Source organism: Micromonospora sp. USAFONa4 (genome assembly GCF_057197825.1).
The window spans coordinates 3,580,841-3,637,710 of sequence record NZ_CM170072.1 but is presented as its reverse complement, the minus strand read 5'-3'; the positions used below and the strand labels follow the sequence as shown (position 1 = coordinate 3,637,710).

General features: G+C 72.0%; 52 protein-coding genes (1 of these 52 cut by a window edge). 30 read left to right on the top strand and 22 right to left on the bottom strand.

The annotated features are described in order from the left end of the window. Window positions 1–722: 722 nt before the first annotated feature. Window positions 723–1,394 carry a hypothetical protein gene (locus AC0OO9_RS16015; RefSeq protein ID WP_484510955.1) on the top strand — a complete coding sequence of 224 codons (672 nt, stop codon included), beginning with the start codon at window positions 723–725 and terminating at the stop codon, window positions 1,392–1,394. Between the two features lie 451 nt (window positions 1,395–1,845). Here AC0OO9_RS16015 and AC0OO9_RS16010 read toward each other — a convergent pair whose 3' ends face one another. Further along, complete coding sequence (locus AC0OO9_RS16010; RefSeq protein ID WP_484510954.1) at window positions 1,846–2,133, bottom strand: STAS-like domain-containing protein; 288 nt, start codon at window positions 2,131–2,133, stop codon at window positions 1,846–1,848. Continuing rightward, window positions 2,130–3,092 (bottom strand): hypothetical protein, encoded by a 963-nt coding sequence (locus AC0OO9_RS16005; RefSeq protein WP_484510953.1) that lies wholly within the window; start codon window positions 3,090–3,092, stop codon window positions 2,130–2,132. Before AC0OO9_RS16005 ends, AC0OO9_RS16010 begins: the two co-directional genes overlap by 4 nt. A gap of 912 nt (window positions 3,093–4,004) precedes the next feature. On the opposite strand from AC0OO9_RS16005, the gene AC0OO9_RS16000 reads away from it, so the two are divergent. Next, on the top strand, window positions 4,005–4,646 hold the full coding sequence (locus AC0OO9_RS16000; RefSeq protein WP_484510952.1) for an abortive infection family protein: 642 nt from the start codon (window positions 4,005–4,007) through the stop codon (window positions 4,644–4,646). A gap of 481 nt (window positions 4,647–5,127) precedes the next feature. Here AC0OO9_RS16000 and AC0OO9_RS15995 read toward each other — a convergent pair whose 3' ends face one another. Further along, window positions 5,128–5,352: a winged helix-turn-helix domain-containing protein gene (locus tag AC0OO9_RS15995; protein WP_484510951.1), complete on the bottom strand. Its 225-nt coding sequence runs from the start codon at window positions 5,350–5,352 to the stop codon at window positions 5,128–5,130. A gap of 699 nt (window positions 5,353–6,051) precedes the next feature. Between AC0OO9_RS15995 and AC0OO9_RS15990 the strand changes: the two genes are divergently transcribed. Continuing rightward, entirely contained in the window at window positions 6,052–6,225 is a 174-nt protein-coding gene (locus AC0OO9_RS15990; RefSeq protein ID WP_165947716.1) for a hypothetical protein, read from the top strand. A 214-nt stretch (window positions 6,226–6,439) separates the two neighbouring features. On the opposite strand, the gene AC0OO9_RS15985 is transcribed toward AC0OO9_RS15990, so the two are convergent. Next, window positions 6,440–6,613: a hypothetical protein gene (locus tag AC0OO9_RS15985; RefSeq protein ID WP_484510950.1), complete on the bottom strand. Its 174-nt coding sequence runs from the start codon at window positions 6,611–6,613 to the stop codon at window positions 6,440–6,442. A 286-nt stretch (window positions 6,614–6,899) separates the two neighbouring features. Between AC0OO9_RS15985 and AC0OO9_RS15980 the strand changes: the two genes are divergently transcribed. The 3 genes from AC0OO9_RS15980 to argS all read left to right on the top strand — a co-directional run bounded on the left by AC0OO9_RS15980 (window position 6,900) and on the right by argS (window position 10,788). Next, a complete protein-coding gene (locus AC0OO9_RS15980; protein ID WP_484510949.1) occupies window positions 6,900–7,880 on the top strand; it encodes an AraC-like ligand-binding domain-containing protein in 981 nt (326 codons plus the stop codon). Between the two features lie 273 nt (window positions 7,881–8,153). Beyond that, a complete protein-coding gene (locus AC0OO9_RS15975; RefSeq protein ID WP_484510948.1) occupies window positions 8,154–8,480 on the top strand; it encodes a DUF6355 family natural product biosynthesis protein in 327 nt (108 codons plus the stop codon). Between the two features lie 589 nt (window positions 8,481–9,069). Further along, window positions 9,070–10,788, top strand: coding sequence for an arginine--tRNA ligase (gene argS, locus AC0OO9_RS15970; RefSeq protein WP_484510947.1), 1,719 nt, complete (start codon window positions 9,070–9,072; stop codon window positions 10,786–10,788). Window positions 10,789–10,852: 64 nt separating this feature from the next. On the opposite strand, the gene AC0OO9_RS15965 is transcribed toward argS, so the two are convergent. Then, window positions 10,853–11,836, bottom strand: coding sequence for an NAD(P)-dependent alcohol dehydrogenase (locus tag AC0OO9_RS15965; protein ID WP_484510946.1), 984 nt, complete (start codon window positions 11,834–11,836; stop codon window positions 10,853–10,855). 104 nt (window positions 11,837–11,940) lie between these two features. Between AC0OO9_RS15965 and AC0OO9_RS15960 the strand changes: the two genes are divergently transcribed. Then, the gene (locus tag AC0OO9_RS15960; RefSeq protein WP_484510945.1) at window positions 11,941–12,657 is read left to right on the top strand and encodes a TetR/AcrR family transcriptional regulator; all 717 of its coding nucleotides are present in this window, start codon (window positions 11,941–11,943) and stop codon (window positions 12,655–12,657) included. 56 nt (window positions 12,658–12,713) lie between these two features. Here the strand turns inward: AC0OO9_RS15960 and AC0OO9_RS15955 are convergent, their stop codons facing one another. From AC0OO9_RS15955 to AC0OO9_RS15940, 4 genes are all read right to left on the bottom strand, one after another. Further along, complete coding sequence (locus tag AC0OO9_RS15955; RefSeq protein ID WP_484510944.1) at window positions 12,714–13,391, bottom strand: hypothetical protein; 678 nt, start codon at window positions 13,389–13,391, stop codon at window positions 12,714–12,716. Window positions 13,392–13,568: 177 nt separating this feature from the next. Then, a complete protein-coding gene (locus tag AC0OO9_RS15950) occupies window positions 13,569–14,069 on the bottom strand; it encodes a MerR family transcriptional regulator (protein ID WP_484510943.1) in 501 nt (166 codons plus the stop codon). After that, window positions 14,069–15,568, bottom strand: a complete 1,500-nt coding sequence (locus AC0OO9_RS15945; RefSeq protein WP_484510942.1) for a SulP family inorganic anion transporter — start codon at window positions 15,566–15,568, stop codon at window positions 14,069–14,071. Before AC0OO9_RS15945 ends, AC0OO9_RS15950 begins: the two co-directional genes overlap by 1 nt. Before the next feature lie 143 nt (window positions 15,569–15,711). After that, a complete protein-coding gene (locus AC0OO9_RS15940) occupies window positions 15,712–16,578 on the bottom strand; it encodes an SDR family oxidoreductase (protein WP_484510941.1) in 867 nt (288 codons plus the stop codon). A 119-nt stretch (window positions 16,579–16,697) separates the two neighbouring features. Between AC0OO9_RS15940 and AC0OO9_RS15935 the strand changes: the two genes are divergently transcribed. Next, entirely contained in the window at window positions 16,698–17,315 is a 618-nt protein-coding gene (locus AC0OO9_RS15935) for a TetR/AcrR family transcriptional regulator (RefSeq protein ID WP_484510940.1), read from the top strand. 102 nt (window positions 17,316–17,417) lie between these two features. After that, window positions 17,418–17,924 carry a hypothetical protein gene (locus AC0OO9_RS15930; protein WP_132232336.1) on the top strand — a complete coding sequence of 169 codons (507 nt, stop codon included), beginning with the start codon at window positions 17,418–17,420 and terminating at the stop codon, window positions 17,922–17,924. Here AC0OO9_RS15930 and AC0OO9_RS15925 read toward each other — a convergent pair. Next, the gene (locus AC0OO9_RS15925) at window positions 17,868–18,359 is read right to left on the bottom strand and encodes a GNAT family N-acetyltransferase (RefSeq protein ID WP_484510939.1); all 492 of its coding nucleotides are present in this window, start codon (window positions 18,357–18,359) and stop codon (window positions 17,868–17,870) included. The genes AC0OO9_RS15930 and AC0OO9_RS15925 overlap by 57 nt on opposite strands. Window positions 18,360–18,404: 45 nt before the next feature. Continuing rightward, the gene (locus AC0OO9_RS15920; protein ID WP_484517964.1) at window positions 18,405–20,705 is read right to left on the bottom strand and encodes a glycoside hydrolase family 65 protein; all 2,301 of its coding nucleotides are present in this window, start codon (window positions 20,703–20,705) and stop codon (window positions 18,405–18,407) included. A 262-nt stretch (window positions 20,706–20,967) separates the two neighbouring features. On the opposite strand from AC0OO9_RS15920, the gene AC0OO9_RS15915 reads away from it, so the two are divergent. After that, entirely contained in the window at window positions 20,968–21,606 is a 639-nt protein-coding gene (locus tag AC0OO9_RS15915) for a phosphatase PAP2 family protein (protein ID WP_484510938.1), read from the top strand. Between the two features lie 97 nt (window positions 21,607–21,703). Here AC0OO9_RS15915 and AC0OO9_RS15910 read toward each other — a convergent pair whose 3' ends face one another. After that, the gene (locus AC0OO9_RS15910; RefSeq protein ID WP_484510937.1) at window positions 21,704–22,480 is read right to left on the bottom strand and encodes a prepilin peptidase; all 777 of its coding nucleotides are present in this window, start codon (window positions 22,478–22,480) and stop codon (window positions 21,704–21,706) included. A gap of 578 nt (window positions 22,481–23,058) precedes the next feature. Between AC0OO9_RS15910 and AC0OO9_RS15905 the strand changes: the two genes are divergently transcribed. The 12 genes from AC0OO9_RS15905 (at window position 23,059) to AC0OO9_RS15850 (ending at window position 32,485) form a co-directional block, all read left to right on the top strand. Continuing rightward, window positions 23,059–23,625, top strand: coding sequence for a hypothetical protein (locus AC0OO9_RS15905; RefSeq protein ID WP_484510936.1), 567 nt, complete (start codon window positions 23,059–23,061; stop codon window positions 23,623–23,625). Continuing rightward, entirely contained in the window at window positions 23,622–24,605 is a 984-nt protein-coding gene (locus AC0OO9_RS15900) for a hypothetical protein (protein WP_484517963.1), read from the top strand. The genes AC0OO9_RS15905 and AC0OO9_RS15900 overlap by 4 nt, the downstream gene beginning before the upstream one ends. 55 nt (window positions 24,606–24,660) lie before the next feature. Next, window positions 24,661–25,320: an SAF domain-containing protein gene (locus tag AC0OO9_RS15895; RefSeq protein WP_484510935.1), complete on the top strand. Its 660-nt coding sequence runs from the start codon at window positions 24,661–24,663 to the stop codon at window positions 25,318–25,320. Window positions 25,321–25,322: 2 nt separating this feature from the next. After that, entirely contained in the window at window positions 25,323–26,123 is an 801-nt protein-coding gene (locus AC0OO9_RS15890; RefSeq protein WP_484517831.1) for a CpaE/TadZ family protein, read from the top strand. Continuing rightward, on the top strand, window positions 26,113–27,645 hold the full coding sequence (locus AC0OO9_RS15885) for a TadA family conjugal transfer-associated ATPase (RefSeq protein WP_357576914.1): 1,533 nt from the start codon (window positions 26,113–26,115) through the stop codon (window positions 27,643–27,645). The genes AC0OO9_RS15890 and AC0OO9_RS15885 overlap by 11 nt, the downstream gene beginning before the upstream one ends. A 6-nt stretch (window positions 27,646–27,651) precedes the next feature. Beyond that, entirely contained in the window at window positions 27,652–28,551 is a 900-nt protein-coding gene (locus AC0OO9_RS15880; RefSeq protein ID WP_484517830.1) for a type II secretion system F family protein, read from the top strand. A gap of 166 nt (window positions 28,552–28,717) precedes the next feature. Beyond that, on the top strand, window positions 28,718–29,596 hold the full coding sequence (locus AC0OO9_RS15875) for a type II secretion system F family protein (protein ID WP_132232352.1): 879 nt from the start codon (window positions 28,718–28,720) through the stop codon (window positions 29,594–29,596). A 26-nt stretch (window positions 29,597–29,622) separates the two neighbouring features. After that, entirely contained in the window at window positions 29,623–29,832 is a 210-nt protein-coding gene (locus tag AC0OO9_RS15870; protein WP_132232354.1) for a hypothetical protein, read from the top strand. Between the two features lie 75 nt (window positions 29,833–29,907). Continuing rightward, complete coding sequence (locus AC0OO9_RS15865; protein ID WP_484517962.1) at window positions 29,908–30,330, top strand: TadE/TadG family type IV pilus assembly protein; 423 nt, start codon at window positions 29,908–29,910, stop codon at window positions 30,328–30,330. After that, entirely contained in the window at window positions 30,315–30,794 is a 480-nt protein-coding gene (locus AC0OO9_RS15860) for a TadE/TadG family type IV pilus assembly protein (RefSeq protein ID WP_484517829.1), read from the top strand. The genes AC0OO9_RS15865 and AC0OO9_RS15860 overlap by 16 nt, the downstream gene beginning before the upstream one ends. Continuing rightward, window positions 30,791–31,222: a pilus assembly protein TadG-related protein gene (locus AC0OO9_RS15855; RefSeq protein WP_484517828.1), complete on the top strand. Its 432-nt coding sequence runs from the start codon at window positions 30,791–30,793 to the stop codon at window positions 31,220–31,222. The genes AC0OO9_RS15860 and AC0OO9_RS15855 overlap by 4 nt, the downstream gene beginning before the upstream one ends. A 15-nt stretch (window positions 31,223–31,237) precedes the next feature. Continuing rightward, window positions 31,238–32,485, top strand: coding sequence for a LysM peptidoglycan-binding domain-containing protein (locus tag AC0OO9_RS15850; RefSeq protein WP_484517827.1), 1,248 nt, complete (start codon window positions 31,238–31,240; stop codon window positions 32,483–32,485). Between the two features lie 31 nt (window positions 32,486–32,516). On the opposite strand, the gene AC0OO9_RS15845 is transcribed toward AC0OO9_RS15850, so the two are convergent. Then, on the bottom strand, window positions 32,517–33,368 hold the full coding sequence (locus AC0OO9_RS15845; protein ID WP_484517826.1) for a Rieske (2Fe-2S) protein: 852 nt from the start codon (window positions 33,366–33,368) through the stop codon (window positions 32,517–32,519). 165 nt (window positions 33,369–33,533) lie between these two features. Here AC0OO9_RS15845 and AC0OO9_RS15840 point away from each other — a divergent pair, with 165 nt between their 5' ends. Together AC0OO9_RS15840 and AC0OO9_RS15835 are read left to right on the top strand one after the other, a co-directional pair. After that, a complete protein-coding gene (locus tag AC0OO9_RS15840; protein WP_484517825.1) occupies window positions 33,534–34,451 on the top strand; it encodes an EamA family transporter in 918 nt (305 codons plus the stop codon). 40 nt (window positions 34,452–34,491) lie between these two features. Beyond that, window positions 34,492–35,235 carry a crotonase/enoyl-CoA hydratase family protein gene (locus AC0OO9_RS15835; RefSeq protein ID WP_484517824.1) on the top strand — a complete coding sequence of 248 codons (744 nt, stop codon included), beginning with the start codon at window positions 34,492–34,494 and terminating at the stop codon, window positions 35,233–35,235. A 60-nt stretch (window positions 35,236–35,295) separates the two neighbouring features. On the opposite strand, the gene AC0OO9_RS15830 is transcribed toward AC0OO9_RS15835, so the two are convergent. The 8 genes from AC0OO9_RS15830 to AC0OO9_RS15795 all read right to left on the bottom strand — a co-directional run bounded on the left by AC0OO9_RS15830 (window position 35,296) and on the right by AC0OO9_RS15795 (window position 50,221). Next, a complete protein-coding gene (locus AC0OO9_RS15830) occupies window positions 35,296–38,988 on the bottom strand; it encodes a discoidin domain-containing protein (protein WP_484517823.1) in 3,693 nt (1,230 codons plus the stop codon). A gap of 176 nt (window positions 38,989–39,164) precedes the next feature. Beyond that, window positions 39,165–42,038, bottom strand: coding sequence for a galactose-binding domain-containing protein (locus tag AC0OO9_RS15825; RefSeq protein WP_484517821.1), 2,874 nt, complete (start codon window positions 42,036–42,038; stop codon window positions 39,165–39,167). Between the two features lie 212 nt (window positions 42,039–42,250). After that, window positions 42,251–43,834, bottom strand: a complete 1,584-nt coding sequence (locus AC0OO9_RS15820) for a glycoside hydrolase family 13 protein (protein ID WP_484517820.1) — start codon at window positions 43,832–43,834, stop codon at window positions 42,251–42,253. Between the two features lie 137 nt (window positions 43,835–43,971). Further along, window positions 43,972–44,859 carry a carbohydrate ABC transporter permease gene (locus AC0OO9_RS15815; RefSeq protein WP_484517818.1) on the bottom strand — a complete coding sequence of 296 codons (888 nt, stop codon included), beginning with the start codon at window positions 44,857–44,859 and terminating at the stop codon, window positions 43,972–43,974. 12 nt (window positions 44,860–44,871) lie between these two features. Next, complete coding sequence (locus tag AC0OO9_RS15810) at window positions 44,872–45,828, bottom strand: carbohydrate ABC transporter permease (protein ID WP_484517817.1); 957 nt, start codon at window positions 45,826–45,828, stop codon at window positions 44,872–44,874. A gap of 78 nt (window positions 45,829–45,906) precedes the next feature. Further along, on the bottom strand, window positions 45,907–47,286 hold the full coding sequence (locus AC0OO9_RS15805) for an ABC transporter substrate-binding protein (protein ID WP_484517816.1): 1,380 nt from the start codon (window positions 47,284–47,286) through the stop codon (window positions 45,907–45,909). A gap of 363 nt (window positions 47,287–47,649) precedes the next feature. Further along, entirely contained in the window at window positions 47,650–48,651 is a 1,002-nt protein-coding gene (locus tag AC0OO9_RS15800; protein ID WP_484517815.1) for a LacI family DNA-binding transcriptional regulator, read from the bottom strand. 112 nt (window positions 48,652–48,763) lie between these two features. After that, window positions 48,764–50,221 carry a dihydrolipoyl dehydrogenase family protein gene (locus AC0OO9_RS15795; RefSeq protein WP_484517814.1) on the bottom strand — a complete coding sequence of 486 codons (1,458 nt, stop codon included), beginning with the start codon at window positions 50,219–50,221 and terminating at the stop codon, window positions 48,764–48,766. 92 nt (window positions 50,222–50,313) lie between these two features. On the opposite strand from AC0OO9_RS15795, the gene AC0OO9_RS15790 reads away from it, so the two are divergent. After that, window positions 50,314–51,378, top strand: a complete 1,065-nt coding sequence (locus tag AC0OO9_RS15790; protein WP_484517813.1) for a serine hydrolase domain-containing protein — start codon at window positions 50,314–50,316, stop codon at window positions 51,376–51,378. 17 nt (window positions 51,379–51,395) lie between these two features. Here the strand turns inward: AC0OO9_RS15790 and AC0OO9_RS15785 are convergent, their stop codons facing one another. Then, window positions 51,396–52,334 (bottom strand): phytoene/squalene synthase family protein, encoded by a 939-nt coding sequence (locus AC0OO9_RS15785; protein ID WP_484517812.1) that lies wholly within the window; start codon window positions 52,332–52,334, stop codon window positions 51,396–51,398. 66 nt (window positions 52,335–52,400) lie between these two features. Between AC0OO9_RS15785 and AC0OO9_RS15780 the strand changes: the two genes are divergently transcribed. The 5 genes from AC0OO9_RS15780 to AC0OO9_RS15760 form a co-directional block, all read left to right on the top strand. Continuing rightward, the gene (locus AC0OO9_RS15780; protein WP_484517811.1) at window positions 52,401–53,555 is read left to right on the top strand and encodes a polyprenyl synthetase family protein; all 1,155 of its coding nucleotides are present in this window, start codon (window positions 52,401–52,403) and stop codon (window positions 53,553–53,555) included. Beyond that, entirely contained in the window at window positions 53,555–55,063 is a 1,509-nt protein-coding gene (gene crtI / locus AC0OO9_RS15775; protein WP_484517961.1) for a phytoene desaturase family protein, read from the top strand. The genes AC0OO9_RS15780 and crtI overlap by 1 nt, the downstream gene beginning before the upstream one ends. Window positions 55,064–55,097: 34 nt before the next feature. Further along, the gene (idi, locus tag AC0OO9_RS15770; RefSeq protein WP_484517810.1) at window positions 55,098–55,730 is read left to right on the top strand and encodes an isopentenyl-diphosphate Delta-isomerase; all 633 of its coding nucleotides are present in this window, start codon (window positions 55,098–55,100) and stop codon (window positions 55,728–55,730) included. Then, a complete protein-coding gene (locus AC0OO9_RS15765; RefSeq protein WP_484517809.1) occupies window positions 55,720–56,670 on the top strand; it encodes a MerR family transcriptional regulator in 951 nt (316 codons plus the stop codon). The genes idi and AC0OO9_RS15765 overlap by 11 nt, the downstream gene beginning before the upstream one ends. A 77-nt stretch (window positions 56,671–56,747) precedes the next feature. Then, a protein-coding gene (locus tag AC0OO9_RS15760; protein ID WP_484517808.1) for a polysaccharide deacetylase family protein crosses the window boundary here: on the top strand, window positions 56,748–56,870 show its 5' portion. Its footprint extends 672 nt past the window's final position; only the first 123 of its 795 coding nucleotides appear in the window; its start codon is at window positions 56,748–56,750; its stop codon lies beyond the right edge, outside the window.

Sequence of the window (56,870 nt, the reverse complement as noted above, 5' to 3'; positions counted from 1 at the left end):
AGTCCAGCAATCCGGCAGGTGGGCCGCGCTGGCGTGCTCGACGAGCGCCAGAGTAGCACCGGGTACCGGCACGTCAACCCGCCGTGACCCGGAGCCAGGGCGGACCGACCGGCTGCCGGCCGGTGTGGGAGGACTTTCTGTACGTCTATCAAGGCGGCCCTGAACGGGCCGCACGCGCCGCCGCCTGGGCGCGAGTCCGTCGCTCCGCTGGCGCTCCGACTCCGGCCACGCAACACGCCCGGCGGCTGACGCGGAGAGCGGAAAGCCCCGGGCCGCCGTAGACGGCAGCGCGGAAAGTGGTTGAGGTTCGCGAGCCGGCAGCCGGCAGCCGGCCGCGCCGCGAGCGACGCGGCGTAGGGAAGGGCACGCCGGGTCCGCATGGCGGGTCACGGCCGTCGGGGCCGGGGCTGGCGGCGCGAGTGTGCCGGGCCGCCCCTCCAAGCTCAAGGGCGCTACGCGTCGCAAGCGACGGCCCTGCGGGCCGCCCTTGACCTCGGAGCCCCTGCGACCCTCGGGCAGGAGTCGTGGGCAGGCCGATGGCCTGCCCTTACATGGAGCGCGCCGCCAACCCCGACCCCGACTCGTCGCGGGCCACCCCCGGGTCGTCAAGGTCCGCTTGACCTGGCGGGCGAAGTGGGTCCATTCCCTAGAGGACGGTCCGACGGCAAAGGAAAGGCTGCGGCAGCGAGCGGTGTTGCACATGTTCGATACCATCGCGATCCATGGCCGTCCGCGAACTTGAACCCCGCACCTTAGAGGTGCCGCTGCCACCTATGCGTCTTTGGCGTGACGATCTAGAGCAGATCGAGTCGGTTATACGGGAAGCGGCTGCGGAAGTGTCGATACTAACGGACAGGTATCAACTGGATCGCATCGCGGATCTCGCGCAGGTGAAAGAGTCGCGAATCAAGGGTTTGCATTTACTTGCCGCCGAAGGGCGCATCCAGCTAGTAATTAAAGACTCTGGCGGGCTCCTGCGAATCTTGGATCCAACCTTGCCAGAGCGCGGCATGGCAGCGGATATCGCCCAGATTTCGCGTCGCTGCCGGAAGTTCGGTGCCGGTGGATCTAGATTTCAGGGTGTGACCTTCATGGCGGTTGCGACAGTATCGCTTTTTGTGGCTGCCCTTGTGACAACCATTGCTATGGTTGCGTTCGGAATGGAGTGGGCAAAACGGGAAGCTTTACCTCCGCATCTGGCCTGGCTTGTAGTTCCTTCAGGTGCAGTCTGCGCAATTTTAGGTCACCGCTATGCGAGCAATGTCATATACACCAGGACGCGCGCGGAGAATCCGCCGTGGATGAAGCGCAACGCAGATGCATTAGCAACTAACGCTATCGTTAGTGCCGTATTCCTTTTTCTCGGCATTTGGATTGGAAAGCTAACAAGCTAACCCTCTCCGGGCGCCCCTTTGTGAACCGAACTGCTGATCTTGTCGGCTGGGACTCGGCTGCTACCGACGGCACTGCAGGAATGAGATCAAAACCGTTGGCGTGCCCGATCCAGCGCCCACCGGCACGAACGGCAACCTGCTGTTCCGCAGGCTGAACGGCCGGTCCTTGCTTATCAAGCAGCATTGCTACGCACGGTGCAGATCAACCCGATTCCCAAGCTGACCGCCACCAAGACCGGAGGATCAGCTTGGGTGACCAACCGGGTGACGGTCGGTGCAAACACCGACGGACAAAGCTGGACGATGGTGGATAGTTGCAGCAGGTCGACGGACGTGCGAACCCAGCTCCTTGCCCCGTGATCATTTCTTCGGGACGAAGGAGTCAGGCTCTATCGGCGAGACGGCGGCAGAAGGAGCTTGACATCCGCAGGAGCATCGGGATGGCGCGGACTCAGAGCTCTTCCTGCGAGTACTCAGCTACGATCTCAATAATCTCTTGGATGCTGGCATTGCAGTTTCGGAAGGAAATCCGTTCAAGGATGGTGGCGTCTGAGCGAATAACATTCGACAGCAAGGCATGAATAAATGACTGTGTTGCCAACTCAACGCCAGCAAAGTCGAGCGCAACGCTGCCGCCGTCTTCCAAGGCTCGCTTAAGAACCCTGTCCCGGATCCTCGCCGCCGCGTCCTTGTCCCCACCAAAGGATCCGGCGTACCTAGAGATTGTAATCTTCTTCACGAGAACCTCGGCTTGAATCGGGCCGCCTTTTGCTTCTTTACGTCGATATGGTAGACTTGGCCAATTCGTCGAAGCAATTCGACGAAGCCGACGGGGCTGTCTATTTGAAGGTCGATGCCGACGGCGGTGCCCCGGTAGCTCGCATTCGGGATGCCAAACCACGTAACCCGGTCGTTAGCAATGTTCGCGTTGATTTGTGGATTCCTCTGAGTTAGCAGCTTCATCATGCAATCGCCGGATACGACGACCATGTGGTGTCGGGACAGCGTAGCCATGGACTTCAGGAAGAATAGGCCGGCCCCTCCGTTCGTCTCATTGCCTCCGAAGCGCGGCGACGCGCCAGTTATGCCAGGCCGCAAGGCGAGTGATATGGCTTCCTTGTCCGAGTTGGCACGATGGCTTCGGCTGATGCTTCTGGTAATCCCGATTCCTGCGTCTGCTACGCCAAGGAGAAGTCTTCGATTCATCTGTGAAACCTGAGCCGCCACAAAAGCGCCCGTGCTGCTGCCCGAGTGTTCCAGAACATTGCGGATCAACTCGAAGAGAACGTACTTCACGGCATCCGCATCGCGTGGCTCCATATGGAGAAGCGGCACGAAATCCTTGATGAAGTCGTTTAACTCCTCGTTGGTTAAGATATTTCTCACCGGGATGAAGCGGCCTGCTGCCTCATGTTCTCTGACCGAGATGTCCACCTCGGCATTAATGTGGGAGAAAACGTTCATTCGACGGAGGTATCGTGTGCTGGAGTTGACGGTCAGATTTTTGACCTGAGTTGACTGGCCGGCAGAGTCGGCTGCCGCGCCAGTCGCCGCAATCATGGCCAATACCACCGGATGTAGCGAGAAGAGGCCCTCACGTAGGACAAGCGTGAACTCCTCTTTACCGTCATCTTCCAGAAGCCGAAGAAATCGCTCCAGGTCGGCTAGATAAGCTCGCCCTGGCAGGGAGATCCGCAAGTCAACTCCTCCTCGATCATGCCCGCCCTCGACCGCACGCCGTAGGTCAGCGTAGCGAAGTAGCTCCATAGCCGCCGCGCTGCAAGTCGTGTCGATGCCTTAGTACTGGACGATGCTGCTTATACACCGGCAGAGTGGCTGTCGACAGCACGCTGACAGCAACCGCCCCGGACGGCAGCACGCTGACGAGCACCGGCACGGACGAAGCTCCGAGCGCCCAGCTGTTGCCGCACGCGTGTGGACGCCATGCGCACAGAGCTTGTAAGCGAGGCGTCCGGGAGGACCAGGCGCTCGGGGCGCGGCCGGGCTGAGCGCTGGCGAGGCGGCAGGCAAGAGCACTCGTTTGAGAGCCCGTCCTAGTCGATTGCCGACAGTGATGGCAATCTTCTACGGTCGCTGGCGGAGGTCGTGACTATGACAAGCAACAACGATCGTGCCCATGGCAGCAACGCGAGAAACCAAGAGGAGACCACCGCCCGGTCTGCACGACAGCCGTTCCCGCCGGCCCTCCAGCGCACGTCCGTCCGCACGGCTACCGGGAACGAGACCATCGGCTCCGCCACCCGGCGAGCCTTCCGCGACTTAGCGGGGAAGCTGGGCCGGGAGGTAGTGCAGGACCTGTGGGCAGATGCCGGGTTTTCGCCTCCGCCCTTGCACCCCGCGCTTGGCGGTACAGCGCCTACAGGCAAGGTGGATGTGGCAACGGCGTTTCTGGCGTCCCTCACAGCCTGGGGCGAGGTCCAGTCCCTAGACCATGAGTTCGGTCCGTCCGGCGCGCTGTTTGAGCGTTATGCGAGAGCTGTTGACTGGGCAGACGTCAATATGGTGGCCCGAGTTCTTCGCGTTTTCGAGGGGGTGCTTCGAGAGTATCGACGTCGGCCTGGGTGGTCGAGCCGTCCATGGCCTGGATGGGTGAGCGCGCCGTTGCGTGATGACGGCTACTTCATCAATGATCAGGGCAGGATTCTCTCCACCGGGATCAGCCTGCCGCCGGGAGCGCTGGCGAATCTCCAAGACTCCTCCGCCATACAGCTGGGCCTGGAGAGGGTCAACCGCGCCCTTGGCGATCCACGCTACCCCGATCCAGCAGCTGCGATCGGTGCTGCGAAAGAGCTCGTGGAGTCAACTTGCAAGCTGGTGCTTCACGAGCGGGGCAGCACTATCAGCCCGAACATGGACCTGCCGGCTCTTGTGCATGCCGCAGCGGGCGTTCTCCGACTACATCCGGCACAGCACCGCCCCGCCCGAGACGTTGATCATGCTGGCGGACATCCTGATCAGGCTGCCGAATGGGTCAAACTACTCGGCCGGCTTCACGCCATCCCGCAGGATTTGGCCAACATCCGCAACCGCGGATGGGGAACGGGCCACGGCGGCGTGACCGCACCTGCCGGGCTCGCGCGGCGGCATGCTCGCCTCGCGGTGGCTGCCGCCACCGCTTGGATCAACTTCATGCTTGAAACCTTGGCCGATCCGGCAGCTGGATGGCGTGTTGGCGATAGCCATGCCGCCGCCACCGCCGAATCTCCGCTGGCTTCTAGGCGCGAGGGCTAGATCGAGTTGAAGTCGGATGCTGCTGAGCCGTGATGGGAGGAGATGGCAAAGCACGGCTGGGCCTGAGCTGACGACAGCAGCGGTGACAGCGGCCGGCGCGGACGAAGGGCCGGGCACAGATCCGGCACAAGGAAGCGCGAGTAACGACGGCAGACGCCGGAAGCCGACGGAAGGTGTTTCAGCAGGCCAGAAGCTGTTCCGAGGGCTATGTGGGAGTCGGAAGACCGGGGCTTTTACTTCGTCGAAGGTGTGGCGGTGCACCGCGACGTCCAGCGGAACTGCACGAACCGGCACCCCAACGGACTATCGACTGGAAAGACAGCTTGGGTCGGGAGGAGCTGTTGACAGCAACCGGCGCAGGGGCGCCCGTCGGCGGAGGCGTGCGGACAGCCGCCCGAGTTTCGCGAAGGCGGACAGACGACGTCGGATGATCCGCACAGAGCAGATAAGGGTGGTGTCGAGCCTCGGCGCGCGACCGCCCTTACCGGGGATGCGGATTGGCGACGTAGACGCCCTTGCCCTGCCGGCCGTCGATCAGGCCCTCGGCTTTGAGCACGAGCATGGCAGCGCGGATGACGGTGTTGCTTACCTTGTAGTGCTCGCAGAGGGCAGCGAACGAGGGTAACTTGTCGCCCGGCTTCAACTCGCCGGAGCTGACCTGCTCGCGGATATCCCGGGCGACCTGTAGGTAGGCAGCTTCAGACATAGGTGGTGCTCCCAGCTTGGCGGCTGGTGCAAGCAGACCACATCGCAGGCTCGACTTACAACGCTATGTGTCGCAGCTGTTGACCCTGCGCACATTGCGTCCTAAGTTGCTCGTGGGGCTACCCAGCTTGGCGGCCGGGTCGTCCTGCCGTGGGCGCCCTGTCTCCGGACACGGCTGACCGGGTGCCCACGGAACCCCAAGCGTCGGCGGGAGGCGTGATGACCAGACCGAACGATGCAACTGATCCGACCGCAGGTCCCGTGCGGGACACCAGCTACCACATAAGGCAGGGCAACAGCCGGCGACGCGTGTCCTACGACGAGTACGTCTTAGCGGCGGCGTTGACCCTCGCCCGCCGGCACCAGCCCGTCTGGTCCTGGCGGCACTGGCGGCGTACCTGCCGCTGCGGTGGCGAACTGCCGTGCCGAAGCCGTCATCCCATCCCGATCAACCGCGGCCACTGGCCCAGCCAGGACGGCCCGCGATGACGACACACCTTCCGGTGACACCGGGTTGGGCATGCAGCGGATGCGGTGCCGACTGGCCCTGCCAGCCCCGACGGCGCGAACTGCGAGCGGAGTACGACAGCGCCCCAGTGTCGCTGGCCCTCTACCTAGCCGCCCAGCTCGTCGACGCCGCCCAGGACCTGGCCCACGTCCCCGCCGGCCGCCTGCACCACCGATTCCTCGGCTGGACGCGATGAGCATCCTGCGACCCGGCGACGAGAAGTTCCACTACAGCGACGGCTCCCACAAGTGGATTCCACCCGACCCCGACTACGACCAAGAGGTCTGGAACGAGCAGGTCCGCCAGCACAAGGAAGGCCACCTCAGAAACGAGCAACCCAAGGTCCGCATCCAGCGCCTCATCTGATGCCAGCAGTACAGCAGCGAAGTACAGCAACCGTGCCAGCCGAACCGGACCGAGATGCGCGTCAACAGGCCGGACGACCTCGAACGACGCTCGATCCAACCGGCTCGCCGTCAATCCATAGGTTCAGGGTTCGAGTCCCTGGCGGCCCACTACAAACCGTCCCCGAGCTGCGAGAACGCCGGACAAAGATCATCGGGCACAACCAGGGCACAACTCAGCTCCGATCTTGGTCCGCGCGAGGTTCCCGCCGGGTGCTGTCTGCGTCCCGCAGGAGGCCGCCGACCAGGCCGCGCGGCCGGTCCTTCTTCGGCATCCAGTGAACGTAGGTCTCCAACGTGATCCGCAGGTTGGCGTGCCGCAGTGCCTTCTGCACCTCCTGAGGCTCCACGCCGTTGCTCATCAGCGTCGTGGCGTCTGCAGTCGTGACCGCGCCTTTCGTCAGGGAGTTGAGCGACGAGGCATGGTGCGACCGACTCGCGGCGACCATGGCAGCACACAACGGGAGCCTTCAAGTCGTCTGGGTCTACTGCGACGCCATCACCATGCAACCGTGCTAGGCGTTCATGGTCTCACCAGCCAGCAATGCCTGACCCGCACCATCACGCCGCAACGCCGCTATATCGACGCCAAGCTATCGTGGTCTGACCCCCGCAGCGACAGCGCGAAGGTGAGTCATGGACGTAGTCAGCACCACCGAGGTCCCGGTTGAAGACGGGTTCGCCTTCTGGCGCGAGGTGAACTCGAAGCTCTGGGTGCCCTACGATTTGCGCTGTGAACCGCAGTGGGAGCCCGGATTTCGGGCTCAGGTCGGAATCAGCGAGTTCGGTCCCGTGCAGGCGACATTCATGACCACGATGCCGCACTCGGTCCACCGCACTCCCAAGCTCATTCGGCAGGCCGATCCCGAGGTGTTCAAGCTGGGTTGCCTCGTGCGCGGTGGCGGCATGATCACGCAAGACGGCCAGCGTACAGATTTCGGCGTGGGGGACCTGATACTGTATGACACCTCCCGGCCCTACGTGGCCGAATTCACGCCGGATGTGCCAGTGAGTCAGCTGCTGCTCCTGCGCTTCCCGCGCTCGTTGCTGCCGTTGCCTCCTCGGGAGTTGCGGCGTCTGAGCGCAGTTCGCATCCCTGGCGCCCAAGGGATCGGCGCGTTATCTTCGCAATTCCTGCTGCAGCTTGCCCGGCACATGGACGAACTCAGTCCGTTCGACGCCGCCCGGCTGTCCACCCTCACCATTGACGTGTTGACCGCGGCACTGGCCAACGCGCTGGACGTTCAAAGCGCGGTGCCCCCCCACACCCGTCGGCGAGCGTTGATGGCTCAGATCCACGCCTTCGTCCGAGAGAATCTGGGCGATCCGCGCCTGACACCGGACGCGATCGCCGCAGCGCATCACATCTCGCTGCGGTACCTGCACAAGCTGTTCCACGGGGAAGGGCACACGGTCGCCGGCTGGGTCCGCGAGCGTCGCCTGGAGCAGTGCCGACGCGACCTCGCCAACCCCCAACTAGGCGCGCACCCGATCCACGCGATCGCCGCCCAGTGGGGGTTCACCAGCCCGGCGCACTTCAGTCAGGCGTTCCGCAACGCCTACGGCCTTTCGCCACGCCAGTTCCGCGAGCAGTGCGCGAGAGTGCGCGCAGACTAAAGATTTGTGCGCTTACCAGTAACGACAGGCCCGGCTGCGGCCTGCATCCTTATCACAGGAAATCCGCTCAGCCAGGGTTGAATCTGATTCCGGCTAACGGAAGAAGGTTCACTTGAGCGCGCCACATCGATCCGTGCCTTCGCTATGGAAGGAGCGCGAGGAAGTACATCGTCGATCACTTCATGGAGCCAGCAGCATCATCTAGGCCGCAGCGGCGGCTGACAGGAGACCATTGTGAAAATGTGGTACAGAACGGCGTTCCGGATCTCGGCGGTGACCGCGGTCCTCGGCGCACTCACCCTGTCCGGGACCGTGGCACAGGCAAGTCCGGGCGCCGGCTCGCGCCTACCTCAAAACGAAACCACCGCGGTTCCGGAGCAGGCCAAGCCCGGCAGCGAGGACGTCTCCGCGCAGGTTTGCGGTTACTACGAGGACGCGGTGACGGCCTGGTACAACCACTGCGGAACCACCCATGTGCTCATCTACGTCGACGCGACGTGGCCCCGCGACGACTGGACCTGGTGCATCGGCCCGGGAACGTGGGACATCGGCGGCGCCAACGCCGTATCCAACGCCTGGTACGCGGGTCAAACTTGTTGAACCGCCAGCCAATCGCTGCGCGATCCTCCACCTGAACCGCAAGGCGTTTGCGCCGCCACCGCTTGCCGGCGGTCGTGATGGGCCGCAAGGGGAGGCTGAAGGGGATTCATTGTTCGTGGCTCAGTCTCCGGACGGATCTGGAGACTGAGCCACTTGCTCGGCGAGGGGTCGGTCTGTGCGCGAAGCGCTGCGCCCGACGTTCAACTGACACAGTCGTGACCCACTCGTAGCCGAGTTACGCCCCAGCCTCACGCGCCGCCCGTGGACACCCGTGGCCCGATGCCCGGCTGTCCGCCACTACGGCCCTGACGATTCCGGGTGTGCCCGCTCGCTGCGGGAACGGCGTTGCGCAGCCCCCGGCCTGGACGGTTAGGCTGCTGCCATGACCAGCTCGCCCGCGTACCCGATGACGTCCCCCGACGTCCAGGTCGGCGCGCTGCGACGCCGGCGGTCCCGCGACCGCCTGCGCTGAGTCTTCTTCTCCTGCGACCGGCGGATCGAGCCGCCGGTCATCGTCGATCGTCCTCGGTCCGCCCGCATCCCCATCCGGTGATCCGCGCGGCGGATCCGAGCGAGATCGGCGTACCCCATGGACCTTGAGAAACTGCTGGCCGACCGGCTGGCGCCGGCGTTCGCGACGGTGGCCGGCGGGCCGGTGGATCCGGTCGTGCGGCGCTCCCAGCGTGCGGACTTCCAGTCCGACGCGGCGCTGGCGCTGGCCCGGCGGCTCGGCCGGCCGCCGCGCGCGATCGCCGCCGAGGTGCTGGACCTCGCGGAGCTGGCCGATCTGTGCAGCGCGGCGGAGGTCTCCGGGCCGGGTTTCCTGAACCTGACCGTCGCCGACGAAGCCCTGGGCGGGCTGGTCTCCGCGTTGGCCACCGACCCGCGGCTCGGGGTGCCGGTGGCCGTCGAGCCGGAGACGGTGGTGGTCGACTACTCGGCGCCGAACGTGGCGAAGGAGATGCACGTCGGGCACCTGCGGTCGACGGTGATCGGCGACGCGGCGGCCCGGCTGCTGGAGTGGCTGGGGCACCGGGTGCTGCGGGCCAACCACCTGGGTGACTGGGGCACGCCGTTCGGCATGCTGATCGAGCACCTGGTCGACCTGGGCGGGGCCGAGGCGGCGCGCGAGCTGTCCATGGGTGACCTGGACGCGTTCTACAAGGCGGCCCGGGTCAAGTTCGACGCGGGTGAGGCGTTCCGGGAGCGGTCCCGGCGGCGGGTGGTGGCCCTGCAGAGCGGCGATCCGGCGACGCTGCGGCTGTGGCGGCTGCTGGTGGAGCAGTCCGAGCGGTACTTCATGACCGTCTACCACCTGCTCGACGTGACCCTCACCGAGCGGGACTTCCACGGTGAGAGCAGCTACAACGACCTGCTCGAACCGGTGACCGAGGAGCTGGACCGCCTGGGGCTGCTGCGGGAGAGCGAGGGTGCGGCCTGCGTGTTTCCGCCCGGCTCGGTGGGCCGGGACGGCGAGCCGCTGCCGCTGATCGTCCGCAAGTCCGACGGCGGGTACGGCTATCCGGCAACCGACCTTGCGGCGATCCGGCACCGGACCGGCACGCTGGCCGCGACCCGGCTGCTCTACGTGGTCGGCCTGCCGCAGCGGCGGCACTTCGAGATGGTGTACGCCGCCGCCGCGCAGGCCGGCTGGCTGGCCCCGCCGGCCCGGGCCGAGCACGTCGGGTTCGGCTCGATCCTCGGGTCGGACGGTCGGATGCTGCGCAGCCGGGCCGGCGGCTCGGTGAAGCTGGTCGGGCTGCTGGAGGAGGCGATCGTCCGGGCTACGGCGCTGGCCCGGGAGCGGAACCCGGACCTGGGCGAGGCGGAGGCGGCCGAGGTGGGCCGGGCGGTCGGCATCGGCGCGATCAAGTACGCCGACCTGTCCAGCGACCGGCACAAGGACTACGTGCTCGACTGGGAGCGGATGCTGTCGCTGGATGGCAACACCGCGCCCTATCTCCAGTACGCGAACTCGCGGATCCGGTCGATTTTCCGGCGGGCCGGGGTGGCGGCCCGGCCGGAGGCGGCGATCTCGCTGGCCGATCCGGCCGAACGGGCGCTCGCCTTCGAACTGGTCGGCTTCGGGACGGTGGTCGGCGAGGTGGCGGACAGCCTGGAGTTCCACCACCTGACCGGCTACCTGCACCGGCTGGCCGTCGCGTTCAGCGCGTTCTACGAGCGCTGCCCGGTGCTGCGCGCCGACGGTCCGGTCCGGGAGAGCCGGCTGGCGCTCTGCGACGTGACCGCCCGGGTGCTCCGGCAGGGGTTGTACCTGCTCGGCATCAGCACTCCCGAACGCATGTGATCGGCGTGTCGACCTCGCGCACCTGCCGCGCCCGAAGTGTCGCTGCCCGCAGCGGCACCGCAGGTCACAGGGTGATGACCACCTTCGCCCGCGCGTGTTCGCCTTCGAGGTACCGGATGGCCTGGGGCACCTCGCGCAGCGGATAGGTCCGGTCGATGACCGGGGTGAGGCGGCCGGCCTCGGCGTGGGCGCGGAGCGTGTCGAGGTGTTGCCGGCTGGGCGCCGCGGTGAGGGTGACGATGCGCTGGCGGACGAGGGGTGCCAGCAGCCGTCCGCGTGCGAGGAGCCAGACCGGCCCGACGAGGCTGCCGCCGCCGTACACGCCGCCGCCGGAGAGCACCAGCGTCCCGCTGGTGGTCAGCGCCCGCCGGAGCGCGGTGAGTGAGCGGTTGCCGACCAGGTCGAACACGACGTCGTGGCGGCGGTCGCCGCGGGTGAAGTCGTCGCGGGTGTAGTCGACGACGCGGTCGGCGCCGAGGGAGCGGACCAGGTCGACGTTGCGGGTGCTGCACACTCCGGTCACGGTCGCGCCGAGCGCCTTGGCCAGCTGGACGGCCAGGGTGCCGACGCCGCCGGAGGCGCCGTTGACGAGCACGCGCTGGCCGGGCTCGACCCGCCCGACGTCGCGCAGCCCCATGAGCGCGGTGACACCGGCCAGCGGCAGCGCGGCGGCCTGCTGCGGGGTCAGGTTCGCCGGCTTCGGCGCGACCAGGGCCGCGGGCACGCACACGTACTCGGCGAACGCGCCGTTGGCGTCACCGAGGTCGCCGAAGACGGCGTCGCCCGGGCGCACCTGTCGGACGTGGCTGCCGACGGCCTCGACCCGGCCGGCGAAGTCGCGGCCACGGATGCGCGCGCGGGGCCGCGTCCGCCCCATCGCCAACCGCGCCATCCGCGGATCGCCACGCATGGCATGCCAGTCGTACGCGTTGAGCGCGGCGGCCTCGACCCGCACGAGCACCTCGTCGGGGGCGGGCACCGGCACGTCGACGTCCGCGAGCGTGAGTGTCTCCGGCGGGCCGTACCGGTCCTGGACTATCGCCTTCATCTCTGCCTCCCGCTAGGTGTACGCCGTACACCCAATGTAGGTGTACGGCGTACACCGGTCAAGGCGGTTATGGTTTCAACCGCCGCCAGAAGACGGGGACCGAGATGGCTGAGCAGGCTGAGACGCTGCGCCGGGCGCCGCTGAGCAGGGACCGGATCCTGCACGCCGCCGTCGCGCTCGCCGACGGGGCCGGGATCGAGTCCCTCAGCATGCGCAACCTCGCCCAGGACCTCGGCGTCGTGCCGATGGCCCTCTACAAGCACGTGGCCAACAAGGACGAACTGCTCGACGGCATGATCGACGTCGTCGTCGGCGAGATCGACCCGCCGGTGCCCGACGCCGACTGGAAGCACGCGGTCCGCAGCCGCATCCTCTCGGCGCGGCAGGTGCTGCGGCGCCACCCCTGGGCGCCGCTCGCGATCGAGTCGCGGAACATGGCGACGCCGGCCGTCCTCGCGTACCTCGACTCGGTGGTCGGGACCCTCCGGGCCGGCGGGTTCTCCGCCGACCTCGCCCATCACGTGATGCACGCGATGGGCAGCCGGATCCTGGGCTTCAGCCAGGAGCTGTTCGACGCCTCCCGGCGCGCCGGCCGCTCCGGCACGGCCAGCTCAGCACCACCGCAGGCCTTCCCGCCGGAGGTCGCGGCCCGGTTCCCGCACCTCGCGGAGATCTCCACGGCCGCGTCCCACGACGACGCGTCGGTCGTGGGACAGGGCTGCGACGACCAGTTCGAGTTCGAGTTCGCGCTGGACCTGCTGCTGGACGGCATCGAGCGGCTCCGACAGCAGAACTGGACGTCGCCGCGCCGGGCCCGGTAGTCGTCGACCGGTGGGCCGTTCCGCGCCGGAACGGCCCACCGCGCGCGGCCGACCGCTCAGGGGGTGTACGGCGCGTCCGTGTGGCTGACCTCGACGAGCCGGCTGCCGCTGAGTTCGTAGACGGCCGTACGTCGCACGGCGACCTCCGCCGAGGACGCGTCCTCGGGGCGGGTCAGGTAGACCACCGTCGCCTGGCGCGACTTGATCGAGACCGACTCCACGGGCGTACGGTCGCCGATGTCGACCATGCTGACGTAGACGGGCTTACCGTCGATGTTGCCGTACATCACGATCTGCCAGAACTTGCCGGTCCCGCCGCCGTCCATGAGCACGGGAACCACCGCGTCGGCCGCGTCGTCGCCGGTCAGGTCGCCGATGGCGCACGGCTGTTGCATGTGGACGACCGTGCCGTCCTCCCCGGACCACATGCCGTCGACAAGCGGGATCGGATCCGGGTAGCCGTTGTACCGCTCGGATCCGTTACCGAGCACGGCGGTCTTGAGCTGCGCGCAGGTGAGCGCCTTGAGCGTGGCGGGCGCTCCGGACGTGTCGGGTACGGCCGAGGGCGCCGGCTCGTCCGGGTCCGCTGTCTCGTCGTTCACGCTGACGGTGCTGCCTGTCGGCTGCGCCGAGGCGGCCGGGTCCGGGTCGTCCGCCGGCGTGTTGATCGTGACGCATCCGCTCAGCGCCGCCACCAGGGCGAGTGCCGCGACGGGCAGCAGGGTCCTACGCATTGATCTTCCCTCTCCTTGTGTGGCCCGGAGCGTAGTGCGCCTCCGCCACGGCCGGCCGCCAGCGGTCGGCGCACGGTCCACAGTGGAGCCAGGAGGGTCACCGGGATCGGGAAGCTCGGGAGCCGGACCGGAAACCGCCCGTCGTCGCCACTCCCGCCGCCAGGGCCGACAACCGGCTCAGGTGGACGGACCACCGTGCTGGTCGAGCCTGTCGCGGAGCGTGCCGGCGAATCCCTCGGCCGTGGCGAGCTGGTCGCGCAACGCGCTGACGCGTGCGGTGGCGGCGGTGTGGAACATACCGAGCCGGTCGAGCAGGGCGACCCGGTCGGCGCCCTCGGCCGGGCCGAGGGCGTCGAGGACGCCGAGCAGGTCGCGCATCTCGTCGAGGGTGAAGCCGAGCGGCTTCATCCGCTTGACCACGGCGAGCCGGTCGAGGTCGGGAGCGGTGTAGAGGCGGAAGCCCCCGTCGCTGCGGGCCGACGGGACGATCAGGCCGACGTCCTCGTAGTGCCGGATGGTGCGGATGCTCAGCCCGACCCGCTCGGCGACCTCGCCGATCTGCATCAGCCGCCCTCCGACCGGGCCGGCGGCGGGCGCCGAAGCCGGGCCGGGGGCGGACCCGGCAGCCGGGCCGGGGGCGGCGGGTGCCGGCCCGGCCGTACGGCGGTCGGGGGCCATCAGTGGCCGACGCCGAGCCGGCCGGCGAGGGTGCCGTGGATGTCCGCGCTGGGGCGGTTCAGCTCGACGATCTCCACGGTCTTGCCGCGGGCGGCGTACCTGGTGGTGACGGCGTCGAGGGCAGCCACGGAGGAGGCGTCCCAGACGTGGGCGTGCGTCATGTCGATGACCACACTGTCAGGGTCGTTGGCGTAGTCGAACTGCCCGACCAGGTCGTTGCTGGAGGCGAAGAACAGCTCGCCGTGCACCGAGTAGATCCGGGTCGTCCCCTCGGGGTCGAGAACGCTGGTCACCTCCACCAGGTGGGCGACCCGCCGGGCGAAGACGACCATCGCGGTGAGCACGCCGGCGACGACGCCGACGGCGAGGTTGTGGGTGGCCAGCGTGGTGACGACGGTGGTCACCATGACGATCGTCTCGCCGTACGGCATCCGTTTGAGCGTGGCCGGGGCGACCGAGTGCCAGTCGAACGTCGACACCGCGACGATGACCATCACGGCGACCAGGGCGGCCATCGGGATCACCGCGACCACGTCGCCGAGCGCGACGACCAGGATCAGCAGGAAGACGCCGGCCAGGAAGGTCGACAGCCGCGTACGGGCGCCGGACGCCTTCACGTTGATCATCGTCTGACCGATCATCGCGCAGCCGCCCATGCCGCCGAAGAACCCGGTGACGATGTTCGCCACGCCCTGCCCCCACGACTCCCGGGTCTTGCTGGAGGGGGTGTCGGTGATGTCGTCGACCAGCTTCGCGGTCATCAACGACTCCATCAGCCCGACCAGCGCGATGCCCAGGGCGTACGGGGCGATCAGGGTCAGGGTGTCCATGGTCCAGGGGACCTGCGGCAGGCCGAGCGTGGGCAGGCTGTCCGGCAACGCCCCCTCGTCGCCCACCGTCGGCACCGTCGCGTGGGTGGCCACCGTGACCACGGTCAGCACCACGATGGCGACCAGCGGCGCCGGGACGGCCCGGGTGAGGCGGGGCAGCCCCACCATGATCGCCAGCGCGACCGCCGCGAGCGGGTACACCAGCCACGGCACCCCGATCAGGTGCGGCACCTGGGCGACGAAGATCAGGATGGCCAGGGCGTTGACGAAGCCGACCATCACGCTGCGCGGGATGAACCGCATCAGCTTCGCCACCCCGAGCACCGCCAGCAGGATCTGGATCGCGCCGCCGAGGATCACCGCGGCGATCAGGTGGTCGAGGCCGTGCTCCTTGGCGAGGGGCGCCACGACCAGGGCGACCGCCCCGGTGGCGGCGGAGATCATCGCCGGCCGACCGCCGCAGATCGCGATGGTCACCGCCATAGTGAACGAGGCGAAGAGGCCCACCCGGGGATCGACCCCCGCCAGGATCGAGAAGGAGATCGCCTCCGGAATCAGCGCCAGGGCGACGACCAGGCCGGCGAGGACCTCGGTGCGGAACACCCTCGGCGACAGCCAGGACGGGCGGGGCAGGCGCGGGCGGGGAGCCAGGGACGGCACAGAGGACATGGGGCCATTTCCACTTGGGGGCGGCGCGACGACCCGACGGACCCTACTCTTCCGCGACGGGAGAGTTCCCTCCCGCGTGGCGACCGTCACGATCGGCCGTACGCGAGCCGCCGCGCGCCCCGCCCTCCCGCGCCCGGCGGCGGTCAGGCCGGCCCGACGCCCGGGGCCGGGACCGCCTTCTCGGCGGCGCGGCTCACCTCTTCCCAGCCGGCCCAGACGTCCATGCGTCGCCTGGAGATGTCGAAGGCGAGGTCGTAGACCATGCTGCCCAGCAGCAGCCGCAGCGGCGGGTCGTCGCTGGCCACGAGCTTCATCAGCGCCTCGGCGGCCAGCCGGGGCTCGCTGTCGATCGACCCTTCCGCCCACTGCCGCGCCAACTCCTCCCGCAGCGGGTCGTAGGCGGGGTTCGGGGTGGCCGCCGTGCTGCTGGTGTAGAGGTCGGTCCAGTAGCCGCCCGGCTGGACGATGGTGACCTTGACGCCGAACCCGGCGGCCTCGGCGGCCAGCGCCTCGCTCATGCCCTCCAGCGCGAACTTGCTCGCGCTGTAGAGCCCCGTGCTGGGGAAGCCGCCGAGGGCGCCGATGCTGGAGACCTGCACGACGTGCCCGCCGCGCTGGGCGCGCAGGTGCGGCAGGACGGCCTGGCTGACCCAGAGCGCGCCGAAGAAGTTGAGGTCCAGTTGGGCGCGGGCCTCGGCCTCGGTGAACTCCTCGACCATGCCCATGTAGAGCGCCCCGGCGTTGTTCACGACGACGTCGAGCCGGCCGAAGTGCCGTACCGCCTCCTCGACGACGGCGAGGACCGCCGCGCGGTCCGTGACGTCGAGGCGCAGCGCCAGCAGGCGGTCGGGGTGCCGGGCGGCGAGGTCGTCGAGCGGTGAGACGTCCCGGGCCGCGCCGACGACCCGGTCGCCGGCGGCGAGCGCGGCCTCGGTGAAGGCGCGGCCGAGGCCACGGCTGGCCCCGGTGACGAACCAGACCCGGGGTGCGGCGGTGGCTGAGGCTTCCATGGGGGCTCCCTCCCTGACGAGACGGACCGTCTCGTCTTGTTGACGGGAGTGACCCTACCCGATCGGGCTCCACTGTCAAGACGGACCGTCTCGTCTCATCCTCTTGCTAGATTGGGCCCGTGCCCACGCAGAAGGTCGCCCCCGACTCCAGCCGTCGCAGCGAGACCGCACGCCGCGCCATCCTCGCCGCCGCCTTCGACCTCGTCGGCGACGTCGGCTACGCGAAGCTCAGCATCGAGGGCATCGCCGCCGCCGCCGGCGTCGGCAAGCAGACGATCTACCGTTGGTGGCCCTCGAAGGGCGCCCTGCTGTTCGACGCCTTCCTCGCGCTCACGACCGACGGCGGGCAGGACGGACAGGGCGGCGCCCTGCCGGACACCGGCGACCTGGCCGCCGACCTGAAGCTGGTCCTGCGGGCCGTCGTCGACGAGCTGAACGACCCGCGCTACGACCTGCCCATGCGCGCCCTGCACACCGAGATCGTCCACGACCCCGCCCTCGCCGCCGACTACGCGGAGCGGCTGGACGGGCCCATGCGGGAGCTGAAGAAGGAACGCCTGCGCGCCGCCCGGCGTGCCGGCCAGCTCGCCGATGACGTCGACCTCGACGTGGCCGTCGACCTGATCTTCGGGCCGGTCCTCAACCGGTGGCTCCAGCGCACCGGCCCGCTGACGCACGGGTACGCCGACCAGGTGGTGGACACGGCGCTGCGCGGCCTGCGCCCCCGCGAGGCGTAGCCCTCGCGTCGCCGGGCGGACACAACACCGGGCCCCCGGTCGTCGTTGATCCGGTCGTACCCGCCCCACCTGGTGGGCACCGACCGTGGAGGAGGCACGCCGATGACCAGTCAGCGCGAGACCGTGGAGGTCGACCCGGTCCTGTTCCGTGCCGTCTACGACTCGCCCGCCTCGCTGCCCGGCAGGCACCGGTGGACGACCCCGGAGTCGGACGTACGCCGGATCGAGAAGCTGCTCGGCATGCCGCTGCGCAGCATCGGCGCCCCGCTCTGGGTCAGCGGCGACGAGCCGGACTGCCCGAAGTGCGGCCGCCGGGTGAACTGGTACGACATCGTCTCCTCCGCCCTCTCCGGCGTGCACGACCGGATGATGATCGCGACGGTCATCCTCGGCGACCGCAGGTACGTCAACACCGAGGTCCCGGACGCGATCGCCGGGGTGCGCTGCACCGACTGCCGCACCGCGATCGAGGGGCTGCGCAGCTTCAAGTGCCACAACTGGGCGTACGCCTTCGAGGCGCTGGAGACCGTCCGGCAGCGGATGTCGGGCGCGTCAGTCGTCGGCCGTCAGCCCGCGGGCGAACCGCAGCCCGGGGCGCCCGTCGAGTGACACCTCGCCCACCGGCGTGAACCCGGTACGCCGGAGCACCGCGAGCGAGCCCGCGTTGTCCAGCGTGGTCCCGGCGGTCAGCCGACGCAGCCCGTACGCCCGGCGGGCCAGTGCCACGACGCGGCGGACGCCGTCGGTCGCCACCCCACGCCCGGCGGCCCGCTCGGCCACCCGGTAGCCCAGCTCGGCCTCGCCGTCGGCGACATCGACCAGGTTGAACCGGCCCAGCACCGTCCCGTCCGGCTCCACGAGGACGTGGAAGTGGCAGGTGCCGCTCTCCTGCTCGGCGAGCAGCCCCGCGTGCCGCGCGGTGAAGTCGGCGAAGTACGCGTCGCCCCGGTCCGGCACCGAGCGCGCGAACCACTCCCGGTTCTCCCGCTCGAAGCGCAGCAGCGCGTCGGCGTGGTGGGCGGCGAGCCGCTCGAGTTCGGGCACCGCGCCACCCTACCCAGGTGTGAGGAAGGGGCCCTTCCTTACAGCTCAGCGGCGGGTGGGGCGGCGGCCGGGCGGGGAGGGCGGCTCCGGCCCCGGGTCGGGCACCTCGGGCATCGGGCGGGTGACCGGCCCGGCTCCGGTGACCCGGAGGGGCTCGCCGTGGTGCCACACCTCGATGCCGGTCTCCGGGTCGGCGTCCGGCAGCTCGTAGCGGGCCTCGTCGGCGGTGAGGGTGACCCGCAGCCGGTGGCCGTGCCAGCGCAGGTGGAACGCGAGCCGGTCGATCGCCGCCGGCAGCCGGGGGTCGAAGGAGAGCACCCCCCGGTCGTCGCGCAGCCCGCCGAAGCCCTGCACCAGGGCCAGCCACGCCCCACCCAGCGACGCCAGGTGCAGCCCGTCGCCGGTCTTGTCGCCGAGGTCCGCCAGGTCCTGGAGCACCGACTCGGCGAACAGGTCGTACGCCAGGTCGAGGTGCCCGACCTCGGCGGCGAGCACGGCCTGCGGGGAGGCCGACAGCGACGAGTCCCGGACGGTCCGCGCCTCGTAGTAGGCGAAGTTGCGGGCCTTCTCGTCGGCCGTGAACTCCCCCGGGCAGCGCTGCATGGCGAGCACCAGGTCGGCCTGCTTGACCACCTGCTTGCGGTACAGCTCCAGGTAGGGGAAGTGCAGCAGCAGCGGGTAGTCGTCCTCGGAGGTGTCCGCGAAGTTCCACTCCGGCTGTTCGGTGAAGCCGGCCGACTGCTGGTGCACCCCCCGCTTGCGGTCGTACGGGACGAAGACCGCGTCGGCCGCCGCGCGCCAGGCCGACACCTCGGCCGCCTCGACGCCGAGCCGGGCCGCCGCCCCGGGGTGCCGCTCGGCGGCGTCGGCGGCCCCGCGCAGGTTGCGCCGTGCCATCAGGTTGGTGAAGACGTTGTCGTCGACCAGGGCGCTGTACTCGTCGGGGCCGGTCACGCCGTGCAGGTGGAAGGTGCCGGTGTCGGACCAGTGGCCGAAGCCGTGCCAGAGCCGGGCCGTCTCGACCAGCAGCTCCAGCCCGGGCCCAACGAGGAACTCCTCGTCGCCCGTGGCGGCGGCGTAGCGCAGCACCGCGTCGGCGATGTCGGCGTTGAGGTGCAGCCCGGCCGTGCCGGCCGGCCAGTAGCCGGAGCACTCCCGCCCGCCGAGGGTCCGCCACGGGAATGTCGCTCCGGGCAGCCGCAGCTCCGCCGCGCGCTCGCGGGCCTCCGGCAGGTGGGCGTGCCGCCAGCGCAGCGCCGAGCGGGCCAGCGGCGGGTCGAGGTAGGTCAGCACGGGCAGGACGTAGCCCTCCGTGTCCCAGAGCACGTGCCCGTCGTAGCCGTTGCCGGTCAGCCCCTTGGCGGGGATCGTCCGGTCGCCGTCCGCCCGGCCTGCCTGGAGCAGGTGGAACACCGAGAACCGGATGGCCTGCTGGAGCTCGTCGTCGCCGTCGAGCTGCACGTCGGCGGTCCGCCAGGCGGCGTCCAGCACCGCGCGCTGGCCGGTCAGCAGGGCCTCGAAGCCCTCCGCGCGGGCCGCGTCGGCCTCCGCGACGACCAGGCGGGCCAGCTCCTCCGGGGGCAGGCCGTCCACCGGGGTGCACTCGTACGCGGCGAACTTGGTCAGTCGCAGCCGCTCGCCGGCGCGCAGCGTCCCGGTCAGCGTGAGGCGCAGCCGGTCGGGGGTGCAGTCGACGCCGGGGGCGAAGCCGTCCGGGGCGTGCACGTCGTGCGCGACGGCGACGGCGACCCGCTGGCCGCTGTGTTCGGTGCGGTGGACGAGGACGCCGTCGTGCCCGTCGGAGTGCCGGTACTCGGCGGTCAGCGGGTCGGTGATCACGGAGGCGGCGCGGGGGTCGTCGGCGCGCTCCGGCACCCGCTCGTTGGCGAGCAGGTCGGCGCAGACCCGCACCTCGACAGTGCCGTCCAACGGCTCGACGGACCACCGGACGGCGGCCACCGGACGGCGGGGCAGGGAGACCAGCCGGACGCTGCGGACGCGTACGCCGTGCCCGGCCGGCGAGATCCACTCGGTGTGCCGCTCGACCACCCCGGCGCGCAGGTCGAGCACCCGCTCGTGGGTGCGCAGGGTGCCGGTGCGCACGTCCAGCGGTTCGCCGTCGACCCAGAGGCGGATCAGGGCCGCGTTCGGCGCGCTGATCACCGTGTCGCTGAACTGCGGGAAGGCGTACCCGTCCTCGGGGTAGTCGAGCTCGCGCCGCTCGTGGAAGCCGTTGAGGTAGGTGCCGGGCATGCCGTAGGGCGCGCCCTCGTCCAGGGTGCCGCGCCAGCCGACCCAGCCGTTGCCCAACGCGAAGATCGACTCGGTCTCGGCGAGGCGGTCCATGTCCGCCTGCGTACGCCGGATCCGCCAGGCCTCGTCGCCCCCTGTGACCTGCCCGGTCGGCGGCCGATCGGTGATGGGGGTTTCGTGCACAGCGCCTCCAGGGAAGTCCGACGTACCGGGCCAATCGAAGCAGATGGGGCTGAGAGGTCGCTGAGACGAAAGTCGGGGCCACCACCCGACCAATGCACACTGCGCCCGACTTCCAGGTATTCCAGGGTTGTCTGGGAGCTGAACGAGGTATGAACGATCCGTGAGGTGAATCATGATTGATGCGGACACGTCGGACGTTCCGAAGATCAGTGTCGAGTTGTACCAGGACATCGTCGACTTCGCCGCCGACACCCCGCAACCGGTGCAGTGGTTCGCCGAGCACTTCACCGAGGGCGCGATCCTGCTGCTCGGCGCGCTGTGGCTGATCGCGGCCGTGTCCCGGCTCGGGGGCGGGCCGCGCGACCGCGCGTACGCCCTGGTGTCGCCGGCGCCGGTGGTGCTCGCGTACGGGTGCAGCGAGCTGTTGAAGACGGTGGTGGACCAGGAACGCCCCTGCCGGGCGATCGCCACCGAACTCGCAATCATCGCCAGCGAGTGCCCGCCGACGGGCGACTGGTCGTTCCCCAGCAACCACTCCACGATCGCGGGTGGCCTGGCGGTGGCGACGCTGCTGCTGTCCCGCCGGGTCGGCCTGGTGGCGCTGCCGCTGGCGGCGCTGGCCGCCTTCTCCCGCACCTTCGTCGGCGTGCACTACCCGCACGACGTGGTGGCCGGTGTCCTGCTCGGCGCCCTGTTCGCCGCGCTGCTCACCCCGCTGTTCGCCCGCCCCGCCGCCGGGCTGCTGCACCGCCGCGCCCGCCAGGCCGAGCGCCCCGTCCGCGATCCGGCCACCCCGACGTCCCGCCGCTGACCGCTCGCGGGACGCGGATCCTGCCCGGACGGAGGGCCGGCGCGGACGGGAGGCCGCCCGGCCAGGAGGGGAGCGCGGGCGGCCGGCGCCCGCAGGATCAGACCAGAAGGAGGGCGGCGAGGGCGCCGAGGACCAGGAACGGGCCGAACGGGAGGTGGCTGCGCCAGCCGACACGGCGGGCGGCCAGCAGCGCGACGCCGACCACCCCGGAGAGCAGTAGGGCGAGCACCAGCCCGGCCACCGGGACCGCCCAGCCGTACCAGCCCAGCAGCGCGCCGACGCCGAGCGCCAGCTTGGCGTCGCCGAGGCCGAAGCCGCGCCGGCCGAGCAGCAGCGTGGTGGTGGCGAAGAAGAGCGCCAGCGCGACGCCGGCCACGGTGGCGCGCAGCCACGGGGCCGGGCCGGCCCCGGCGAGGGCGGCAAGCCCCAGCAGCAGCCAGGTCCCGGCGGCGGCGGGCCAGGTGAGCCGGTCCGGCAGCCGGCACACGGCCGCGTCGACGAGGACCAGCGGGATCGCCCAGCCCAGCCACCAGGCCGTGGCGACCAGCACGGCGGCGGGCGGCCCGAGCAGCACCAGCGCCCCGACGGCCGCCGCGAGGGCGAGTTCCACCGTGCCGGGCGGCGGACCGACGCGCGCCCCGCACCGCCCGCACCGCGCCGTCGGGCCCAGCGCCGGCCAGGGCCGGGCCAGCCCGACCGGGGCGCCGCACGCGTCGCACCCGGTCCGGGTCGCCACCCCCGGCGGTACGGCGTGCCGGATCACGGCGAGCCGGAGCGCCGGGGCGAGCGCGAGTACGGCCAACAGCCGCGCCCCGCGCGCGGCGACCCTCGGTGCGGTCGGCTCCGCCACCGCCGGCGGCCCGGTCAGCGCCACGATCGCCCCCGGAGGCAGGCACCGGCGACGACCACGCAGGGTAACGCCATGAATGCCTGCCGGTAACGGGCGGAACGGCCCGCACCCCTCCCCCGCAATGCGCGGCGTCGGGCGCGGAAATGGCGCGTCCATATAGACGGGAATCCCACCCTGACGGAATAGCGACGCGTCGGCGCGGGGGACGGATCGGACCAGACGCCACGTCCGGGACACGCACCGGCCGTCTCGGCGACGCCTCGCCCATCTCGTGCGCTTCCCACGCCGGCGCCCCACCGATTCCCGCCACCCGACCCGCCCGCACCGGCCCCGATCACCCGCCGCCACCACCTGTCATCACGCAGAGTGTTCGAATGAATTGCCCCTGTTGCATCGGCGAGCGTCAGCCTATGCTCGCCCCTTGGGTGTGGTGCAACCCACAGCCAAAAGACAGGACGACGCGGGACAACGCTTTTGTAGAGATCCGTAACGGCAAATGCGTCGGCGATTTCCGACAGGTCCGGACGACCCCGTCCGACCACGCCGCCGCATGCCCGGAGGCCACCGAGACCGGCCCCGGGTCGCCACCGAGGAGGCACGACGTGCGCGGACGGCGGTTCAGCCGATGGGCAACCTGCCTGCTCGCCATCGCGGCGCTCGGCGCGGCCCCCGCCTGCGGTGCCGAGCCCGGAGCGACCCCCCGGGCGGCGACCGCCGGGGACGCCCCCGCCCCCACCCACCGGGCCGCCGACGAGCAGGCGGCGAGGAAGGCGGCGCTGGCCGCGTACGCCGGATATCTCGCCGCCTCCCGCAAGGCGAGCGGGCGCGGCGACCCCCACCATCCGGAGCTGTCCCGGTTCCTCGCCGACCCGCTGCTGACCCGGGTCCGGCTGACCATCCGCAAGGCGAAGGAGCACGGCGCGATGCGTACCGGCACGTTGGTCTCCGACCCGACCGTGACCTCGGTGAGCCTGGATTCGAGCCCGCCCACGGTGGAGATCCAGGACTGCCTGGACGCCACCGGCTACCGGCTGGTCTACGCCAGGGACAAGCGGGTCGTGCCCGGCACCGGCGGGACGCGGCACCTGGCCACCGCCACCGCCACCCGCTACCCGGACGGCCGCTGGCTGATCAGCGCCGGTGCCGCCCACGAGGACCAGCCGTGCTGACGCGGGCGGGATCCGACGCCGGGGCGGCCCACGCCCGTACCGCCGACGGTGACGGCCGGGGTGGGACGGCCCGCCGGTCGCTCGCGGGCGCCGCCCTGGCCCTGCTGCTGGCGCTCGGGGCGGCCGTGCCCGCGATCGCCGCAGGACGCGCGGACCCCGGCGCGGAGTGCCCGCCGGGGCAGAGCGACTGCAGCGTCTGGGACGACGATCCCGGCACCCCGGGCGACCCCGGCGGCGGCGGGGACGACGGCGGGGGCGGCGACTCGGGCGGCGGGGGCGGCGGCGCCAAGTGCCAGTGGAACGGCCGCACCGTCAAGTGCTACGACAGCGTGCTCGGCTGGTTCAACAACGGCGACGGTTGCTACTACAAGCTCGCCGAACCGCAGCCCGAGGCCCCCGAGGGCCAGCAGTGGTACGTGCGCACCTGCAACGGCGGCAGCCTCGGCTCCCAGACCACGGTCCTGCGCGACGCCCCGCCGCCCGGCTTCGGCGCGCCGCCCGACCCGGAGGAACTCGCCCGGCGGGCGCTGGCCAAGATCACCATCGCGGCGCCCCGGATCGCGGTCGCCCCCCGACGCAGCAACGGCCCCGGCCTGGTCGGGCTGCCGGTCTGGATGTGGGGCCGCAACGACGACCGGAAGTACTTCGGACCGACCCAGCGGGCGTCGGAGAGCGAGCGGGGCCTGACCGTACGGATCACGGCGACGTTCGACCGGATCGTCTGGAACATGGGCAACGGCCGCAAGGTCACCTGCTCCGGCGCCGGTACGCCGTACCGGGCCGACGGCCCGCTCGCCGGCCACCCCTCCCCCGACTGCGGCTACCGGGGCTACCCGAAGGCCGGCGACTACCGGGTGCGGGCCACGACCTACTGGACGGTGACCTGGCAGGGCGGCGGCCAGAGCGGCGTCATCCCGGTCAACCGGACCACGGGAACGGTCCCGGTCCGAATCAACGAACTTCAGGTAGTGGCCCAGTGAGCGCGAGGAGTGAGCCGGTCTTGCGAACCCCGCAGTCGCGAACGGAGATGGTCCGGTGAGTGTGGCGACCCGGAACGGAACCGGGCCGGTGGACGCGCCGGTCGCCCCGCCCCGGGTGGTGCGGCAGCGCCGGATGCGGCCCGGGCTGCTCGGCCTGGCCGTCCTGCTGATCGCCCTCGGCGGCCTGGGGGCGGCGTTCGCGGTCACCTCCGTACGCGCCACCGGCAGCTACCTGGCCGTGGCCCGGGCGGTCGAGGTCGGCCGGCAGGTCAGCGCCGACGACCTGGTCCCGGTGCAGGTGGCCGGCGGCCAGGGGCTGTTGCCGGTGCCCGCCGGCCGGCTCGACGAGGTGGTCGGCAAGCGGGCCGCCGTGGCGCTGACCCCCGGCACGCTGCTGACCATGGCGCAGCTCACCGACGACCCGCTGCTCGGCCCAGGCCAGCAGCAGCTCGCGCTGGGCCTGAGCCCCGCCGAGGTGCCCGCCCGCAGGCTCCACCCCGGCGACAAGATCCTGCTGGTGAGCACGCCGGACGGGAACGACGACCGCCCCGCGGGCGCCGCCACCCGGTTCGAGGCGACGGTCATCGACGCCGTCACCTCGGACGACGACGACGAGGTGGTGGTCTACCTGGCGCTCGCCGTCCGGGACGTGCCGGCCGTCGTCGCGCTGTCCAGCCAGGAGCGGATCGCCCTCGTACTGACCGAGGCGGCCTGACCATGGCGATCATCGCGCTGGTGTCGGCGAAGGGCTCCCCGGGCGTCACCACCGCCGCCCTCGCGTGCGCCCTGACCTGGCACCGGCGGCTGGTGCTCGCCGAGTGCGACCCGGCCGGCGGGTCGATCCTCGCCGGCTACCTGGGCGGCGCGCTCGACGGCCCCCGGGGCATCGGGGAGCTGGCGGTCGGCGAGTTGCGCGACGGCAACCTGGAGTCGGCGTTCTGGTCGCAACTGGTCGACCTGGACGCGCCGAAGCGGGAGCGGCTGCTGCTGCCCGGCGTCGTCGACCCCGCCCAGGCCGGCAGCGTCATCCCGCTCTGGCAGCGCTTCGCCGACTTCTTCGGCAGCCTGGAGTCGGGCGACCCGCCGTACGACGTGGTGGTGGACTGCGGGCGGCTGCACGTCGTCGGTCCACCGTGGCCGGTCCTGCGCGCCGCCTCGGTGGTGCTGCTGGTCAGCGGCGCCCGGCTCCCCGACCTCTCCGGCACCCGGGCCATGGCCAGGACGATCGAGCGGGACTTCGCCGAGCACCGGGTGCCGCCGGGCACCCTGCGGCTGCTGCTGGTCGGCGACGGCCACGGCAGCGGCGAGGTCAGCAAGGCGCTGCGGCTGCCGGTGATCGCCCGGATGCCGCACGATCCGCGTACGGCCGAGGTGCTCGGCCTGGGCGGCACCGTGCGGGCCGGACGGCCCCTGATGCGCGCGGCCGGGGCCCTGGAGGTGCCGGTCGGTGCGCTGCTGGAACGCCGGCGCGCCCGGCTGACCTGGCCCGTGCCGCAGGGGGTGCCGGATGCGGTTTGAACCGGTCTCCGGCGACCCGCGCCGGCAGCCGCCCGGCGCCACCTCGACCGCCCCGCCGCTGGCCCCGCCCAACGGGCGCCACCATCCCCTCCCGCTGCCGGTGCCGGTCACCGCGCCGCGGCCCGAGCCGCCGCCCCGGCCCCGGGTCGACTTCCAGGTGGTACGCGAGCTGCGCCGGGAACTCAGCGAGCGGCTGGCCCTGTGGCAGCGCGGCCGGGAGTTCACCGTCGACGAGGAGGACACCGAGCGCGCCCGGCTCGCCGTGACGGTGGTCGCCGAGTACGCGGACGCGGTGCGCCGGGCCGGTACCCCGATGGCGGCCGGCGAGGAGCGGCTCCTGCTCGACCAGGTGACCGCCGAACTGGCCGGGCTCGGCCGCCTCCAGACGCTGCTGGTCGACGACACCATCGAGGAGGTGCACATCCTCGGCTGCGACCAGGTGCGCGTCACCCGCCATGGCGGCGGGGTCGACTGGGTGGAGCCGATCGCCGACAGCGACGACGAGCTGGTGGAGATCCTCCAGGCGGCGGCCCGCCGGGCCGGGGCCACCGAACGCTCGCTGTCGACGTCCAAGCCCACCCTCGACCTGCAACTGCCCGACGGCAGCCGGCTCGCCGCGGTGTTCCTGGTCAGCCACCGCCCGTACGCGGTGATCCGCAAGCACAACACGCTGGACGTGAGCCTCGACGACCTCGCCGGGGGCCGGGGCGACCTGGACGAGATGATCGACCCGCTGGTGCGCGACTTCCTCCGCGCGTCCATGCGGGCCGGGCTGAACATCATGGTGGCCGGCCTCGCGGGCGCCGGGAAGACGACAGTCATCCGGGCGCTGATGGACGAGATCCCGGCCGACGAGCCGTACGTGCTGCTGGAGGAGAGCCGCGAGCTGCTGCCGGCCCGCCGCCGGCTCAAGCACCGGGCGGTGATGAGCTTCGAGGCCCGGGAGGGGCACGGCGAACGCGGGGCGGACGGCCGCCCGGCCGGCGAGGTGAGCATCGCCGACCTGATCCCGGTCTCCCTGCGGATGGGCGTGCTGCGGATCATCGTCGGCGAGGTCCGGTCCCGGGAGATCGTCCCGATGCTCCAGGCCATGACGACCAGCCGCGGCTCGATGTGCACCATCCACGCCCGTACGCCCGCCGGGGTCAGCGAGCGGATCATCGAGCTGGCGCTCGCGCACGGCCGGGAGATGACCGTCGACCAGGCCCGCCGGATGGCCGGCAACGCGCTCGACCTGATCGTCTACGTCACCGTCGAGGACGAGACCGCGATCGGCGGGCGCAAGCACCGCTTCGTCTCGCACGTCGAGGAGGTCATCGGCGTCGGCGACGGCAACCGGATCACCACCACCCAGGTGTTCGGGCCCGGGCCGGACGGGCGGGCCGTGCCCCGGCACCTGCCCGAGCGGGTACGCGCCCAGCTCCTCCGGGTCGGCTACGACGCCCGGCTGCTCAGCCGCTGGATCGAGGCCGGCACGGGCGCGTGGCGGCGGCCCCGGCAGACCCGGCTCGGGCGGCGGTGACCGGAGGTGCTGGACAACGTCGAACTCGTCGCGGTGGCCTCCGGTGCCGCCTGCGTGGCCGGGCTGCTGCTGGCGGTCGTCGCGCTGGTCGGCACCCGCCGGCCGCCCGGTGGCCCGGGCGCGGGCCGTGGGCTCGACCGGCTCTGGAAGGGCCCGGGCGCCACCCCGCGCGAGCAGCGGGCCCACCAGGCGCTGCTGGTCGCCGCCCTGGTCGCGGGTGCGCTGGCCTTCCTGGTCACCGGCCTGCCGGTCGTCGGTCTGCTGGTCGCGGTGGCCGTCCCGGGCACGCCGTGGCTGTTCTCCGTCGGCAGGGCCGAGCAGCGGGCCATCGCCCGCATCGAGGCGGTCGGCGAGTGGACCCGCCGGCTCAAGGACGTCTCCGCCACCGGCCAGGGACTCCAGCAGACGATCATCGGCACCGTCGGCACCGCACCCGACGAGATCCAGGAGGAGGTACGGCTGCTCGCCGCCCGCCTCCAGGCCGGTTGGCTGGCCCGCTCCGCGCTGCTCGCCTTCGCCGACGAGATCGGCGATCCGGTCTGCGACCAGGTGGTGGCGGCGCTGATCCTGCACGTGACCGACCGGGGCGAACGCCTCGGCGACGTGCTCGGCTCGATCGCCGGGGCGGCGGCGGCCGAGGTGGCCACCCGCCGGGAGATCGAGGCGAAGCGCACCCAGCCCCGGTTCGCGGTCCGCTTCCTCACCGGGATGACCCTGGCCACCGTCGCGTACGGGCTGCTCAACACCGAGTACGTCAGCCCGTACGGCACGCCCTTCGGGCAGCTCGTGATGGCGACGCTCGGCGCGGCCTTCGTCGGCCTGCTGGCCTGGGTGCGGTCGATGAGCCAGCCCCGCCGGCCGGCCCGCTTCCTGCCGGCCCCGGACCCGGAGGAGGTGCTCCCGTGAGCGCGAGGAGTGAGCTTGCGAGCCCCGCAGTCGCGAACGAAAGGCAAGCACCCGTGAGCGCGAGGAGTGAGCTTGCGAGCCCCGCAGTCGCGAACGAAAGGCAAGCACCCGTGAGCGCGAGGAGTGAGCTTGCGAGCCCCGCAGTCGCGAACGAAAGGCAAGCCCAGTGAGCGTCGTCCTCAACTGGCAGCTCGCCGTCGCCGTGTGCGGCGGGGCGGCGGTCGGGCTGGGCGCCTTCCTGGTGGTCCGCGAGCTGGTGCCGGCGACCCCCGCGCTCGGGCCCGCGCTGCGCCGGCTGCACCAACCGGTCGGCGCCGGGCAGCTCGCCACGCCCGCCGACCGGCGGCTGGAGTGGCTCACCGGGCTGTCCCGCTGGCTGCGGCCACCGCACCGGCAGCTCGCCCTGATCGACCGGACGCCCGAGCAGTACGCCCTGTCGATGCTGCTCTCCGCGCTGATCGGGCTCGCCGCGCCGACGCTGCTCGGCGGCACCCTGTTCGCCGTCGGCATCCGGCTACCGGTGGTCGTACCCGTGCTCGGCAGCCTCGGGCTGGCGCTGCTCTGCGCCCTGATCGCGCACCGGTCGGTGCTGGACCGGGCGGACAAGGCGCGCGACGAGTTCCGCCAGGCCGTCTGCACCTACCTCGACCTGGTCGCCCTCCAGCTCTCCGCCGCGCACGGGCCGGTGCAGTCGCTGGAGCGGGCGGCGGCGGTCTGCGACGGCTGGGTCTTCGACCGCATCTCCGAGTCCCTGCGGATCGCGCAGATGCAGATGCACTCGCCGTGGGACGAGCTTCGCGACCTCGCCGAGCGCATCGGCATCCCGGAACTGGGCGACGTCGGGGCGATCATGCGCTCCTCCGGCAGCGAGGGCGCGCAGGTGCACGAGACCCTGCGCAGCCGCGCCGACTCGCTACGCGACCAGATCCGCACCGACAACCTGGCCCGGGCCGAGGGGGTGACCAGCCGGCTCGACATCCCCGGGGCGCTGCTCGTCTTCGTCCTGCTCGGCTTCGCCGTCTATCCGTTCATCGCCCGCCTGTGATCCGCCCCCGAGAGAAGGAGCACGTCATGTCCGTCATCACCCGCCTGCACGTCGTCGTGTCGACACGCCTGGCCGAGCTGCGCGAGGACGGCGAGCGGGGCGACAGCCCCGTACCGACCGCAGTGATCATCTTCGGTCTGGTCGCCGTCGCGATGGCGGTCACCGCCACCGCCCTCGGTGCCGCCAACGACTGGATGGACAACATCCCGACCCACCAGGCTCCGGACCCGAAGTAACGCCGGGCCGTGCGCCGGACAGACTCCGTCCCGGGACGCCGGGCGGCCACCGCCGCCCGGCGCCCCGCCCTGGCCATCCCTCGGGGAGTCGGGGCGGCTGCCGCCCGGCGGCTCGTGGCCGGCGGGGTCGACCGGGGGGCCAACCCGGTCGAGTTGGCGGTGGTGATGCCGGTGATCCTGCTGCTGCTCTTCGCCTCGATCCAGGCCGCGGCCTGGTTCGTCGCCCGCTCCACCGCGCTCAACGCCGCGCAGAGCGCGGTCAACGCGCAGCGGCTGCACCAGGCGCCGCCCGGGGCCGGTGAGGCGCGGGCCGTCCGGTTCCTGAAGGCCTCGGGCGGCTGGCTGGTCGGCTGGAAGAATCCCGCACCGAGCTGCGAGACCACCGCGACCGAGGTGACCTGCACGGTGCGCGGGCGGTCCCTGTCGGTCGTACCCGGGGTCACCTTCCCGGTGCACCAGACCGCGCACGGGACCGTGGAACGGTGGACCGTGCCGTGAGCCGTACCGCCGAGCGGGGCTCGGTCTCGATCGAGGTGGCGGTGCTCGCCCCGGCGTTCATCGCGCTGATCGTGCTGGCCGGCGTCGCCGGGCGTACCGCCGTGGCGGCCGAGGCGATCGACGCCGCCGCCCACGACGCCGCCCGCGCCGCCTCGATCTCCCGGGACGCCCGCACCGCCCGCGCCGAGGCCCGGGACGCGGCCCGCCGGCAGCTCGACTGGCGCGGCCTGAACTGCGTCGGCGCTCCCGAGGTGACGTTCAGCGGCGCGGTACGCGGCGCCCCCACCAGCTTCGACGCGGCGTTCCGCAGCCCGGCCGGGCAGGACGCCTCGGTCACTGTCCGGATCGCCTGCACGGTCTCCTACGGGGACCTGCACCTCTCCGTCCTGCCGGGGATGCCCGCCGGCAAGCGCGTGTCGGCGAACTTCACGTCACCGCTGGACCGCTACCGGAGCCGGGGATGACCGCCGTGGCCGGCCGGCACGACGAGGGCCGGGTCAGCATCTTCCTCGCGGTGGCGATGGTCGGCGTCCTCTCCGTCATCGGCCTGGCCTTCGACGGCGCGGGTCAGCTGCGCACGTTGCAGCGGGCCGACAACCTCGCGGCCGAGGCCGCCCGCGCCGGCGGCCAGGCCATCGACCGGGCCAGCGCCATCGAGGGCGGGCCGACCCGGATCGACCGCCCCCAGGCCCGCCGGGCCGTCGCCGGTTACCTCGCCGCCGCCGGCGCCGCCGGCCACACCGTCAGCTTCCCGGTCGTCGACGGGGAGACCCGGGTCCGGGTACGCGTCACCGTCACGCACCAGCGATCCATGCTCGGCCTGCTCGGCTTCGACGAGACCGTCACCGTCTCCGGTGAGGCGACCGCGCGGCCGCTCACCGGGGCACCGTAGGAAGGGAAGGCAGCCATGGCCGCATCGGGGCGTTCCGTCGTACGACGGACCGGACGCATCCTGACCGGGTTCGGCGCGCTCGTCGTGCTCTGCGCGGTGCTGGTCGGCGCGCCGGTGGCGCTGCTCGCCCTCGCCGGCAACCCGCTGCCCGACCACCTGCCCAGCGTCACGGAGATCGGTTCGACGCTGACCAGCCGGGACGACGGGCGGCTCTTCCTGCGGGCCCTGGCGCTGGCCGGCTGGTTCGGCTGGGCCACGTTCGCCTTCTCCGTCCTGGTCGAGCTCTGCGCGCAGGCGCTACGCCGGCCGGCGCCCCGGCTGCCGGGGATGAGTCGCCAGCAACGGGCCGCCGCCGCGCTTGTCGGTTCCGTCGCGCTGATCCTCGCGGCCAGCCCGGCGGCGAGCGCGGCGACGGCGGTCGCCGGCCCGTACGTCCTGCCGGCGGCACCGCCCGCGGTCGCGCGGGCGGTGGTTGCGGAGGCCACCTGGCCGGGTCCGGCCGCGCACACCTGGTCCACCCCGGTCGCCTCGTCCGCTCCGGTGACCTCGTCCGCCTCGGACGACGGTGCGGCGGTCTACCGGGTGGCCCGGGGCGACCACCTGGGCGCGGTCGCCCAGCGCTACCTGGACGAGTTCGCCGACTACCGGGAGTTGGCCGAGCTGAACCGGCTCGGCGACCCCGACGAGATCCACCCGGGCCAGCTGTTGAGGCTGCCCGGGGACGCCGAGGACCGGGGGGCCCGCCGGCACGCCAACGGCCGCCTCGTCGCCCGCCCGACCCCGCCCGCGCCCGCCCGGCCGGCCCCGCAGCCGGCACCCGGGAAGGTCGCTCCCGAGCGGGCCACACCGCCCCCGGCGGAGAGGGACGCCGGTCAGGCCCCGACGGTGACGGTGGGAGCCGCCCGGGCCGGCGAGCCCGATCGGGTGAACCGGCCCCTCGCGGTCTCCGCCGTCCTGGCGGTGGCGAGCATCGTCGGCGCGCAGATCGGCGCGGTCCTGGGCCTGCGCCGCCGCCCGGCCCACGTACCGGCAGGTGCGGCCCGGAGCACGGCCGCCGCCCGCCGGGGCAGCACCGCACGCGGCACCACCACGGCCAGGCGCGGCACGGGTCACCGGGACGCCCGCACCACCCCACGCGGCGGCGCGACCGGTGTCGACCGGGGCACGGAGACCGGTACCCACGACAGCGTGCCGACCGGCCACGGCCGGACCCGTGCGGGTTCGTCCCACGACACGGCGACCGGCCGCCACCGCCGCCCCTGACTCCCGGGGCCGGGAGGCCGCCGGGCGCCGGTCAGGGCAGGCGGGTCTCCAGGACGCCGTCGACGACGCGCGTCGGCAGGATCTGCTGGTCGTTGCCGGAGGGTCCGTGCACGACCTCGCCGCCGTTGAGGCGGAAGGCGCTGCCGTGCCACGGGCAGACCACGCAGTCGTGCCCGTCGATCTCGCGCACCTCGCCCTCGCCCAGCGGGCCGCTCTGGTGCGGGCAGCGCTCCAGCATCACGGTGACCTCGTCGCCGTGCCGGTAGAGGATCACCGAGACGTCGTCGACCTCCCGGGTGATCAGCCTGCGCTCCGGCAGGGCAGCCATGTCCGCGATCGAGTGCCAGCCGTCGCTCATCCGGTGCAGCTCGGAGATGCTCTGGTTGACCTGCGCGCCCTGCTTGTACGCCAGGTGCCCGCCCAGGTACGCCCCCATGCTGGCGGCACCGAGCCCGAGGAAGCCGAGCGTACGGCCGAGGTTGTGCCGGCCGGTCATCCGGGCGGCCACCGAGCCGGCGTAGAACGCCAGGCCGACGCTGTTGGACGCGGCGTGCACCAGGCCGATCCGGCGCTGGTCGCGAGCCAGGGCCGCCCAGTCGTTGAGGCCGGCGACCGCGGCCGGGAGGGCGCTGACGGTGCCCACCGCGCACAGCGTGGCGGCGGCCCGGCGCTGCCCCGGCATCAGGTCCAGCACCGCCGTGCTGAGCCACGCGCCCACCGGCACCTGCACCATCGCCGGGTGCAGCGGATGGCCCAGCCAGACGCCGTGCAGCAGGTCGCGGACCCGCTGCGGTCGGAGGGTGGCCTGGACGGCACGCTGCAACCGGTCGCCGACCCGGTCCAGCCCGGATGCCTGCTCGATCTTCGTCAAGAGTGCTCGCACCCGTACCGACTTCCCGGCAGGAGCCCCCGCAAACCGGTCGGCGGTGACGGATCCGCAGCGGTACGTGGTCGCGCCCCCACCGACCCGTAACGGGACGCCCCACCGAGGTCGGCGGGCGTGGAAATCGGGTCGCGGGCCGCACCGTCCACGGCCACTGTGGTCCGGGTGTACGCACTCTCCTCCCGCCCGCTGCCGGCCGGTCGACCGGCGACCCGACTGAGCGTCGCGCTGGGGCAGCCCCGGGCCGTGCCGCCCCCGCTGCTGATGCTGCTGGGCATGCTCTCCACCCAGGTCGGGGCGGCCGTCGCCAAGCAGCTATTCGGCAGCACCAGCGCCGGCGGCACCACCACGCTGCGGCTCGGCTTCGCCGCGCTCATCCTGCTGGTCCTGGTCCGGCCGGGGCTGCGCCTGGGCTGGCGTACCGCCGGTCTGGTCGGGGCGTTCGGGCTGGCCCTGGCGGTCATGAACCTCGCCTTCTACGCGGCCCTGCACCGGGTGCCGCTGGGCGTCGCGGTCACCATCGGCTTCGCCGGGCCGCTGCTGGTGTCGCTCGCCGGCAGCCGCCGCCTCGCCGACGTGGCGTGGGCGGCGCTGGCCGGCGGCGGCGTGCTGCTGATCAGCGGGCTCGGCGGGACGGGGGTGGACCGGCTGGGCCTGCTGTGCTGCGTGGCCGTCGCGGTCGGCTGGGCCGCCTACGTGCTGCTCGGCAAGGCGGTCAGCGCCCGGGTGCCGGGCAGCCGCGGCCTCGCGCTGGGGATGGCCGTCGCCGCGCTGGCCGTGCTGCCGTTCGGGGTCGCCGGCAGCGGTACGGCGCTGCTCGACCCGTGGACCCTCGCGCTGGGCGCGGCGGTGGCGCTGCTGTCGTCGGTGCTGCCGTACTCGGCGGAGATGGCGGCGCTGCGCCGGATGCCGGCCCGGGTCTTCGCGGTCCTGCTCAGCCTGGAGCCGGCGATCGGGGCGCTGGTCGGGCTGGTCCTGCTCGGCGAGCTGCTGGCCTGGCCGCAGGCGGCGGGGGTGGCCTGCGTGGTCGGCGCCGCGCTGGGCGCCACCCTGGTCCGCCCGGGCCGGTCCGCCGCACCCTGACGCCTGGCGCCGCCGGCACCGTCGGGGGCATGCTGTCGGCATGGGCGTACGCGTCGAACGCGCCGCGGCGGTGACCACGGTGATCCTGGACCGCCCGGCGGCCCGCAACGCGGTCGACGGGCCGATGGCACGGGCGCTGGCCGACGCGTTCCGCGCCTTCGAGGCCGACCCCGACGCGGCGGTGGCCGTGCTCTGGGGTGCCGGCGGCTCGTTCTGTGCCGGGGCCGACCTGAAGGCCATCGGCACACCGAGCGGCAACCGGGTGGAGGCGCAGGGGGACGGCCCGATGGGTCCGACCCGGATGACGCTCAGCAAGCCGGTGATCGCCGCGATCTCCGGTCACGCGGTGGCCGGCGGGCTGGAGCTGGCGCTCTGGTGCGACCTGCGGGTCGCCGAGTCCGACGCGGTGCTCGGGGTGTTCTGCCGCCGCTGGGGGGTGCCGCTGATCGACGGGGGCACGGTCCGGCTGCCCCGGCTGATCGGCGAGAGCCGGGCGATGGACCTGATCCTCACCGGCCGGCCGGTGCCGGCCGAGGAGGCGTACACCATGGGGCTGGTCAACCGGCTGGTCGCGCCGGGTGAGTCCCGGGCGGCGGCCGAGCGGCTGGCGGCCGAGATCGCCCGGCACCCGCAGACCTGCCTGCGCAACGACCGGGCGGCGATGCTCGCCGGCGCCGGCCTGCCGGAAGCGGCGGCGCTGGAGGTGGAGCTGGCGTACGGGATGGAGTCGCTGGCCGCCGACGCGGCGGCCGGTGCGGCCCGCTTCGCCGCCGGCGAGAGGTGAGGAAGGGCCCCTTACTAACGCTATGCGTCAGGAAGGGGCCCTTTTTCACACCCGGGTGGGTCAGTTGCGGTTGATGGTGAACGTCGAGGTGGTGTTCTGGATGTCCACCGCGTTGTTGCTCAGGCGAAGGTTGTTGAAGGTGACGGACCCGACGGCCGGCCCCTGCCCCGCCTCCGGCATCGGGTTGGCCCAGATGCCGAAGCCGGACTTCGCGTCGTACGCGTCACTGCTCTTGCGGGCGCCGCTGATGGAGACGTTGGTGAAGACCGTGTCGGTGATCGGGAACTGCGGCTGACCGCCGACGTAGTTGGTCTGGAACATGATGCCGCTGTAGGTCGGGTCGACGATGTCGACGTCGCTGACCCGGATGCCCTGGAACACCTTCGAGGCGGAGAAGATCCAGATCGCCGGGAAGGTCTGCGCGCCCCAGAAGTGCCCGCCGGCCCGGACGATCGAGATGTTCTCGAACCGGGTGGGCGGGCTCGCGCCGAAGCCGTTCATCGGGTAGCCGAAGTCGAGCGAGCTGATGGTGATGCCGGAGTAGACAAGCGTGTCCGCGATGTAGATGTTGCGGAACGTGTTGCCGTAGCCGCCGTAGACGGCGACACCGGCGGCCCGCCAGGTCAGGGTCGAGGTCAGGTTCTCGTAGATGTTGTCCTTCATGTCGGCGCCGCCCGCGTCGATCGCCGAGAACAGCGCGAAGCTGTCGTCGCCGGTGGCCCGGGCGTCGTTGTTGCTGACCAGGTTGTTGGTGCTCCCGTTTGTCATGTTGATGCCGTCGGCGAACATGTTCCGGATCCGGGAGTTCTTGATCGTCATGTAGTCGGTGTTCGCGCCCCAGTAGAGGCACACCATGTGCTCGTTCCAGATGTTGTCGATCACGATGTTCGACACGTTGGAGAAGTCGAACACCTTGCCCGGCCCGTCGATGCGCGAGGTGTAGTTGCCGAAGTAGGCGAAGTTCGCGAAGGACGATCCGGCCGCCGAGTTCTCGGCCCGGAAGCCGATGTCGGTGTTGTCCTGGCCGGACGGGGCGTTGAACCGGGTGTACCAGGGGCCGGCGCCGGTCACCTTGACCGCCTTGCCGTACACCTGGAACTTCGACGCCGTGGAATAGTTGCCCGCCGGCAGGTACACCCCGACGAGGTTGCCGGTGGTGTCCATCCGCACCCGGTCCAGGGCGTTCTGCACATCGGAGTGCGTGAAGCCGGTCGGCGTGGCGTAGCGCGCCGGGTCCGGGTTGGCGATCGGCGCCACCTGCTCGGTGTTGATGAAGTCGATCGCGTACGTGGTGGTGTTGGCCGGGTCCTTCTGGAGGCGGATCCTGCTGCCCGCCGGCACGGTCGAGTTGAGCATGACGTTGGCCTCGTCGTAGATGTGCCGCGGTCCGCCCGCGCTCGGCGAGTTGCCCGGGCTGGCCTCGTTGCCGTAGAGCCAGGCGTACCGGGACGTCAGGTCGATGGCCTTGTGGAACGTGCCGTTGACGTAGACGTTCAGCGTCGAGTTGATCCCGCCGCCGCCCGGCGCGTCCGGGATGGAGAAGCGGGTGACCAGGGTGTTGGTGCTGGCCCGGGTGGTCCACTCGACGTAGCTGCCGGTCGAGTTGAGGGTCACCGCCCGCCGGCCGGACGCCTCACCGGCCAGGTCGCCGACGGTACGGTTCGGCCCGACGACGCTGGCGCCGCCACCGACCACGCCGTCCTCGGCCTCGTACATGTCGTACGGCATGTTGGCGCCGCGCCCCACGAAGAGCGCCCGGTCGCTGGTGTTGTTGCCCTGCTTGACCGGCAGCTCGTTGCCGTCGGCCGCGAGCACCACCCGGACGGTGTACTTGCCGTTCGCGGCGGTCCAGGTGCCCAGGTTGACCGGGCCGACGGTCGCCCCGGCGTTGATCACCCCGGAGTACGAGCCGGTCAGGGTACGCACGACCGTGCCCGCCTCGTTGAGCACGGTGAGCGTGATGCCGTGCGCGCCCGACGCGGAGGCCACGCTGCCGGCGTTGCGGATCGACACGGAGAAGGTGACCGTGTTGCCGGCCGCCGGGGTGCCCGGCGACCAGGCGACCGCGGCGGCGACCAGGTCGGAGCTGGCGACCGGGCTGACCACCAGCGGGCTCGGGTTGGTGTAGCTGTTGTTGGTGTCGTCCTGCTCGACGACGGTGTTCGACTCGTCGACCTTCGCGCTCAGCGGGTAGCTGCCCGCGTCCCGGTTGCCGATGTTGGCGGTGACCGTGGCCGAGGCGCCGGCCGCCAGGCCGCCGACCGGCGCGGTGCCCACCCGGTTGGTGCCGAGGTAGAAGTTGACGTTGGTGGCGCCGGAGGCCGCCGAGCCGGCGTTGCGGACGGTGGCCGAGAGCGTGACGGCGCTCGTCTCCACGGGCGCGGACGGGCTGAACGACATGCCGGTGACGGTCAGGTCCGGGTTCGGCGCCGGGGTGCCGATGACCTGGAACTCGGCGACCTGCCCGGCCGGGGCGCCGGTGTTCGAGGCGATCGAGAGCCGCACGTCGGCCGCCGCGCCGGAGACCGGGATGGTCACCGTGTTGCCGCTGGCCGGGCTGAAGGCGTAGTTCGCCGCGCCGACCAGGGTGGTGAAGGTCGAGGAGCCCTGGTCCCGCCCGAGGACTGTGATGTTCTGGGTACGCGCCCCCCACGCGGAGTCGGGGTTCAGCTTCAGCACGATCCGGCTGAGGTTGGCGTTGGCGCCGAGCTGCACGGTCAGCGTGCTCGGGTTGCCGTTGCCCTCCCAGTAGGTGGCCACGTTGTTGTCGTTGGCGTTGGTCGCCACGAACGTGTGCACGTGCCCGGAGGCGGTGATCGGCTTGCCGACCGCCAGGTTGTTGCCGACGGGCGGGTTGCCGGTGCCGGTCCGGGTCACGGTGTTGCTGTTCGCCGACTGGTTGCCGGCCGCGTCCCTGGCCCGGACCTGGTACGAGACCGTGGCGCTGTCCGGCTGGCTGTCGGTGTACGTCAGCGTGGAGCCGTTGACGCTGCCGCGCAGCGCGCCGTTGGCGTACACGTCGTAGCCGGTGACCCCGACGTTGTCCGTGGACGCGGACCAGGTGAGCCGGATCTGCCCGCTGGCGGGCTGGGTGTACGCGAGGTTGCCCGGGACGCTGGGCGCCTGGGTGTCGGGGTTCCCGGCGGCGCCGTAGACCTCGACCTCGGAGAACTGGGCGGCCGGCCAGCCGGTGTTGCCGGTGACCTGCACCCGCACGTACCGGGTGCTGGTCGCGGTGAAGCTGACGGTGACGGTGTTGCCGGTGGCCGGGTTGAAGGTGTGGCCGCCGGACGCCTTCAGGGTGGTGAACGACGAGCCGTTGGTGGAGCCGAGCACCGACAGCGTCTGGGTGCGGGTCTGCCAGTCCGACGAGGGCGGCAGCTTGAGCACCACCCGGTCGACGCTGACGGTGGCGCCGAGGTCCGCCTGGATCCACTGCGGGAAGGCGTTGTTGGCGCTCTCCCAGTAGGTGGCCGCGTTGCCGTCGTTCGCGTTGCCCGCCACGTAGTTCTGGTTGTGGCTGCTGGCGGTCATGGTGGCGGAGAGCCCGGCGAGCAGGGCCGCGCGGGCGGCAGTCGCGGTCGGGTCCGCCGGTGGCGCGGCGGCCGCCGGGGTGACGGCCGGGACGGCGGTGAGGAGCAGCCCGGCGAGCACGCCGGCGAGCAGCCGCCGGTTGGCCGGGCGGGTCGACCGGGGGACGGGGCGGGGCGCGCCGGCCGGCGCGGTCCCGGGTCTGGTGCCGAGTCTGGACATGGGTCGCTACACCTCTTTCGGGGGTGGGGTGCGGGTGCGTTGCCCGGTGACGGGCGCAGGGGTACGCCCGTCGTGCCGCGACAGGTGGGGGACGGTGCGGGGTGATGTCAGGGCGGCGCTGCGCCGGGCCGCCCGGACTCCGATGGCCCCCGCCGGGACGGGCGGGGGCCATCGGGCTAGCTGGAGTGGACCTCGAACTCGCTGAGCTGGCCGGCGGGCCAGCTGCTGTTGCCGGTGAACGTCAGCCGCAGGTACCGCTGGCTGGTCGCCGCGAAGGTCACGGTGACCGTGTTGCCGGTGGCCGGGTCGAAGGTGTGGCCGCCGGACGCCTTCAGGGTGGTGAACGACGAGCCGTTGGTGGAGCCGAGCACCGACAGCGTCTGGGTACGGGTCTGCCACGCCGAGGACGGCGGGAGCTTGAGCACGACCCGGGACACCGTCCGGTTTGCGCCCAGGTCCACCGTCAGCGACTGCGGGAAGGCGTTGTTGGCGCTCTCCCAGTAGGTGTTCGGGTTGCCGTCGACCGCGTTGGCCGCCACGTACACGTCGGCGTGGCTGGTCGCCGCGGCCGGTCGACCGAGCGCCAGGTTCCCGGCCGGGGGTGGGGTGGTCGGCGGCGGGGTCGTCGGGGGCGGGGTGGTGGGGCCGCCGCCGTACACCTCGAACTCGGAGAGCTGCGCCGCCGGCCAGCCCGTGTTGCCGGTGACGGTCAGCCGGACGAACCGGCGCTCGCCGGCCGGCACGCTGATCGACACCGTGTTGCCGCCGGCCGGGTCGAACGTGCGCCCGGCCGACCCGGCGAGGGTGGCCCACGAGGAGCCGTCGGTCGAGCCGAGCACCGACAGCGTCTGGGTCCGGCGCTCCCAGCCGGCGGGCAGCTTCAGCACCACCCGGTCGACGGTGCGCGCCGCGCCCAGGTCGACGGTCAGCGACTGCGGGAACGCGTTGTTGGCGCTCTCCCAGTAGCTGGCCGCGTTGCCGTCCACCGTGTTCGTCGCGACGTAGTTCTGGTTGGTGCTCGTCGCGGTCACCGGCCGCCCCTGCGCGAGGTTGCCGCCGGTCGGGGGCGGGGTGGTCGGCGGGGGCGTGGTGGGCGGCGGGGTGGTCGGGGGCGGGGTGGTCGGCGTCGTCGGGGGCGGGCTGGTGGGGCCGCCGCCCCACTGCGGCTCAGGCCACGGCCCGCAGTACGGCGTCGACGTGTACCAGCCGGAGTTGCCGGTGCCCTGGGTGATCTGGAAGCCGCTGCCGACGCAGTTGTGCATCGGGTTGGCCTGGGCGATCCCGGTGGCCCGCACGTTGGTGAAGGACACCTGGCTGGGCGCCTGCACCTGGAGGGCGTACGTGCCCGCGCCGTCGATCCGTACGTTGTTGAAGCTGATCCCGCTGGTCTGTCCCTCGATCCAGTGCAGCGCCGCGTACGAACTGTCCAGGATGTCGGTGTCGGTGACGTTCACCGCCGCGCCCTGGATGGGCTCGTTGAGCGCGGAGAACCAGATGGCGCCGACGCCGAAGCGCCAGTTGTAGTCCGAGTTGCCGTTGCGGATCAGCGTGTTCCGGGCGACGGTGATCGTCCCGGAGACGGCGGTCGGGCCGGTCACGCCCGGGTAGCGGTTGGCGACGTGGATGCCGCCGCCGTTGGTCACCGAGTCGGCGGTGACGTTGTCGGTGATCTTGATGTCCCGCCCGCCGTAGGTCACCAGGTGGTTGGCGAGGATCGTCACGCCGATCGTGTTGCGGGTGAAGGAGTTGTTCACGTTCGGCACGCTCTGCGCCCACATGGCGAGGGCGTCGTCACCGGTGTTGCGTACGAACGTGTTGGTCACCGTGGAGTTGGTGACGCCCCAGTGGAAGTTCACCCCGTCGGCGGTCTGGTCGAGGATCCGGCTGTTGCGGATGGTGAAGTTGTCCATCGGGCCGTCCATCCAGGCCCCGACCTTGGTGTGCTGCATCCAGACGTTGTCGACCACCGAGTTCGACATCGCCCCGCCGATGGCGTTGACCTGGTCCTCGTCCACGCGTTCCCGGATGTCGCCGATGATGGCGAAGTCGCGCAGCGTGACGTTGCGGCTGGGTCCGCCGGCCTCGTGCGGCCGGATCTCGCCGCTGTAGCCGCCGCCGGGGACGTACTTGCCGTAGATGCCGGCGGCCCGCTTGCGGTCGGTCGGGTGCCGCCCGCCGAGCACCGAGTACCACGGGCCCGCCCCGCGCAGCGTCACCCCGTCCACGACGACGTGGTCCCAGAGGGTGAACGTTCCGGCCGGGATCCAGACGGCCCGACCCTGGGCCTTGCCGGCGTCCACCGCCGCCTGGAACTTGGCGGTGGAGTCGGTCGCCCCGGTCGGGTCGGCGCCGAAGTCGGTGACCACGTCGAGCACGCCTGTCGGCTTCGCGATCGGGGCGCCCACCAGCTCGAAGTCGGCCAGGTCGATGGTGAAGGTCGGCGACTGGGCGGTCGAGGAGACCTGGAGGCGGATCTTCGTGCCGGCCGGGTACGTGGTCCCGAACATGGCCCGGGTCTCGTCGTAGAAGTGGTGCGGGTTGGTGTCGCCCGGGTTGTTGTTGAACGGGTATCCGCCGTAGTACCAGCCGTACCGTGAGGTGACCGGCACCGCCTTGACCAGCGCGCCGTTGGCCCGCAGGTCGATGCTGGCGTCCCGGCCGGTGCCGGCGGCGTTGTCCGGCAGGCTGTAGCGGAAGGTCACCGCGTTGGCGGGCGCGGTCAGGGTGAACTCGACGTACTCGCCGACGGCGTCGAGGGTGACCGCCTCCCGGCCGGACGCCTCGGACGGCAGCGTGCCGTAGCGGCGGTCCGGGCCGATCCTCGTGCCGGTGTGCGCGACCTCCTCCGCCTCCTGCTCGACGAACGGGACGGTGGCGCCCCGCCCCGGGATGTCGAACGGCGAGAGTCCCGCCGCGCGGGCCGGGGTCGCGGTGGTGGTCAGCGCGACGACGGAGATCGAGGCCGCCGCGAGGGCGGTTGCGGCGAGGGCGGCGAGCCCCGCGCGGATGCGGTGTCTTCGCTGGTGGTGCGGGGTGGTGTGGTCGGCCATGAGCGGCGCTCCCTTTCCTCAGGTGGCCAGGTCCCCCGTGTCGTGCGGTGCGGTGCGCGTACCTCCCTGTCGGCCTCGGCCGGCGCGGGCCTGCGGTGGGCGGTGCCGGCGGCCGGGACGGGCCGCCGGCACCGTCGGGGTCGGGCCGGTTCCGACCGCACCTACTCGCGCGGCCGTCGCGGCGCCCCCGGGTGTAAGGAAGGGCCCCTTCCTTACACCCGTAGCCAGACGGCGGTGTCCGGCGGCAACCGGTCGTCGTCGAGCGGCCCGCTGGCCAGCAGCCGCTCGGTGTGGGGCGGCAGCGGCACCGCCGTGTCCGAGAGGTTGACCAGACAGGCGAAGCCGGGTTCCCGCCGGAACGCGAGCACCCCCTCGGGGGCGGGCAGCCAGCTCAGCTCCCCGTCGCCGAGGGCCGCCTCGGCGCGCCGGACGGCGAGGGCGGCCCGGTACAGCTCCAGCATCGAGTGGACGTCGCCGCCCTGGGCGCGGGCGGTGCGGTCCTTCCAGTCGGCCGGCTGGGGCAGCCAGGGCGCTGCCGTCGCGTCGTCGGGGCTGAAGCCGAACGGCGGCGTCTCACCGGACCAGGGGATCGGGACGCGGCAGCCGTCCCGGCCGGGATCGATCCCGCCGGAGCGGAAGTGCATGGGGTCCTGCCGCAGCTCACGCGGGATGTCCTCGACCTCCCAGAGGCCCAACTCCTCGCCCTGGTAGACGTAGGCGGCGCCGGGCAGCGACAGCGACAGCAGCGCGGCGGCCCGGGCCCGGCGGGTGCCCAGTTCCAGGTCGGTGGGCGTTCCCTCGCGCTTGGCCGCGAAGCTGAACGTGGTGTCCGCCCGGCCGTAGCGGGTGACGTGCCGGGTGACGTCGTGGTTGGAGAGCACCCAGGTGGCCGGCGCGCCGACCAGCGCGTGCACGCTCAGCGTCCCGTCGATGCTCTCCCGCAGCGCCGAGGCGTCCCAGGCGCAGCCGAGGAAGTCGAAGTTGAACGCCGTGTGCAGCTCGTCCGGGCGCAGGTAGTTGGCGAACCGCTGCCGGTCCGGCATCCACACCTCACCGATCAGTGCCCGGTCGCCGGGGTACTCGTCGGCGATCCGCCGCCAGTCGCGGTAGATCTCGTGCACCCCGTCGAGGTCGCGGAACGGGTGCGGCCGGCCCGGCAGCGTCTCGGGCAGCGTCCCGTCCTTGACCAGCAGGCCGGCCGAGTCGATCCGGACGCCGTCCACCCCGCGGTCGAACCAGAACCGCAGGATGTCCTCGAACTCGGCGCGCACCCTGGGGTGGTCCCAGTTGAAGTCCGGCTGCTCCGGGGCGAACAGGTGCAGGTACCAGTCGCCGGGGGTGCCGTCCGGGTTGGTGGTCCGGGTCCAGGTCTCGCCGCCGAACTCGCCGACCCAGTCGGTGGGCCGCTGGTCGCCGTCCGGGCCCCGGCCCGGGCGGAACCAGAACAGCTCGCGCTCGGGGGCGTCCGGGCCGCCGGCGAGCGCCGCCTGGAACCAGGGGTGCGCGTCGGAGCAGTGGTTCGGCACCACGTCGACGATGCTCCTGATGCCGAGCGCGTGTGCCTCCGCGATCAGCGCCTCCGCCTCGGCCAGGGTGCCGAAGACCGGGTCGATGTCGCGGTAGTCGGCCACGTCGTAGCCGGCGTCGGCCATCGGGGAGGGGTACCAGGGGCTGAACCAGATCGCGTCGACGCCGAGCGCGGACAGGTAGTCCAGCCGCGACCGGATGCCGGCGATGTCGCCGATGCCGTCGCCGTCGCCGTCGGCGAAGCTACGCGGGTACACCTGGTAGATCACCGCTCCACGCCACCACGGACCTTTGTCTGCTCTGGACACGAGCACCTGCTTTCTGCGTCAGTGCGTCGGCGGGTTCGCCGGACCTTGATGTGTCCCGGGCAAACAGCCGTTGTTCGCCGCGGAGGGTTGCGCCGGGGCTATCCCTTGAGGCTGCCCGTGGTGAGGCCGGACATGATGTTCCGCTGGAAGATCAGGAAGACGATGACGGTCGGGATCGCGGCGATGACCGAGGCGGCGACCACCACGTTCATGGGCGTACCGCCCGAGAAGGCGTAGATGCCGACGCTGACCGTCCGGGTCTCGGGCGACGGCATGACCAGCTTCGGCCAGAGGAAGTCCTTCCAGACCGCGGTCACGGCGAAGATCGAGACCACGCCGAGGATGGGGCGCGACATCGGCAGGACGATCGACCAGAGCGTGCGCAGCGGGGTCGCCCCGTCCATGAGGGCCGCCGCCATCAGCTCCTCCGGGATCGAGTCGAAGAACCGTTTCAGGAGGAAGATGTTGAACGCGTTCGCGACCAGGGGCAGCCAGATCGCGAACGGCGAGTCGAGCAGGTTGACGTGCAGGATCGGCAGGTCGATCACGGTCACGTACTGCGGGACGATGAGGACCATCGCCGGGATCATCAGCGTCGCCAGCATCAGGCCGAGGATCACGTTGCCGAAGATCGGCCGGAGCTTCGACAGGGAGTACGCCGCGGCGGTGTCGAAGACGAGTTGGAACAGGACCGCGCCGGCCGCGTAGTAGAAGGTGTTGAACAGCAGCTTGGCGAGGTCGAGGTTGTTCCACGCCTCGACGTAGTTCTGCGGCTGCGGATCCTTCGGGAACAGCGACGGTGGGGTCTGCGCGATCTCCTGGCCCGACTTGAGCGCGCCGGTGACCATCCAGTAGAGGGGCCCGAGGAAGACGAGCGTGAAGCCCGTCACGACGACGGCGAGCAGCACCCAGTAGATCACCCTGCCGCGCCCCCGCCTGAGCTGGGCGGGGGAGACGAGTGTCCGGGTCCCGGAGTCCTGTGCCATTCCGCGTCCGTCCTAGTCCTGTTTCGCAGTCAGCCGCACGTAGACGGCGGAGAACCCGGCCAGCACCACGAGCATGATCACGCCGAGCGCGGCGGCGCCGTTGAGGTCGTTCTGGAAGAAGCCGTGCTGATAGATGAGGTACGCGACCGAGGTCGCCGAGTCCTCCGCGCCCGCGCCGTTGGCGAGGATCAGCGGCTCGATGAAGAGCTGCATGGTGGCGACGATCTGGAGCATCGCCAGGAGCGCGAGGATCAGCCTGGTCTGCGGGATGGTCACGTGCAGGATCCGCCGCCAGATCCCGGCGCCGTCCAGCTCGGCCGCCTCGTAGAGTTCGCCGGGGATGTTCTGCAACGCCGCCAGATAGATCAGCACCGCGCTGCCCATGTTCATCCAGGTCGACGCCAGCACCATCGCGGGCATCGTCATGTCGGGGGACTGCATCCACTGCGACGTCGGCAGGTGCAGCGCCTTGAGGATCGCGTTGAGGAGTCCCGCGTCGCTGGGGTCGTACGCGTAGAACTTGAACAGGAAGAGCGCCGAGGCCGGCGGCAGCATCACCGGCAGGTAGACCAGGATCCGCAGGTACCCCTTGGCGTGGCGGAACTCGTTGAGCAGGATCGCCACGAAGAACGGCACCACGTACCCGAGGACGAGCGCGAGGACCGTGAAGTAGAAGGTGTTCTTCCAGGCGGTCCAGAAGCTCGGGTCGTCGAGGATGCGGGCGTAGTTGTCCCAGCCCACCCAGGTGGTCTCGCCGCGCCGGGTGCGCTGGAAGCTCATCACGATGCCGCGGATCATCGGGTACCAGGAGAAGACCGCGAAGCAGAGCACCGCACCGATCAGGAACGCGTGGCCGGTGAGGTTGTCCCGCACCTTGCGGCCGAGGCTCGTACGCTGCGGCCCGACCGGGGACGGCGACGCGGGACGACCCGTGTCTCTGGTGGTCCCCGGGGCGGAGAGGATCGCCAAGGCAACTCCTGGTGAGTCGGTGACCGGACGGGTGGTGCGGGCGGGGTGGGGGCCGGCGCGCCGGCCCCCACCGTCGGGTCAGCGCTCCGCGGCGAGGAGCTGGTTGACCTTGTCCTCGGCCGTCTTGAGGAGCGCGTCGGTGTTCGCGTTCGGGTTGGTCAGCACCCCGGACATCGCCGCGTCGAGCACCGCGTAGATCGCCTGCGCGTTGCGCGGTTCGCCCTTGATCTGCACCGGGGTGGCCTCGAAGAGCGCGAAGTTGGCGGTGTCGACGTTCGCGTTCGCCTTGCGCAGTTCGAGCTCCTGCTTCTGCGCGTCAGTTCCGTTGGCGAAGAGCAACGGCTGGGGCAGGCCGACCGGGTAGTTCTGCGGCTTGGCCCGCACGTAGTCGAACTGGCCCTTGCCCGGCGTCAGCTTCTGGTAGGCGATCCACTTCAGACCGGCCTCGACCTGCTCCGGGGAGAGGCCCTTCTTGAAGAAGTAGCCCTCGCCACCGCCGAGCGTGCCCTTCGCCGGGCCGTCCTGGCCGGGCAGCGGCGCCATCGCCCAGTCCTGGAACTTGCCCTGGAACTGGCTGACGATCGCCTGGGTGGAGTCCGGCGCCCCGGTGAACATGCCCACCTTGCCGGCGGCGGCGTTGGTCAGCAGGTCGCCCCACTGGAGCAGCTGGCGGCTGCCCATGCTGTTGTCGCCGTACCGCATGTCCTTGAGGTTCTGCAGGACCTGCTTGCCCATGGCGTTGTTGAAGTCGGCCTTCTTGCCGTCCTCGGTCAGCATCCGGCCGCCCTGCGAGTAGAGCAGGGAGGTGAAGTGCCAGCCGCCGGTGTTGCCGGCGCTGTACTCCGAGTAGCCGGCGATGCCGTTGCCGAGCGCGGAGATCTTCTTGGCGGCCGTCCGGACCTCGGGCCACGTCTTGGGTGGGTTGTTGACGTCGAGCCCCGCCCGCTGGAACAGCACCTTGTTGTAGACCAGGCCCATCGAGTAGTTCTTCGTCGGGACGGCGTAGAGCTTCCCGTCGCGGCTGAAGGCCTCCTTGAGCGCCGGGTCGACGCTGTCCCAGGTGGGGATCGTGTCCTTGTCGGCGTACTCGCTGATGTCCATCGCCTGGCCGGAGTCCAGCACCTGCTGGAGATCGGTCATGTATCCGTAGAACAGGTCGGTCACGGTGCCGCCGGCCAGGCGGGCGGTGAAGTCCGGCGGGTTGTTGCACTGCTCGCCGACGCTCACGCTCTTGATGACGATGTCGGGGTTCTGCCGCTGGAATTCGGCGACGTCGTCGTTCCAGTTCTTCAACAGCTCTTTCTGGGAGCCGACCGGCTGGCAGTCGACGGTGACGGTGACCTTGCCGCCTGCGCTGCCTGTCGCGTCGTCGCTCTTCGTCGAACAGGCCGCAAGGCTGAGCCCCAGGCCGGCCACGAGCGCCAACGCCGCAGTCTTCCGGTACTGCGGTACGGACATCTGTCCATCCCTTCGGGAACGGGTGTCTCCATGACCTGCGCTGATGCCCGGTGGTCGTCACCGCGCCGATGCGCCGGCACTGATCTGCATCTGCCGAGTGACCTGAACCCCGGACAGCTGCGCCGGGGGTCAGGTGTGAGTGGGGTCACTGTAGCTAAGCGAACTTGCCCCAGCAAGGTATCGATCTCGCATTGAAAAGACGAGACTTTGAGACGACAGATTTTGACAGGATCTTGGAAGGTAGTCGAGTTACGGCTTTGGTCCCGATTGGTTCCTGCCGGCGGGCAGGCATGACGAAACGGCCGCCGACCGCGGGCAGCGGTCGACGGCCGTGCCGTCGTTCAGGGGGGGGGCGGGTCCGGGTCAGCGACCGGGGGCGGGCGCGGTGGAGCCGCGGACGACCAGCTCGGGCTCGAACAGCAGCTCGTCGTGCAGCACGCCGGCGCCCTCGATCTGGGTGACCAGCAGGTCCACGGCGGCCTGCCCCATGGTCTCGATCGGCTGCCGCACGGTGGTCAACGGCGGGTCGGTGCAGGTCATGAACGCGGAGTCGTCGAAGCCCACCACCGACACGTCGGTCGGCACCACCCGACCCAGCCGCCGGGCGGCCCGGATGGCGCCGAGGGCCAGCACGTCGCTGGCGCAGACGATGCCGGTCACGCCGCGCTCGACCAACTTGGTCGCGGCGACCCGCGCCCCCTCCATGGAGAAGCTGGAGCGCTCCACGTACGCCGTGTCGTCACCCCAGCCCGCCGCCTGGGCCATCGCGTCCAGCTTGCGCCGGGACGGCACGTGCCCCTCCGGGCCGAGCACCATCCCGATCCGTTCGTGCCCGAGCGAGCGCAGGTGCCCGTACGCCTGCTCCACCGCCACCGCGTCGTCCGTGGAGACCCGGGGGAAGCTCAACTCGTCCACCCCCGCGTTGACCAGCACCACCGGCAGGCCCCGGTCGGTCAGCCGGCGGTAGTGGTCGTGCCGGGCGTCGGCGAGCGCGTACGACCCACCGGCGAAGATCACGCCGGAGACCTGGTGGTCGAGGAGCATCTCCACGTAGTCCATCTCGGAGACGCCACCGATGGTGCGGGCGCAGAGCGCCGGGGTGAACCCGCGCTGGGCGAGGGATCCGGTGACCACCTCGGCGAGCGCCGGGAAGATCGGGTTCTGCAACTCGGGCAGCACCAGCCCGACCAGCCGGGCCCGCTCGCCGCGCAGCTTGGTCGGCCGCTCGTAGCCGAGCACGTCCAGCGCGGTCAGCACCGCCGTCCGGGTCGCCTCGGAGACCCCGTCCCGGCCGTTGAGCACCCGGCTGACGGTGGCCTCGCTGACGCCCGCCTTCTTGGCAACTTCGGTCAACCGCTTCGTCACGGCCGCAATCGTACGTCATCGGAATGAAAGAAATGAGCAGCCATCTGCCGGGCGATTGCCTTCCGCTGCCGCGCGCTGCCCGTCATCCGGCAACCGGCATGCGGCCCGGACGTCAGGACATGTTCCGCAGCGCGTCCTCGACCGCCCGGTGGAAGGTCGGGTAGGCGTAGATCATCTGCCGGAGCCGGGCGAGCGGCACGGCCGCGTGCACCGCCACCGCCAGACCGGAGAGGACCTCGCCACCGGCCGGCCCCACCGAGGTCGCACCGATCAGCACGCCCTGGTCGGCGTCCGCGACCAGCTTGACGAAGCCCTCGTTGCCGGCCTTGTGGATCCAGCCCCGGGCCGACGACGGCAACCGGGCGAGGCCGACCTGCACGTTGACGCCCCGCTCGCGGGCCTGCGACTCGGTGAGGCCGACCGCGCCGACCTCGGGGTCCGTGAAGGTCACCCGGGGCAGCGCCCGGTAGTCGGCGCGCGGCACCGCGCCGGCGGAGCCGCGCACGCCGGTGGTGCCCGACGCGCCACCCGTCGCGCTCGCGGTGCCGCTGGGGTCGGGCCCGCCTGCGGCGCGTCGGGCGTGGTCGAGCACGTCGGCGACGACGATCCCCGCCTGGTACATCGCGACGTGCGTGAACGCCCCCTCGCCGGTGACGTCGCCGACCGCCCAGATCCCCTCCGTCACGTGCAGCCGGTCGTCCACGGACAGGTAGCGCCGGCCGGCGTCCACCCCGACGGTGTCCAGGCCCAGCTCGTCCAGGTGGGCCCGGCGACCGGTCACCACCAGCAGCCGCTCGGCGGTGAACCGCGCCCCACCGGCCGCGTGCAGGGCGAAGCCGCGCCCGTCGTGGCTGACCCGCTCCGCCCGCACCCCGGTGTGGATCTCCACCCCGTCGGCGCGCAGCACGGCGGCGGCCACCTCGGACGCCTCCGGCTCCTCGACGGCGAGCACCCGGTCCAGGGCCTCGATCACGGTGACCCGGACCCCGAACCGGGCGAAGACCTGCGCCAGCTCCAGCCCGATCGCCCCGCCGCCCAGCACCAGCAGCGACTCCGGCAGCTCCTCGACCTCGATCGCCTGCCGGTTGGTCCAGTACGGCGTGTCGGCCAGCCCGTCGACCGGCGGCACGGACGGCCTGGTGCCGGTGCCCAGCACGATCCCGTGCCGGGCCTGGAAGACCCGCTCGCCGACGCGCACCCGGCCGGGGCCGTCGAGCCGGGCGGTGCCCCGGACGAACCGCCCGCCCTTGCCGGTGAACCGCTGCACCGCGACCGTGTCGTCCCAGGTGTCGGTGGCCTCCTCGCGGATCCGCTTCGCCACCGGCGCCCAGTCGGGCCGCACCTCGGCGGTGCCCGCGAGACCGTCCACCCGGCGGGCCTCGGCGATCGCGTTGGCCGCCCGGATCATCATCTTGCTCGGCACGCACCCCCAGTACGGGCACTCCCCGCCGACCAGGTCACGCTCGACGCCGACGACGGTCAGCCCCGCCTCGGCGAGCCGCCCGGCCACCTCCTCGCCGCCGACCCCGAGCCCGACCACGACCACGTCCACCAGTTCCGGATCCGCCATCCCGCCAGCATCGCGCACCGCCCGGCGGCCGGCCAGCGGGTCGAGCCGGAAATCCGCTGCCCGCCGGCGTCCCGGCCTCCTACCGTGGCCGGATGCGCACCCGCTTCTCCGCCGTCCACGACTGCTTCGCAGAACTGCTCGCCGAGGGCCGGGAGACCGGGGCCGGCCTGGCGATCTGGTACGACGGCGAGCCGGTGGTCGACATCGTCGGCGGCGAGCGGTCACCGGGGCGGCCGTGGCTGCCGGACACGCTGGTGAACGTCTACTCCGTCGCCAAGCCGGTCGCCGCCCTCTGCCTACTGGCGCTGGTCGACCGGGGCCGGCTCGACCTGGACGACCACGTCGTCGAGCACTGGTCCGGCTTCCGCACGCCGGCCACCGTGCGGCAGGTGCTGGCGCACACCGCCGGGCTGCCGGCCTTCCCGGTGCCCCGGCCGGCCGCCGCCGTCGCCGACTGGGAGCTGCTCTGCGCCGACCTCGCCGCCGCCGAGCCGGAGTGGCCGCCCGGGTCCGTCGCGGGCGAGCACGCCTGGACGTACGGGCACCTGGTGGGCGAGCTGGTGCGACGGGTCGACGGGCGATCGGTGGGCCGCTTCCTGGCCGAGGAGATCGCCGGTCCGTGGCGGCTGGACCTCGGCTTCGGCCTGGGCGAGGCGGACCAGCGCCGCTGTGCCGACCTGCGCCACGGCGATCCGGGGTGGCCGGAGCGGGTGGCGGGCGAGCCGGGTTCGCTCTGGGCGCGGGCGCTGGACAACCCGCCCGGCGGCCGGGACCCGGCGGTGGTGAACAGCCCGCTCTGGCGCGGTGCCGAGGTGCCGGCCGTCAACCTGCACTCGACCGCCGGCGCCCTGGCCCGCCTCTACGCGGGACTGCTCGCCGGCGGCGTCCTCGACGGCGTACGGCTGTTCAGCCGGGAACTGGTGGCCGAGGCGACCCGGGTCCAGTACGACGGCGACGACCTGCTGCTCGGCCGGCGGACCCGCTGGACGCTGGGCATGCAGTGGGAGGAGGACGGCAGCTGGGGCATGGGCGGGGTCGGCGGCAGCTCCGCCTGGGCCGATCCCGGACGCGGCTACACGTTCGCCTACGCCACGGCGCACCTGGCCGACCACGACCGGGTCGACGCCCTGGCGGACGCCCTACACTCCTGCCTCTGACCGCGCGGCGGCGGCCGTCACGGGGTCGGCACGGCCAGCGGGCCGGGCACCCGGGCGGGGCCGGGGATCACCACCGGCGTGCCGGCGGGGGTGAGCAGGGCACGGGCGGCCACGGCCAGCCGGCGGCGCTGCGGCACCAGCGCCCGGTCGACGAAGACGTCGTAGTCCTGCGCGGCCACCTCGTCCAGGATCCCGCCGTACAGCGCGTACGCGGTGCGCATGCAGGCCTGCGAGGCGGGTGCGAGCAGGGTGACCCCGGGAGCCGCGGCGACGTAGTGCGCCTGGGCGCGGGTCACCTCGTACGCGATCAGCTCCCGGATCCGGGACGTGGCGCGGCCCCGGGCGCGCGCCTCGGCCAGGTCCTCGCGGGTGACGCCGAACAGCGCCAGGTCGTCGTCGGGCAGGTAGGTCCGCCCCCGGTCGAGGTCCTCGGCCACGTCCCGGATGAAGTTGGTGAGCTGGAAGGCGAAGCCGAGCTGGCGGGCCGGCTCCCGGGCCGCCGCCGGGTCGGAGCTGCCCAGGATCGGCAGCATCATGGTGCCGATCACCGCCGCCGAGCCCTCCATGTAGTGGAGCAGGTGGTCGTAGGTGCGGTACGAGGTGACCGTCAGGTCCATCGCCATGCTCTTGAGAAACGACGCGAAGTCGTCCCGGTCGAGATCGAAGACGGCGATCGTGTGCAGCACGGCGGGAAGCAGCGGGTCGTCCACCTTTTCGCCGTGCAGTCCGGCGACGAAGCGGCCGGCCCAGTCGTCGAGTCGGGCGGCGCGCTCGGCCGGGGGAAGTTCCTCGGTGCGGTCGACGATCTCGTCGGCGTAGCGCGTGAATCCGTACAAGGCGTGCACATGCCGCCGTTTCCAAGCGGGCAGCAGCCGGGTGGCGAGATAGTAGGTGCGGCCGTGCCGTTTGTGCAGCTCACGGCAGCGGTCATAGGCAGCGGTGAGATCGGTGTCCACCGGCCCTCCCTCATTTATCGACGCACGAATCGACGCAACTCGTGAGCCTAGGGTACGCTCGGTCACATGGCCAACGACGCAGTTGCGGGTAACTCGCTCCGCGTGGCCCCCGCCGGCCCGACCGACGGGGACGACCCGGTCCGGGCGGTCCTGGCCGCGTACACGAAGGACCTGGTCACGGCGGTGCAGGACACCCTCGCCGCCTTCCTGGCCACCGAGGTCGACGCGTTGCGCGAGATCGACGCGGCGATGGGCGGATTCGCCGCGACCGCGCGCGACTGCGTGCTGGCCGGCGGCAAGCGCGTCCGCCCCACGTTCGCCTACTGGGGGTGGCGCGGCGCGCCGGACGGCACGGGGCCGCTGCCGGCGGTGCTGCCCGCCTTCGCCGCCCTGGAGCTGCTGCACACCTTCGCCCTCGTCCAGGACGACGTGATGGACGCCTCCGCGACCCGCCGTGGCCGGCCGACCGCGCACGTGGCGCTGGCCGCCCGGCACGTCGCCGCCGGCCACCGGGGCGACCCGCGTCGGTTCGGCGAGGCGGTCGCGGTGCTGATCGGCGATCTCTGCATGGTCTGGGCAGACCGGCTCCTCGCGCACGCGACGCTGCCGCCGGCCCGCCTGCTCGACGTCCGGCGCTGCTACGACCAGATGCGCGTGGAGACGATCGCCGGGCAGTACCTCGACGTGCTCGGCGAGAGCGACGCGGCGAACTGGTCGGTCGACCGGGCGCTGCGGGTCGCCCGCTACAAGACCGCGAGCTACACGGTGCAGCGACCGCTGCTCTTCGGCGCCTGTCTGGCCGGCGTCGGCGGCGACGCCCCGCTGACCGCCGCGTACACCCGCTACGGGCTGGCCGTCGGCGAGGCGTTCCAGCTCTGCGACGACCTGCTCGGCGTCTACGGCGACCCGGCGACCACCGGCAAGCCGGCCGGCGACGACCTGCGCACCGGCAAGCCGACCGTGCTGCTCATGCTGGCCCGACAGCTCGCCACGCCGACCCAGCGGCGCGCGCTGGACGGCCTCGGCGCCGACGTGGGGGACGCGGAGGTCGCCCGCCTCGCCGAACTGGTCGCCGACACCGGGGCGGTCGACCGGGTCGAACGCATGATCTCCGACCGGGTCGACGAGGCGCTGACCGCCCTCGGCACCGCGTCGATCGACGAGACCGCGCGCACCGCGCTGACCGGCCTCGCCACCGCCGCCACCAACCGGCGGGCATGATGGGCAACTTCGCACAAGGAGGTGGTCGCGTGCGCACCGTCGACGGGCGTACGGACCGGGTGGTCGTCGTCGGCGCCGGGCTGGGCGGGCTGGCCTGCGCGCTGCACCTGGCGGGCAGCGGTCGGCAGGTGACCGTGCTGGAGCGCGAGCCGGTGCCGGGCGGCCGGGCCGGCCGGCTCGGCGTGGACGGCTACGAGTTCGACACCGGACCCACCGTGCTCACCATGCCCGACCTGATCGCCGAGGCGCTCGGCGCGGTCGGCGAGGAGCTGGAGGACTGGCTCGACCTCACCCCGCTCGACCCGGCCTACCGGGCGTACTACCCGGACGGCTCGACGCTGGACGTCATCACCGACACCACCCGGATGGCCGCCGAGATCGCCCGGGTCTGCGGCCCGCGCGAGGCCGACGGCTACCTGCGCTTCGTCGACTACGCGCGCAGGCTCTGGCAGTGGGAACGCGCCGACTTCATCGAGCGCAACCTGGACGCGCCCACCGACCTGCTCACCGGCAACCTGGTCAAGCTGCTGGCGGGCGGCGCGTTCCGCCGGCTCCAGACGAAGATCAACCAGTTCTTCCGGGACCCGCGCACCCAGCGGATCTTCTCCTTCCAGGCGATGTACGCCGGCCTCGCCCCGCACGACGCGCTGGCCATCTACGCGGTCATCGCGTACCTCGACTCGGTGGCCGGGGTCTACTTCCCGCGCGGCGGCATCCACGCGGTCTCCCGCGGCATGGCCGGCGCCGCCGAGAAGCACGGCGTCGAGATCCGCTACGACACGACGGTGACCCGGGTGGAGACCGCGCACGGCCGGGCCACCGGCGTGGTGACCGCCGACGGCGAGCTGATCCCGGCCGACGTGGTCGTGCTCAATCCCGACCTGCCGGTCGCCTACCGCGACCTGCTGCCGCCGAGCCGTCCGCGCCGGCTCACCTACTCCCCTTCCTGCGTGGTCCTGCACGTCGGGTCGACCCAGGGGTATGGGAAGATCGCCCACCACAACATCCACTTCGGACGGTCCTGGAAGGGCACCTTCGATGAGGTCATCCGGCGGGGCGAGCTGATGAGCGACCCGTCCCTGCTGGTCACCAACCCGAGCCGGACCGACCCGTCGGTGGCGCCGGCCGGGCGGCACACCTACTACGTGCTCGCCCCGGTGCCCAACCTCGACCGGGCGCCCTTCGACTGGCGGGGCGACCTCACCCGGCGCTACGCCGACCAGCTCGTCGGGACCCTGGAGGAGCGCGGCTACGTCGGCTTCGGGGCCGGCGTCGAGGTGCTGCGGGCCGTGACCCCGGCCGAGTGGGCGGAGCAGGGCATGGCCGCCGGCACCCCGTTCGCCGCCGCCCACAGCCTCTTCCAGACCGGCCCGTTCCGCCCGTCGAACCTGCACCGGACGCTGCCGAACGTCGTCTTCGTCGGCTCGGGCACCCAGCCCGGCGTCGGCGTGCCCATGGTGCTCATCTCCGGCAAGCTGGCCGCCGGTCGCATCACCGGGGCAGCCTGATGACCCTCCCCCTCGGACCCTGGAGACACCTGCCGTGACCACCCGCGAGAAGCATCTCGTCGAGCTCGTCGACGACGCCGGGCGGCCGCAGGGCGAGACCACCGTGGCCGCCGCCCACCAGCCCCCGGGCCAACTCCACCGCGCCTTCTCGGTGCTGCTCGTCGACCCCGACGGCCGGGTGCTGCTGCAACGGCGGGCGCCGGTGAAGACCCGCTTCCCGCTGCGCTGGGCCAACTCGTGCTGCGGCCACCCGACGCCGGGCGAGTCCCTCGTCGAGGCCGCCAACCGCCGGCTGCGCGAGGAGCTCGGCGCCGGCCCGGTCGAGCTGACCGAGGTCGGGGTGTACGTCTACTACGCCGAGGACCCGGTCACCGGCCGGGTCGAGTTCGAGTACGACCACGTCCTGCGGGGCGAGTTCCGGCCGGGCGACCCGCTGCTGCCCGACCCCGACGAGGTGGCCGAGCTGCGCTGGGTGGACCCCCTCTCGCTGGCGGCCGACCTCGACGCCGACCCCCGCGCGTACGCACCGTGGCTGGGCGGGGTGGTGAACCGCCTGCTGGCCCCTGCGGGGCCGGCCGTCGGCCCGCCCGGCCCGGACGCCAGCCCGCCGGGTCCGGCCGCCAGCCCGCCGGCGAACGACGCCTCGGAGCGGTCGGGTGGCCGATGAGGCGCTGAGCGCGGGAGCCGTCGCCCGACGGCTGGGCGTCGCCGTGACCACCCTGCGCACCTGGCACCAGCGCTACGGCCTCGGGCCCAGCGAGCACGTACCCGGGCACCACCGGCGCTACACGCCGGCCGACCTCGCGCGCCTGGAGATCATGCGACGGCTCACCGCCCAGGGGGTCACCCCGGCGGAGGCGGCCCGCTGGGCACGCCGGGCACCGGACGCCGTGCCCGCCGACGCCGCCGTACCCCCACGGGTGCGCGCCGTCGCCGGCCGGGACGGCGGCGGTACGACGATCCCGGTCGGCCGGGCCGGGCCGGCGGCCCGGGGGCTGGCCCGCGCCGCCATGCGGCTGGACGCGGTCGCGATCGGCGAGACGATCGCCCGGGCCGTCCAGGCGGACGGCGTGATCGCCACCTGGGACGGCTTGCTGCGCCCCGTGCTCTTCGGCATCGGGGAGCGGCACGCCGCCACCGGTGGACTGGTCGAGGTCGAGCACCTGATGTCGCGCTGCGTCTCGGAGGCGTTCGCGGTGGCCGCCCGGGCCGGCGCGCCCGCCGGCCCACCGCGCATCGTGCTCACCTGCGCCGACGAGGAGCAGCACACCCTGCCGTTGGAGGCACTCGCCGCCGCGCTCGCCGAGGCCGGGGTCGGCTACCGGATGCTCGGCGCCCGGATGCCGCTGCCCGCGCTGCTCGAGGCCGTCAACCGGACCGGGCCGGCCGCCGTCGTGATCTGGTCGCACGCCCGGGCCACCGCCGACCCCACCCAGCTCAACGCCCTGCTCGCCGCGCCCCGCCGGCCGCTGCTGGTGCTCGCCGCCGGGCCGGGCTGGCTGGCGGACTCGCTGCCCGCCGGAGTGGTACGGCCGGTCGACCTCGCCGAGGCGGTCTCGCTGGCGCTCGCCCTACGCGACTCCCTGGACCAGGCGACGGCGGACTGACGGGGGGTGCCGAGGGCGGGACGCCGTCCACTAGCGTCGGGAGGTCCGCCGACCCCGACCCCCTCCGGGAGCGAACGATGCGCCTACGCGCCGTGCTGGCCACCGGTCTGGCCCTGATCCTCCTCGGCGGCTGCGGCGACGGCACCGCGACGGATCGGCGGGCCGCCGGCCCCGACCCCGTCGCCTCGGCCCCGCTGCCG

Excerpts from the sequence above, each read along its gene's own strand:
- AC0OO9_RS16015 (WP_484510955.1), top strand. The coding sequence starts at position 723 with ATGGCCGTCCGCGAACTTGAACCCCGCACCTTAGAGGTGCCGCTGCCA.
- AC0OO9_RS15995 (WP_484510951.1), bottom strand. The coding sequence starts at position 5,352 with ATGTCTGAAGCTGCCTACCTACAGGTCGCCCGGGATATCCGCGAGCAG.
- AC0OO9_RS15990 (WP_165947716.1), top strand. The coding sequence starts at position 6,052 with ATGAGCATCCTGCGACCCGGCGACGAGAAGTTCCACTACAGCGACGGC.
- AC0OO9_RS15980 (WP_484510949.1), top strand. The coding sequence starts at position 6,900 with ATGGACGTAGTCAGCACCACCGAGGTCCCGGTTGAAGACGGGTTCGCC.
- argS (WP_484510947.1), top strand. The coding sequence starts at position 9,070 with ATGGACCTTGAGAAACTGCTGGCCGACCGGCTGGCGCCGGCGTTCGCG.
- AC0OO9_RS15965 (WP_484510946.1), bottom strand. The coding sequence starts at position 11,836 with ATGAAGGCGATAGTCCAGGACCGGTACGGCCCGCCGGAGACACTCACG.
- AC0OO9_RS15960 (WP_484510945.1), top strand. The coding sequence starts at position 11,941 with ATGGCTGAGCAGGCTGAGACGCTGCGCCGGGCGCCGCTGAGCAGGGAC.
- AC0OO9_RS15955 (WP_484510944.1), bottom strand. The coding sequence starts at position 13,391 with ATGCGTAGGACCCTGCTGCCCGTCGCGGCACTCGCCCTGGTGGCGGCG.
- AC0OO9_RS15950 (WP_484510943.1), bottom strand. The coding sequence starts at position 14,069 with ATGGCCCCCGACCGCCGTACGGCCGGGCCGGCACCCGCCGCCCCCGGC.
- AC0OO9_RS15945 (WP_484510942.1), bottom strand. The coding sequence starts at position 15,568 with ATGTCCTCTGTGCCGTCCCTGGCTCCCCGCCCGCGCCTGCCCCGCCCG.
- AC0OO9_RS15940 (WP_484510941.1), bottom strand. The coding sequence starts at position 16,578 with ATGGAAGCCTCAGCCACCGCCGCACCCCGGGTCTGGTTCGTCACCGGG.
- AC0OO9_RS15930 (WP_132232336.1), top strand. The coding sequence starts at position 17,418 with ATGACCAGTCAGCGCGAGACCGTGGAGGTCGACCCGGTCCTGTTCCGT.
- AC0OO9_RS15920 (WP_484517964.1), bottom strand. The coding sequence starts at position 20,705 with ATGGACCGCCTCGCCGAGACCGAGTCGATCTTCGCGTTGGGCAACGGC.
- AC0OO9_RS15915 (WP_484510938.1), top strand. The coding sequence starts at position 20,968 with ATGATTGATGCGGACACGTCGGACGTTCCGAAGATCAGTGTCGAGTTG.
- AC0OO9_RS15890 (WP_484517831.1), top strand. The coding sequence starts at position 25,323 with ATGGCGATCATCGCGCTGGTGTCGGCGAAGGGCTCCCCGGGCGTCACC.
- AC0OO9_RS15885 (WP_357576914.1), top strand. The coding sequence starts at position 26,113 with ATGCGGTTTGAACCGGTCTCCGGCGACCCGCGCCGGCAGCCGCCCGGC.
- AC0OO9_RS15870 (WP_132232354.1), top strand. The coding sequence starts at position 29,623 with ATGTCCGTCATCACCCGCCTGCACGTCGTCGTGTCGACACGCCTGGCC.
- AC0OO9_RS15855 (WP_484517828.1), top strand. The coding sequence starts at position 30,791 with ATGACCGCCGTGGCCGGCCGGCACGACGAGGGCCGGGTCAGCATCTTC.
- AC0OO9_RS15850 (WP_484517827.1), top strand. The coding sequence starts at position 31,238 with ATGGCCGCATCGGGGCGTTCCGTCGTACGACGGACCGGACGCATCCTG.
- AC0OO9_RS15835 (WP_484517824.1), top strand. The coding sequence starts at position 34,492 with ATGGGCGTACGCGTCGAACGCGCCGCGGCGGTGACCACGGTGATCCTG.
- AC0OO9_RS15830 (WP_484517823.1), bottom strand. The coding sequence starts at position 38,988 with ATGTCCAGACTCGGCACCAGACCCGGGACCGCGCCGGCCGGCGCGCCC.
- AC0OO9_RS15825 (WP_484517821.1), bottom strand. The coding sequence starts at position 42,038 with ATGGCCGACCACACCACCCCGCACCACCAGCGAAGACACCGCATCCGC.
- AC0OO9_RS15815 (WP_484517818.1), bottom strand. The coding sequence starts at position 44,859 with ATGGCACAGGACTCCGGGACCCGGACACTCGTCTCCCCCGCCCAGCTC.
- AC0OO9_RS15805 (WP_484517816.1), bottom strand. The coding sequence starts at position 47,286 with ATGTCCGTACCGCAGTACCGGAAGACTGCGGCGTTGGCGCTCGTGGCC.
- AC0OO9_RS15795 (WP_484517814.1), bottom strand. The coding sequence starts at position 50,221 with ATGGCGGATCCGGAACTGGTGGACGTGGTCGTGGTCGGGCTCGGGGTC.
- AC0OO9_RS15790 (WP_484517813.1), top strand. The coding sequence starts at position 50,314 with ATGCGCACCCGCTTCTCCGCCGTCCACGACTGCTTCGCAGAACTGCTC.
- AC0OO9_RS15780 (WP_484517811.1), top strand. The coding sequence starts at position 52,401 with ATGGCCAACGACGCAGTTGCGGGTAACTCGCTCCGCGTGGCCCCCGCC.
- crtI (WP_484517961.1), top strand. The coding sequence starts at position 53,555 with ATGGGCAACTTCGCACAAGGAGGTGGTCGCGTGCGCACCGTCGACGGG.